Here is a 56349-nt window from a genome sequence, read left to right as displayed (position 1 = left end):
GCAGAAGCTCGCCGACTGGTTCATGCTGCGCCATTCCGAGAGCACCGCGAATTTCAAACGCTACGCCGCCTTCCTCGCCGCCAATCCGGACTGGCCGAGCAGCGCGCTGCTGCGCCGGCGTGCCGAGGCGCGGCTGTGGCAGGAGAAGACCGACGCGGCCACCGTGCACAGATTCACCATGGACCGCCCGACCAGCGCCAAGGGCAAGTTCGCGCTCGCCCGCGTGCTGCTCGCCGAAGGCGACGCCGACAGGGCTGCCCGCCTCGTCCGCGAGGCCTGGCGCACGGACGAATTGTCGGAGCGCAGCGAGGAAGACGCCTACGAGGCGTTCCGCGATCTCTTCACTGCCGACGACCATCGCGCCCGCATGGACAAGCGGCTCGGGGCCAAGGACTATGCCGGCGCAAGGCGCGTCGCAAAACGGCTCGGCGAAGATGCGCTCGCGATCGTCAAGGCCTGCGCCGCCGTCACCGGCAAGGCCAACAAGGCCAAGGATTATCTCGATGACGTGTCGACCGAGGCGCGCCGCGATCTCGGCTATGTGCTGTGCCGCGCGCAATGGCATCTCCAGAAGGACCGCATCGACGACGCGGCCGAGGTGATCCTGGCCGCCGCGCCCGACACCATGGCGGCGCAGGACACCGACGCCTGGTGGCGCGAGCGTCGTCTGCTGGCGCGAAAACTGCTCGACCAGGGCAAGTCCAGGACCGCTTACGACGTGGTGCGCGCGGCGGCCGTGCCGGCGATGGAGGTCTATCGCGTCGACTACCACTTCATGTGCGGCTGGATCGCGCTACGCTATCTCGACGATCCCAGGACGGCGATGATGCACTTCGCCGCGATCGACGAAGGCTCGGCCAATCCGCTCGCGCTGTCGCGCGCCCATTACTGGCGCGGCCGCGCCGCGGAAGCGATGGGGGCGACGGCCGATGCGCGCCAGAGCTATCAAGTGGCGGCGCGCTACCCGACCGCCTATTACGGTCAGCTCGCCCGCGCCAAGCTCGGCCTCGACCGCATCGAGCTGCGCCCGCCCTCGCCCGTGCTGGCCGCAGCCGACACGCAGACGCTGGACGAGCGCGTGCGCGCGGCCGACATGCTCTATGGCGTCGGCGAGCGCGACACGGTGTTCTACTACGCCGAGGATTTTGCCAAGGAGAGCACCGACGTTGCCGCCCTCGAAGGCCTCGGCGAGCTGGCCGGACGGCGCAACGATGCGCGCGTCATGCTGGAGGTGGGCAAGTCCGCGCTGGCGCGCGGGTTCGCGCTCGACCATTACGCATTCCCGACCATCGGCATCCCCGAGCACAAGCAGGTCGCGCCCGCGATCGAGACCAGCGTGATCTATTCGGTGGCGCGCACCGAAAGCTCGTTCGACCAGCGCGACAAGTCGCCCGCCAATGCGGTCGGCCTGATGCAGGTGACGCCGGAAGCCGGGCGCGACACCGCAAAGCGCTTCGGCCTGACCTATGACTGGGACAGGATGGTCTCCGATCCCGTCTACAACACGCAGATGGGGGCGGCCGAGCTCAGCGCGCTGATGTCGGAATATCGCGGCAACCAGATCATGACCTTCGCCGGCTACAATGCCGGCCGCGGCCGCGTGCGCGAATGGGTGCAGGCGCGCGGCGACCCCAGGGATCCCAAGGTCGATCCGGTCGACTGGGTCGAACGCATCCCGCTGTCGGAGACGCGCAATTACGTCCAGCGCGTGATGGAGAACGTGCTGGTCTACCGTGCGCGGTTCGAGAGCAGCGGCATGGTCGCTGCGAAATCCGAGCAGCGCGTCACGACGCAGGAAGTGAGCGCGGCACCAACGGCATCGGCCGCAGCCCCCTCACCCTAGCCTCGCGACCGCCGGGGCTGGAACGCGGCGCGGGGCTGGACGTGGTGACTGCGGCCGACGATTCTGCGCGGCCTGCGTGGTTCAGCTAGCCGTCACCTCCTTCCGTGGTCAGAAGGTCGTGGGCGCGCAGATATACCTCGGTCAGCGAGCGCGAGAGCGCGCCCATCTGCATCATCCAGCTCCAGCTCGAGATCGCCCCCAGCACCGCGATCGCCTCGAGCGAGCTGCGGTAGGGCCACAGCAGCTCCATGGCCGCCCGCTGATCCCGACGGTAGCAATCTTGGTCGCAATAGCGCTCTTGCTTGGACACATGCCGGACGTAACTCGAACCCAGCGGCCGGGCGCACGCACTGCAGACGGCGCCGTGGCAGGGACGTTCCTGATTGACGAGCATGAATCTCAAGGCCGTGTCCTCTCCTGCCGGCCGGCGCGCACCCGCCGATGCGCCTCGCCCGCCTGTCTGCTCAAGATGCCGCGCGCGTACGCCCCCCGATCAACGATGCTGCCCCGTGATGAAGCGCGTAGCATTCGCACCCGCAGTAGGGCAGCAATGTCCTGACATCGCGCAAGTAGCTGCCGCTGATCTCCTCGCAGCACCATAGACAGAACGTCTTGCGAAAAGGGGTTCGGCCGTTGACCAGTATGAACCTCACGTGGCACCTCCGAGCGCGAAGCAGTAGACCGTGTCGACCAGAGAGGCGGACGGCGGCGGGGCGCAAAGATGGTTGCGGCCGTCGGGATTGTCTCTGTTTCGCTCCACCTTCTGGGACGGGATGAGGATGTACTTCCCGTCTTCCCGGCGCCGTGCGTAGATCCTGCCGTCGACGTACCGTATCTCCGTCGGATAGCAATCCGCGCTGTTGCAGCAACTCAGCACCGGATTGTCCGGCATGTGCCAGCTCGAATAGAACTTCTCGTGCAGCAGCTGATCCTGGGGCGGATGATGACGATGTGCATCCTGTCCAAGCTCCTCGGCCTTCACTTCGGTCAGCGACGGAAGCGACAGCGCAATCGTCAAGAGGAGTTTGCAAGCACGGTTCAGCACGCAGCCCCCCGTTCAGAGTTTCGGACTCACGCCGCCTGAAATCGAAACAGCCATCGGCGGTCGCGCTCGCGGCGCGCCCTGAAGCGATCGAGACACCTTCTGGAGCAGAGCGGCGTTCGCCAGGAATAATATCGGATCAGGCCAAACTTGCCGTTACAGACAGCACAGCCTTTTACAACAGGACCGCGCTCGGGGTGTTCAGGGCTATCGCACATCATGCTCTACTCCTGTCTGTCATGATCGTGGCTACGCTCGTGCGTCGGTGCACGGCCATCCACGCTCGTTATTGAAAATGCGGTCTCTCAATCACGACCCGCCAATCATGCGGCAATTCGGAGTAACGGACGCAGAGCTTGGCTCTATGAGCAGCACATCGCGCAAATCGCCGGCTCGTGCCTTGCACATCGCGTCCCCTCGATTGGTCGTGAGACTAGTCCGCACACAACGGACCGCTCAATTGTACGGAGGTAAATGTGCTCTATGATTAGGAATGCGCGAGCTATACGTAGGTTTGTCCCGTAGTTCCCCGGCCCTTTGCCTTCAATTAGACCAAGCAAAGCCAGCTGGCTGCACGGCAACCGCGAGTTTCGGTGGGCGGATTCCACTTTAGTCGTAAGGAATTGCTCCCCTTGTTGCAAAGTGCTCTACTTGCCTTGGCCTCAGCGAGCCGGGATGCCTGCGATGATGCCAGGCCAGATTGCGAAATTTGGGAATTCGGCCGCACAATTCCTGCTCGGCGGCCTTGCGGCGCTTCGATCGTTCGGCAACGGCGAGAAGGACGAGCCCGCGGCCGCGGATGATTCGCGGCAAGACGCCGTCGATCTACGCGACGCCGTGAGGCAGTGGCGTGAGGTGTTCGAGCACAATCCGGTCATGTATTTCATGGTCGATCCGGCCGGAACAGTGCTCAACGTCAACACGTTCGGTGCCGCACAACTGGGCTATACGCCGGCCGAGCTGATTGGCCAGTCCGTGCTCAACGTCTTCTTCGAGGAGGACCACGACTACGTCCGTCGATGCGTCGCGCGGTCCCTGGAAACCCTGCACCAGTCGCATACCTGGGAGATTCGCAAGTTCCGGAAGGACGGCTCGGTCCTTTGGGTCCGTGAAAACGCCAAGGCGATGCTGCGCGGCGACGGAACGCCGATCGTGCTGGTTGCCTGCGAAAATATCACCCAGCGCAAGGAGGCGGAGGATGCGCTGCGGCAGAGCGAAGCCTACCTCGCCCAGGCGCAGGAACTGAGCCGCACCGGCAGCTTCGGCCTGAACGTCGCGACAGGCGCGATCGTCTGGTCAAGGGAAACCTTTCGCATCTTCCAGTGCGACGTGGCGGTGAAGCCGACCCTGGAGTTTGTCTTCCAGCGCATCCATCCGGAGGACCGCGATGCGGTCAGAAGGACCCTCGATCGGGCCTCCCGACGCGCAGAGGATTTCGACCACGAGTATCGCCTGCTGATGCCGGATGGATCAGTCAAATACCTCCATTCCGTGGCGCGCGCGCTGAAACATGGATCAGGGCGCATCGAGCTCGTCGGGGCCGTCACCGATGTCACGGTTGCAAAGGAGTCCGAGCAAAGGCTGCGGCGCAGCGAGGCCTATTTGGCCGAGGCGCAACGGCTCAGCCATACAAGCAGCTGGGCCTGGGATGTGCGCCGTCAGGAGTTTGCATACCGATCGGCTGAACTCTACCGCCTGTTCGGATTTGAGCCGAACCATATCGATGTACCGGCACGGGCTTTCCAAGAACGTATCCTCCCCGAGGACTTCCAACGGATCATCGAGGTGGAACGTCAGGCCCTCCGGCGAAGGGACCCCTTTGAAATCGACTTTCGCATTGCGCGCCCAGACGGCTCGATACGACGAGTCCATACCGAAGGACATCCCGTCGTCGGCAGCGATGGCGAAGTGATGGAAATCATCGGTACCCATGTGGACGTCACCGACCAGGTCGCCGCAAAGGAAGCGCTTCAAAGGGCATTTGACGAGCTCAAGGCATCCGAGCAGCGATTCCGCGACTATGCGGAAACCGCATCGGACTGGTTTTGGGAGACCGGGCCGGATCACCGTATCACCAAGATATCGGAACACGCCGATCCGGCCGGTGCTGCGCCGACGGCCCTGATCGGCCTGACGCGCTGGGACATTCCGCCCGATGCCGAGCTCGAGCCCGGGAAGTGGGAGCAGCATCGCGCGACGCTCGACGCCCACCTCCCGTTCCGCGATCTGGTTTACCGCGGCAGGGATCGCAACGGCTCTCCAATTTACGTGCGCACCAGCGGCAAGCCCCTGCATGACGCGGACGGTCATTTTCTCGGCTATCGAGGCGTCAGTAGCGATGTAACGGCGGCTATCCGCGCCGAGCATGCTGAAGAAGCGCTGCGCAAAGCACAAGCCGAGCTCGCCCATGTCACGCGCGTCACGACGCTTGGCGAACTCACCGCCTCGATTGCCCACGAAATCACCCAGCCTCTTGCCGCCGTGATTTCCAATGCGGACGCCTGCATGACTTGGCTCGATCGCGAACCCGCCGACTTGAAGGCCGCGCGCCGTTCCGCGGAATGGATCGTCGAGGACGCCAATCGGGCCAGCGAGGTGATCCGCCGGATCAGGGCGCTCGCGAAGAAGACCGAGATCGAAGTGGTTTCACTCGACATCAACCAAGTCGTCAGGGAGGCGGTGGCGCTCGTTCGGCGCGAGCTCGCGACCCATAGGGTGTCGGTGCGAATGGAGTTGGCGTCCAACCTGCCGAAGATTTGCGGCGACCGGATCCAGCTCCAGCAGGTGCTGATCAACCTGGTGATGAACGGCATCGAAGCCATGCAAGCCAATGTCGACCGCCCGCGCGAAATGGCGATCCGATCGAGCCGGACGGACGACGACGACGGCGACCGCCTGCTTCTCACCGTGACGGACCGCGGGGTCGGCCTCGGCAAGGACGTCAAGGAACGCATCTTCACCCCCTTCTTCACGACGAAATCGGACGGTCTGGGGATGGGACTCTCGATCTGCCGATCGATCATCGAGGCTCACGCGGGCCGGCTTTCGGCCTTTCAAAATGAGGGGAGCGGTGCAACATTTCAGATCGCCCTGCCCTTGCAGCACAGGGACACGTCGTGACCGACCATGCCAAGCAGGGCCAGGCGAGCGCAGGTGAGCCGATCGTCCTGATCGTCGATGATGATCCGTCGATGCGCCGCGCGCTGACCAATCTCTTTCAATCGGTCGGCCTTAAGGTCGAGGCCTTCAGTTCAGCGGCAGAGATCTTGGAAGCCAAACCGCCTGCGGTCCCCAGCTGCCTTGTGCTCGACATCCGCCTGCCAGGATCGAGCGGCCTCGACCTCCAGGCCGACCTCGCCAAGGCCAACATTCACACGCCCATTATCTTTATCACCGGTCATGGCGATATTCCCATGACCGTGAGAGCCATGAAGAGCGGTGCCGTCGATTTCCTCACCAAACCGGTGCGCGATCAGGACATGCTGGATGCGGTACAGGCGGCGATCGAACGGGATCGCAGGCGGCGCGATGCGGAGAAGTCGATCTCAGGCGTGCGCTCCCGTTTCGAGGGGCTGACAGCGCGCGAGCGCGACGTCCTCGCCCTGGTTGCATCCGGCCTGATGAACAAACAGGTCGCCGCCGAACTTGGATTGGCCGAGATCACCGTGAAGATCTATCGCGGGCAGATCATGCGGAAAATGGAGGCGAAGTCATTGGCCGATCTCGTCCGAATGACCGACGCGCTTGGAATCCCTCGCAATAGGGGTCACCTGCAAACCTAAGTATGCTTTCCAATCTCGCTCCGGGGGCCCACTTTCCCTAAACGGCTGAACCGCGGCCGGCGGCTCCCCGTTCAGGAGCGATCATATTGTCAGTGCCTTCGATCATTTCCGTCATTGATGATGATCCCTCCGTTCGCCTTGCGACGAACAACCTCCTGACGTCGCGCGGATACACGGTCTACACCTTTGGTTCCGCTCACGAATTTCTCCAATCCGCCGAACTGGACACGACCTCCTGCGTGATCGCGGACGTGCAGATGTTGGCCATGAGCGGCGTCGAGCTGTTGATGCATATGCGCAGCCTCGGGCGCATCACGCCCTTCATCTTCATGACGGCTTTTCCCGACGACGCCGTGCGCGACCGCGCGCTGAAGGCCGGCGCGTCCTGCTTTCTCGCCAAGCCGTTTTCCACGCCGGCTCTGCTTCAATGTCTGGAGGCGGCCCTGTCGGAGTCCAAGATGTAACCCGGCCGTGCCTGCCCCTGATAGCTCCTCAGGCGGCGGCTCATCGTCGTGGCGACATACGTAGAGGCGAGGCGCTCAATCCACCTTGATGTTGGCCGCCTTGATGATCGGCCACCACTTCGCGATCTCCGCCTTCTGGCGGGTGCCGAGCGCTTCGGGGGTGAGCTGATCCTGCGGCGTCATCTCCAGGCCCTGGCTTTCGAGCTGCTTCTTCACGGCGGGATCGTTCAGGGCGTCCACGGCCGCGGCGTTGAGCTTGGCCACGATCTCCTTCGGCGTGCCCTTCGGCACCCACATGCCCGACCACAGCGTCATGTGGAAGCCTTTCAGGCCCGCCTCCTCAGCGGTCGGGATGTCGGGCGCCGAGGGCAGGCGCTTGTCGTCGGTGACGGCGTAGGCACGGATGGTGCCGGCGCGGACCTGGTTGATGGAGTTGGAGGTCTGGTCGACGATGACGTCGATCTGGCCGGCGATGAGATCGTTCAGCGCAGGCGCGGTGCCGCGATACGGCACGTATTGCAGCTTGATGCCGGAGACGCTCTCGAAATAGACGCCGGCGATGTGGCTGCCGGAGCCTGCACCGGCCGTACCGGCCGTGGGGGACGACGGCCGCGACTTCAGCCAGTCCAGCAGCTCCTTCAGCGAAGTCGCGGGCACCGCGTTCTTGCTGACCACGATCATCGGATTGCTCGGCAGCAGCACCACCGGCTCGAGATCGGCAACGAGGTCGTATTTGAGCTTGTAGACCGCGCCGTTGGCCACATGAGTGCCGAGATGGCCGAACGAGATGGTGTAGCCGTCCGGCGGTGATTGCACGGCGCGGCCGACGCCGATCGAGCCGCCGGCGCCGGTGACGTTCTCGACCACCAGGGGCTGGCCGAGCGTCGTCCGCATCCGTTCGGCGAGCGCGCGCGCCATCGCATCCGACGGGCCGCCGGCCGCGAACGGAACGATGATGGTGATGGGATGCGAGGGATAGTCGTCGGCGCGCGCAGCGCCGGCGAGAGCGAGAATACCGATCAGCCCGGCCCAGACGGCCTTCTTCATTGTTCTCTCCCCAGCAATGTCATTCTTATTTTTGCCTCTTCCCGCGTAGGGGAAGAGGGATCATTCGTGAAGAGACGAAATGACGCGCTAGAACTGCGAGAAATCGATCGGCTTGTGCCGATCCAGCGTGCGGGTCACCGGCGGCAGCGGGTACTTCAGGCCGGTCGCGCAGTTGAACAGCATCACGCGGTCGGTCTTGCTGACGCGGCCGTCGGCAAGGCTCTCCTTGTAGGCGGCGTAGGTCGCGGCGCCTTCGGGGCACAGCAAAAGCCCCTCCTCGCGCGCGACCTCGCTGAGCGCCGCCGAGATCTTGTCGTCGTCGACCGCGATGGCAAAGCCCTTGCTCTCGCGCACCGCGCGCAAAATCAGGAAATCGCCGATCGCCTGCGGCACGCGGATGCCCGACGCGATGGTGTGGGCGTCCTCCCAGCGCGTCGCGTGCTCCGTGCCGGCCTCATAGGCCCGCACCATCGGCGCACAGCCGGAGGCCTGCACCGCGACCATGCGCGGGCGTTTTGAGCCGATGAAGCCGATCTTCTCGAGCTCGTCGAAGGCCTTCCACATGCCGATCAGGCCGGTGCCGCCGCCGGTCGGATAGAAGATCACGTCGGGCACGTCCCAACCGAGCTGCTCGGCGAGCTCGAGGCCCATCGTCTTCTTGCCTTCGATGCGGTACGGCTCCTTGAGCGTGGACGTGTCGAACCAGCCGACCTTCGCCTTGCCCTCGCCGACGATCTTGCCGCAATCGTCGATATAGCCGTTGACGCGGTAGACGGTCGCGCCCTGGAGCTCGATCTCGCTGACGTTCACCTCGGGCGTGTCGGCCGGGCAGAAGATCGTGGTCTTGATGCCGCAGGACGTTGCATAGGCCGCGAGCGCCGCACCGGCATTGCCGTTGGTCGGCATCGCCATGTGCTTGATGCCGAGCGCCTTGCCCATCGACACCGCCATCACCAGACCGCGCGCCTTGAACGAGCCGGTCGGCAGCCGCCCCTCGTCCTTCACGATGATCTCGCCGCCACCGAGCTTCTTCCCGAGCTTGGGCAGCCGGACCAGCGGAGTCGCCACTTCGCCGAGCGAGACGATATCCCGGCATTTGCGCACCGGCAGCAGCTCGCGATAGCGCCACATATCGGCGGGACGCTGGCTCAGTGCATCCTTGGTCAGCGCCTTCTTCACGCCCGCGAGGTCGTAGCGCACCAAGAGCGGCTTGCCGGCTTTCGAGAGATTGTGGACCTGGTCGGCGGCGTAGTGATCGCCTTCCATCGCGCATTCGAGATGGGTGACGAAGGTCGGGCGTTCGATGGTGAGGTTGTCGTTATCGTGCATGGATCTGCCTTCTTCTTGTGTCCGCGACTTTCTGGCTGTCATTGCCGGGCTTGACCCGGCAATCCATCCCTTGAAGAGCGCTTCGCTTGATGGATGCGCGGGTCAAGCCCGCGCATGACGAGTGGCGAGTACCGCTAGATATTCAACACCCGTCCATACGCATCCAGCACGGCTTCCTTCATCATCTCCGACAGGGTCGGATGCGGGAATACCGTGTGCATCAGCTCTTCTTCCGTCGTCTCCAGATTCATGGCGACGACGTAGCCCTGGATCAGCTCGGTGACCTCCGCGCCGACCATGTGGGCGCCGAGAAGCTGGCCGGTCTTCTTGTCGAAGATCACCTTGACCAGGCCCTGGTCCTCGCCGAGCGCGATCGCCTTGCCGTTGCCGACGAAGGGGAAGCGGCCGACGCGGATCTCGCGGCCGTTCTCCTTGGCCTTGGCTTCGGTGAGGCCGACGGAGGCGACCTGCGGCTGGCAGTAGGTGCAGCCCGGGATCATGTTCTTGTCCATGGGATGCGGATGCAGGCCCTTGATCGCCTCGACGCAGATCACGCCTTCATGCTCGGCCTTGTGCGCGAGCATGGGGGGACCTGCGACGTCGCCGATGGCGTAGATGCCGGGGATGTTGGTCTTGCCGTAACCGTCGATGACGATGCAGCCGCGGTCGGTTTTGACGCCGAGCTTTTCGAGGCCGAGATTCTCGATGTTGCCGACGACGCCGACCGCCGAGATCACGCGCTCGAACTCGGTGGTCACAGGCTTGCCCTTGCCGTCGTCGATGGTGGCGACGACGCTGTCGGCCTTCTTCTCCAGCTTGGTCACCTTGGTCGAGGACATGATCTTGATGCCCTGCTTCTCCAGGCGCTTGCGCGCAAGGCCGGCGATCTCCGCGTCCTCGACGGGCAGGATCTGCGGCAGCACCTCGACCACGGTGACGTCGGAGCCCATGGTGTGGAAGAACGAGGCGAACTCGATGCCGATCGCGCCGGAGCCGACGACCAGCAGCGACTTCGGCATCCGCTCCGGCACCATCGCCTCGAAATAGGTCCAGATCAGCTTCTTGTCGGGCTCGAGCCCCGGCAGCACGCGCGGCCGCGCGCCGGTCGCGACGATGATGTGCTTGGCCTGGTAAGTCCCCTCGCCCAGCGCACCCTTCGGTCCCTCGACGTCGGACTTCTTCACGGTGACCTTGCCGGGCGCGTCGATCGAGGCGGCGCCCCAGATCACGCTGACCTTGTTCTTCTTCATCAGGAAGCCGACGCCGTCGTTCAGCCGCTTCGAGACGCCGCGCGAGCGCTGCACCACGGCCTTCGGGTCGAACGAGACCTTCTCGGCCGACAGGCCGTAATCCTTGGCGTGCTGCATGTAGTGGTAGATCTCGGCGGAGCGCAGCAATGCCTTGGTCGGGATGCAGCCCCAGTTCAGGCAGATGCCGCCGAGGTAGGACTTTTCGACGATCGCGACCTTGAAGCCGAGCTGGGCGGCGCGGATCGCGGTGACATAGCCGCCGGGACCGGAGCCGATGATGATGATGTCGAAGGATGTATCGGCCATGGCGGCTCCCGTTCAACTCAAGCGGTCGTTGCGCCGCGGGCGCGGCGATTGAGAATGTAAATTCTGATCAGCCATTCCGAGAGAATGACCGCCGCCATGACGGCAAAGATGGTGAGCGCGATCGGTGCCCAGATGCTGCGCGACAGTGCCTCGCCGGCGAAGAAGGCGGCCTCAACGATTTCGAGGCCGAACGGATTGAGCGTGAGGATCAGCGACACCAGCATCGAGATCCAGGGCCAGCGCGTCCTCATGCGCCATCTCAGACCATCATCATGACGGGATTTTCGATCAACTGCTTGAACGCGCCGATCAGCTCGGCGCCGAGCGCGCCGTCGATGGCGCGGTGATCGCACGACAAGGTCACGCTCATCATGTGCGCGATCTCGATCTTGCCATTCCGCACCACCGGCCGTTCTTCGCTGGTGCCGACCGCGAGGATGGTGGCATGCGGCGGGTTGATCACGGCGGTGAAGTGGCTGATACCGTACATGCCGAGGTTGGAGACGGCGGTGGTGCCGCCCTGGTATTCCTCGGGCTTGAGCTTGCGCGAGCGGGCGCGCGCGGCAAAATCCTTCATCTCGTTGGAGATGGTGGAGAGCGTCTTGGTCTCCGCTTTCCGGATGATCGGCGTGATCAGGCCGCCGGGCATCGCCACGGCGACGCCGACGTCGGAATGGTGATGCTTGACCATGCCGCTTTCGGTCCAGCTCACATTGCAGTTCGGGATCTTCTGCAGCGCGACCGCCATCGCCTTGATGACGAAGTCATTGACCGAGATCTTGTAGAGCGGCTTCTTCTCCTTGTCCTTGGGAGCGGCCGCATTGATCTCCTCGCGCGCAGCGAGCAGCTTGCCGATGTCGCAGTCGATGGTGAGGTAGAAGTGCGGGACGTTCTGGATCGACGCGGTCAAACGTTGGGCAATCGTGCGGCGCATGCCGTCGTGCGGGACGATGTCGTAGGAGCCCGGCTCGAACAGCGACAGGATCTGCTTGTCCGACATGGTCGGCGCGATCGCGGGCGCACCTGACGGCGCTGCGGCGGGCGCCTTGAGGCCCTTGCCGGACTTGGCCTGCTCGACGTCGCGGGCGACGACACGACCGTGCGGGCCGGTGCCGTTGATGGCCGCGATCTGGATGCCGGCGTCCTTGGCGAGGCGCCGCGCGAGCGGCGAGGAGAACACGCGGCCGCCCTGCCCGTTGGTCTGTGCCGCGGGAGCTGAAGCCGGCGCGGTGGCAGGAGCCGGCGCTGCCTTCGGTGCAGCCGGCGCGGGTGCTGGCGCTGCAGCCGGTGCTTCGGCGGCCTTCGGCGGCGCGGCTGATGCGCTGGGCTTGGCGGCGCCGGCGGCCTTCACGTCTTCGCCCTCACCAGCGAGTACGGCGATCACGTCGTTGACCGGGACGTCCTGCGTGCCCTCGGGCACGAGGATCTTGGCGATCGTGCCCTCGTCGATGGCCTCGACCTCCATGGTCGCCTTGTCGGTCTCGATCTCGGCGATGACGTCGCCGGATTTGACCTTGTCGCCTTCCTTCTTCAGCCACTTGGCGAGGTTGCCCTTCTCCATCGTCGGCGAGAGAGCGGGCATCAGGATGTTGATGGGCATGCTGACCTCAAGAAGAACTTTGCAAAACGTCGTCTCCGACAGCGAAGACGAACAGACCAGGTTTAGTTGCCGATGTCGCCTTGCCACAGGCGCTCATTGGCCGGGATAGATCGCCAATTCTTCATCATGGTGATGGAGCGGTCGTCGGCAAGGTCGATCCAGGGGATGCCGAACTTGTCGAGAATGTCCTTGGAGCCCGGGAAGGTGACGGATTCTCCGATCACCACCAGCTTCACCTTGAACAGAGCGAGCGCGCCGGCACACATCGAGCATGGCGACAGCGTGGTGTACATGACGGTGTCGTGGAATGTGATCGCGCCGGCCTCGCGCAGGCAGCTCATCTCGCCGTGCAGGATCACGTTGTTCTCCTGCACGCGGTTGTTGTGGCCGCGGGCGATGATCTGGTTGTCGCGCGTCAGCACGGCGCCGATCGGCAGGCCTCCCTGCGCGATCGAAGCCTCCGCCTCGCGGATCGCCTCCAGCATGAAATCGAAGTGATAGGATTCGATCGCCACTGTCAGTGCCCCTTCCCGCGCGGCGTCGTGGTGCCGGTGTCCGTGGGACGCTCGATCTCGGCCTGGAACATCTCGAGGATCCGGCTCAACGCGTCCTCCTCGGTATATTCGCTCTCGCGCGCATAGGCGCGCGCCGCATGGCGGGCAAGGTCGACGAGCAAGAGGCCCCACATGTCGGGTTCCTCGAAGGCACGCTGGAACGCCATCGACAGCCCGCCGTCCAGCACGAACACGCGCAGGATCTCGACCGCGTCCTCGCGGGTCATGACGTCGGGTGGCAGTGGCTGCTCCTTCGGGCCCGCCATGGTCTACCTGTAGCAGACGGCTTTGGCGGCCTCGACGACTTCAGCCGCCGAAGGCAGCGCGAGCTTCTCCAGATTAGCGGCATACGGCATCGGCACGTCCTTGCCGGAGACGCGCGCGACAGGCGCGTCCAGATAGTCGAACGCGTTCTCCATGATCCGCGCGGCGATCTCGGCGCCGACGCCGCTCTGGGCCCAGCCCTCTTCCACCGTGACGGCGCGCCCCGTTTTCTTGACCGAGTTGACGATGGTCTCGGTGTCCATCGGACGCAGCGTGCGCAGGTCGATCACCTCGGCCTCGATGCCGTCCTTGGCGAGCTCGTCGGCCGCCTTCAGCGCATAGGTCATGCCGTTCGACCAGGAGATGATGGTGACATGGCTGCCGGAGCGCACGATGCGCGCCTTGCCGATCGGAATCACGAAGTCGTCGAGCTTGGGTACTTCGCCGGTGTGGCCGTACAGCACCTCGTTCTCGAGGAAGATCACCGGATTGGGATCGCGGATCGCGGCCTTCAGCAGGCCCTTGTAATCCGCGGCCGAAAACGGCGCGACGACCTTGAGACCCGGGACGTTCGAATACCAGGCCGAGTAGTCCTGGCTGTGCTGGGCGGCAACGCGGGCGGCGGCACCGTTGGGCCCGCGGAACACGATCGAGCAACCCATCTGGCCGCCGGACATGTAGAGCGTCTTGGCCGCGGAGTTGATGATCTGGTCGATCGCCTGCATGGCGAAGTTGAAGGTCATGAACTCCACGATCGGCTTCAACCCGGTCATCGCGGCGCCGACGCCGATGCCCGCAAAGCCGTGCTCGGTGATCGGCGTGTCGATGACGCGCTTGGCACCGAATTCCTGGAGCAAGCCCTGGGTGACCTTGTAGGCGCCCTGATACTCGGCAACCTCTTCGCCCATCACGAAGACGTCGGCGTCGCGGCGCATCTCCTCGGCCATGGCATCGCGCAGCGCTTCGCGGATGGTCTGCGTCACCATCTCGGTGCCGGCGGGCACTTCCGGATCGGGCTCGGCGACAGCTTGCGGCGCGGGCGCAGCCTTCGGCGCCGAGATCATCGGCTTGCCTTCGCCGACCGGCGAGCGGGATTCGGCGACTTCCTGCGCGACGCTCGGCGCGGGCGCGGCCGGCGCCTTGGCGAGATCGGCGGCCGTCTCGCCATCGGCGAGAATGGTCGCGATCGGCGTGTTGACGGCAACGTCGGCGGTGCCCTCGGGGATCAGGATCTTGCCGAGCGTGCCCTCGTCGGTCGCCTCGACCTCCATGGTCGCCTTGTCGGTCTCGATCTCGGCGATGACATCGCCGGACTTGATCGTCTCACCCTCTTTTTTCAGCCATTTGGCGAGGTTGCCCTTCTCCATCGTGGGCGACAACGCGGGCATCAGCACTTGAATTGGCATATCGACTCCAAAGAAAGCTTGCGCGCGTTCAGCGGTAAATGTCGGTCCAGAGCTCGGCGGCATCCGGCTCGGGATCATGCTGGGCGAAATCGGCGGACGCGTTGACGATGTCGCGCACCTCGGCGTCGATCGCCTTGAGGTCGGCCTCGCTCACCTTAGCGGCCAGCAGGCGGTTGCGCACCTGCTCGATCGGGTCCTGGTCGTGGCGGACCTTTTCGACCTCCTCGCGCGTGCGGTATTTTGCAGGATCGGACATCGAGTGACCGCGATAGCGGTAGGTCTGCATTTCAAGAATGAAGGGGCCCTTGCCGGCGCGGCACCACGCGGCCGCCTCGTCGCCGGCGGCCTTCACGGCGCGGACGTCCATGCCGTCGACCTGCTGGCCGGGGATGTTGAACGACGCGCCGCGCTTGGAGAAGTCCTGCTGCGCCGAAGCGCGCGAGACAGCGGTGCCCATGGCATAGCGGTTGTTCTCGATGACGTAGATCACCGGCAGCTTCCAGAGCTCCGCCATGTTGAAGCTCTCATAGACCTGGCCCTGGTTGGCGGCACCGTCGCCGAAATAGGTGACGCTGACATTGCCGTTGCCGCGATAGTTGTTGGCGAAGGCGAGACCCGTGCCGAGCGAGACCTGGGCGCCGACGATGCCGTGGCCGCCGTAAAAGTGCTTCTCCTTGCTGAACATGTGCATGGAGCCGCCCTTGCCCTTGGAATAGCCGCCGCGCCGGCCGGTGAGCTCGGCCATGACGCCATTGGCCTCCATGCCGGTGGCAAGCATGTGACCGTGATCGCGATAGCCGGTGATGACCTGATCGCCCTCTTTCAGGGCCATCTGCATGCCGACCACCACGGCCTCCTGGCCGATATAGAGGTGGCAGAAGCCGCCGATCGCGCCCATGCCGTAGAGCTGGCCGGCCTTTTCCTCGAATCGCCGGATCAGGAGCATGTCGCGGAGCGCCTTCAGCTCCTGCTCCCTGGTGAATTCCGGGGGCGAACCGCCGTTGGTCTTGTCCTGTGGAGCGCTTGCGGCGGCTTTCTTGGGTGCGGCCATGGGAATTCCGGGTCAGAGAAAACTTTCGTCCTCTCTAACCCAAGTCAAACACCCTTGGAAAGCACCGCGGCGGCATGGCACGACTTTCATTATGCCGCACTGCAACGTGGCCGAAACTTTGCAAAACCTTTGGGCTTGATCAGGCAACTTTAGCTCACGCATCAACGATGGGGGTGCAAGCAGCCGCCGCACCGAAATTCGGGCACGCTTCTCCGCGGGTCCGAGACCCCGCGCATGCCCGATTCTCAGTGCCGCCTCACCAGCCCAGCTCTCGCAAATACGCCGCGCGGGCGGCAACGCCGGTATGCGTGAAGTCGGTGAAGACCCCGTCCACGCCGAGGCGGAAGAATTTGAGATATTCCAGGACCGGATCGCCGCGATAGTCGGCAGCCAGATATTTCTTCTCGTTCCTGAAGGTGAAGACGTGCACGAACAGGCCGAGCTTGTGCGCGTCAGCGACAAGGCTGGTTGCATCCTGCGTCGAAGCTTCCGGCGTCGATCCCTTGTAGGGCGTGCCGTCGGCATTGCTGTCCTTCCACGGCACAATCCTGAGCGGAACGATATAGGGCTTCCACGGGCCGATGCCGTCGGCATAGGTCTTGATCTCGGCAAGGCCCTCGGGCGTCAGCATCGCATCGTACAAGCGCGCGTCGCCCGCAATCGTCCAGTCGAACGGACGCGAATTTGTGATGTTGTCGAGGAGGACCTTGCCGGTCTTGAAGTCAATCCCGTTGCCATCAATGAGCTGCACCTGCCGCGTTTCCAGACCGTGGCTGCGCATGTATTTCAGGCTGCCGGGCTCGAAGCTCTGAACCAGGATCGGGGCATCCTTCGTGTTGAGACCGTTGTCCTTGATGATCTTGATCAGGGCGTCTTCGAGCGGGTGGCTGCCGGCGGCACCGCAGCCATTGGCAATCGCCTGGGCATTGTTCCAGGTCGGGTTCTTGGTTTCGGGATAGACGAGGACGGGACGCCCCGTCTCCTTGCTCCTGGCCTTGGCGATGTCGATGACGTCCTGGAAACTGATGACCGGGAATTTGCCGTTGAAGACCTTGGGCCGTTCGTTGGCAGCGTCATAGGTGGTGCCGCCGATCCAGCTCTTCAGCTCGGCCATGGTGAAATCGCTGATCGACCAGTCGTTGGTATGATCCTCGCCGTCGACGATCAATGACTTCAGCACCGATTTGGGGTCGGCCGGGTCGGCGAGATCCGTAAGGTAGTCGGCCGGGCCGCTGGTTGGAGTTGGAGCCTTGACGCGCACACCGGGCACCGTGCGCTTGCGGGCCGCCACGGAGGCATTGGTCTTCGCCACCTCCGCAATGTTGGTGTTGTCGGCCAGCCAAGGGTTGTGACGCACCACCAGGACGCAGTCCTTGGTCAGGTGCAGGTCCTCTTCGAGCGCATCGGTTCCGAGCGCCGCGGCGAGATCATACGACGCCTCCGTCTCTTCAGGCACCAGTCCCGGCACGCCGCGATGTCCGAGGATCAGCGGTGGCTTTCCGTCAACGGTCAGGAATTTCTTGGCGCCGGCCGGCGCCGGGCCGGTCTGTGCGCTGGTCAACGATAGCGGGAGGAATGCCAAGGCTGCCGCGCCGAGCAGCATCGCTCCAAGATGTGCCTTCCGCTGCAAATGACTGTTCTTCATGGCCGAGCCTCCGTCCCTACCTGGCATCGCTCCGGATGCCACAAGCGCCGAACCGAATAAGGTCGGCGCGCTCGTCTTGTCTCAATTATCTGACAGACGGATGACGGTGGGGCGGACGAAGAACGGCTCGGAACGGGCGGCGCAGGGTTGCGCCGCCCGCTCCTGTCCGATCAGAAGAAGCCGAGCTTCTTCGGGCTGTAGCTGACCAGGAGATTCTTGGTCTGCTGGTAGTGATCGAGCATCATCTTGTGGGTCTCGCGACCGACGCCCGACTGCTTGTAGCCTCCGAACGCCGCATGCGCGGGATAGGCATGGTAGCAATTGGTCCAGACCCGGCCGGCCTGGATCGCCCGGCCGAAGCGGTAGCAGCGGTTGGCATCGCGGCTCCAGACACCGGCGCCGAGACCGTAGAGCGTGTCGTTGGCGATCGCGAGCGCTTCGTCATCGGTCTTGAAGGTCGTGACCGAGACGACGGGGCCAAAGATCTCCTCCTGGAAGATTCGCATCTTGTTGTGGCCCTCGAACACCGTCGGCTGGACGTAGAAGCCCCCGGAAAGATCGCCGCCGAGTTCCGCACGTCCGCCGCCGGCCAGCAGCTTGGCACCCTCCTGCTTGCCGATGTCGATGTAGGAGAGGATCTTGGCGAGCTGCTCGCTGGATGCCTGTGCGCCGATCATGGTGTCGGCCGCTCGCGGGTCGCCCTGCTTGATCGCGGCGACGCGCTTCAGCGCCCGCTCCATGAAGCGATCGTAGATGTCGGCGTGAACCAACGCGCGGCTCGGACAGGTGCAGACCTCGCCCTGGTTCAGCGCGAACATGACGAAGCCTTCGATCGCCTTGTCGAAGAAGTCGTCGTCTTCGGCGGTGACGTCCTTGAAGAAGATGTTCGGCGACTTGCCGCCGAGCTCCAGCGTGACAGGAATCAGGTTCTGGCTGGCATATTGCATGATCAGCCGGCCCGTCGAGGTCTCGCCGGTGAAGGCGATCTTGGCGATGCGCGGGCTCGAGGCCAGCGGCTTGCCGGCTTCGAGGCCAAAGCCGTTGACGATATTGAGGACGCCGGGCGGCAGGAGGTCGGCGACGATCTCGGCCCAGACCATGATCGAGGCCGGGGTCTGCTCGGCGGGCTTGAGCACGACGCAATTGCCGGCGGCGAGCGCGGGCGCGAGCTTCCAGCAGGCCATCAGCAGCGGGAAGTTCCAGGGGATGATCTGGCCGACGACGCCGAGCGGCTCGTGGAAATGATAGGCGATGGTGTCGTGGTCGATCTCGCCGATCGAGCCTTCCTGGGCGCGGACGACGCCGGCGAAATAGCGGAAGTGATCGATGGCGAGCGGGATGTCGGCCGCGCGGGTCTCGCGGATCGGCTTGCCGTTGTCCCAGGTCTCGGCGATCGCGAGGCGCTCGAGATTCTCTTCCATGCGATCGGCGATCTTGTTCAGGATCGCGGCACGCTCGGCGACGCTGGTGCGGCCCCAGGCCGCCTTGGCGGCATGCGCCGCGTCGAGCGCGGCTTCGACGTCCTGCGTGTCGGAGCGCGCGATCTTGCAGACGATCTGTCCGTTCACCGGCGAGGCATTGTCGAAATACTTGCCGGAGATCGGCGCGACGAACTTGCCGCCGATGAAGTTGTCATAGCGTTCGGCGAAGGGAACTTTGGTGACGCTGAGGAATTCCACCTTGTTCATTGATCACTCCCGATGTGTTTGCTGTTTGCGCAATTCGTCGCGTGGTCGCGACTTGCGCCGACGATGATGCGGGAGGCGTTTTCTGTCAGCCCTGATAGGAGCGATGGAGGAGCGGACCTGTCGCAGTTCTGCGACAGGTCCGACTGAGGCAAGTGCAAGATGGAGCACACACGGCTTCCACATCGTCTTTGCGAGCGCAGCGAAGCAATCCAGCGTCCCTCCGCGGAAAGATCCTGGATTGCTTCGCTGCGCTCGCAATGACGGCTGAGGAGACTGTGGCCCTCAGTGGTTCAGCTCGAACCGCTTGAGCTTCCTGTGCAGCGTGGCGCGGCTGACGCCGAGGGCCTTGGCGGCCGCCGAAACATTGCCACCCGCGCGCAGCAGCGCCCGCTGCAACACCGCACGCTGACCGCCAGCGAGGTGGTCGCGCGCCGTATCGCCGCCGAGAAGATCGGCCGCGGGGACGGGACGCAACGCCCGGCCGGGCGCGAGCCCCAGTCCCACCCGGGCGGAGCGGGTCGCGCCGATCACAAGGTCGTCCGCATCGACCGCGACGAGGCCGCTGCACTGGCCGTCCGCAGCGTATGTCAGCACGATGCGGGCATGGGCGAAAGCCCGGCGGAACAAGTCCGCCTCGATGCGCCTTGCCGCCTCGCCCGCCGCAAGCGCGATCAGATTGGAAAACGCGTCGGTCCGGTCGGCGCGGCAGGAGGAGACGTCGAGCACGCCGGCAAACGCCGCCTCGTGGTCGTAGATCGGAACGGCGGTGCAGCTCAACAGCGTGTTGCGCGTGAAGAAGTGCTGGTCGCGGTCGATCGTCAGCGGCCGCTGTTCGACGACACAGGTGCCGATGCCATTGGTGCCCTCGTGCTCCTCGCTCCAGAGCGCGCCGGTCCACAGGCCCCACGATTGAAAGGTGGTGTCGTCGGCCCGCGTGCCGCGACGATCCACCGGCACCCCCTCGCCGTCGGCCAGCAGCACGCAGCAGCCGGCGGCGCCAACCGCCTGGTAGAGCCGGTCCATCGCCCCTTGCGCGGCGGCGAGCAGCGGCGCGATACGCTCGCGCGCCTCGCGGAGTTCCGCGTCGGTCAGCCGCTGGGGCAAGCCCCGGCCGGAGGGATCGAGATGATGCAACCGGGACGAACGGCGCCAGGAGGCCACGAGCGCGGAGCGAGCCGCCTGGCCTGATGCAATAGCGGCTTCGACACGAGCCGCGTGATGCTGGGGCATTGACCCATTCATCACCGTTTCCTCCGGATGGCAATTTACGACGTGCCGGCGCGGCCTGATTGATCTCTGTCAATCCTGGGGAGCAGTGCGCCGTACAAGCCATGCCCTCGCCGGCGCCGCTGCGTCAAGGCGGCAAAGCGACTGCGGTCTTGCGACTTATGGCGTGATGGAGAAGGAGGCGGCCGGGCTCGGGTCGGCTTTCGATACCGGTTTCGAAACCCGCGCAAGCGCTAGTTCGGCGGGATCATCCGAACGAGATCGCGCGGATTGACATAATCGAGCTGGAAGCGCGCCCGCTCGTCCAGCATGTCGGGATCGATCCTCGCGGAACGCAGCAGCGAGACGCGCTGCTCGCTCCTGGCGCGCTCGCGCTTGAGCTGGGCCAGCTCGCTCGTGAGCGCGATGATCTCCTGGTCGAGTTCCTGGCGGGCGTTGAGGCCGTATTTGCCGGTATAGGCGTTGACGCCGAAATAACCGACGATGGCAGCCGCCATCGCGTAAAGGGCGAGACCGGTCAGGATCGATTTGAGGCGCGCGCGGGAGACCATCTTCGAAAGATGGGGGAGTTTGGTTAAGGGAGCGCTAATGCGCCCTGCCCGCGCCACCAATCGTCATCGTCATGCCCGGCCTTGTTGTTTAGGCCGGGTATGACGAAGAACTAGTGTTGGCCTCAGCCGTGATGCTTGGCCACGTGTGCGGCGAAGGCGTCGATATAGGCCTGGAGCACGGTCTTGAGCGAGTCCTTGGCGAGGTTCCCCTCCGCATCGAAGGCGTCGCCAACCGCGTTCAGGTAGATCTCGGGCTGCTGCATGATCGGGCCGGCAATGCCCGGCAGGATGTTCTGGAGCGTCTTGGCCGCGCTGACGCCGCCGAGCGGACCCGGCGAGTTCGAGATGATGCCGACCGGCTTGCCGTTGAACGAGCTCTTGCCATAGGGGCGCGAGGCGACGTCGATGGCGTTCTTCAGGACACCCGGGATGGCGCGATTGTATTCCGGGGTGACGAACAGAACGCCGTCCGACTTCTGGAGCTTGTCGCGGAAGGCCAGCCAGTCCGCGGGCGGCGCGCCCTCGAGGTCCTGGTTGAAGAAGGAGATACCCGCCGGCGTGACGACCTCGAGCTTGAGCGAGGCCGGCGCGAGCTTGGCGAGCGCATTGGCGATCTTCAGCGAGAAACTGTCCTTGCGCAGGCTGCCGGCGATCACGACGATATTGTAGGCCATGGAGTGTCCTCAGAACTTGAGCGGGAGTGCCGGGCGGCACTTAAGCGATCCGGACCAATGGATGCAAGTGCATGAACCGGTCCGATTTGGAAACATTGAGTTTCGCGAAAGAGGACATTGAGGCCTGTAGCCCGGATTACGCTTCGCTCCATCCGGGCTACGACCCAAAACAATCAGGCCGCCAAGCGGCAGCCCGATCTTTCGCACCAACGTCCAGCCCGATCAGATCGTCGGATTCCAGGCCGACGGGATCAGGCGATATTTGGCTCCGTCCTTCTCGACATGGCCGACCGAGGGGAAGGTGAAGTGGAAGCCGATCACCGTCGCTTTCTCGGCCGCCGCCATGTCGTAGAATTTGTGGCGCGTCTGCTGCGCCATCGCGGCATCGGCGTCGAACATCACGTGCCAGTCCGGATTGCGCAGGAAGAACTCCGGAATGTTGGTGACATCGGACTGGATCAACACCCTGGCATCGCCGGACGCGACCGCAAACGAGGTGTGGCCGGGCGTATGGCCGGGCGTCGCGATCGAGGTGATGCCGGGCGCGACCTCCTTGCCCCACTCGTACTTGGTGACCTTGGATTCGAGGCCGGCGAAGGTCTTCTTCACGTTGGCGAAGTAGTTCTTCATCATCGCGTTGGACTCGGCCTTGGCGGCGTTGTCCTCGCTGGTCCAGAACTCCCAGTCCTTGCCGGGCACCATGATCTCCGCATTCGGGAACGCGAGCGCGCCGTCGGCGAGGCGAATGCCGTTGGTGTGGTCGGGATGCAGATGCGAGAGCAGCACGACGTCGATGCTCTTGGGATCGACGCCGGCGGCCTGGAGGTTCTGCAGCGTACGGCCGACCGCACCCTTGCTCGGCTCCAGGTTGGCGACTCCATTTCCGGTGTCGATCAGCACCAGCCTGGAGCCGGTGTTGATGAGCTGCGGGTTGAACGGCACCGTGACCATGCCTTTGGGCATGTAGGCGGCCTCGCCGGCCGCTGCGGCTTCTTCCTTCGGGACGTTGACGACGAACTTGTCCGGCATCGGGAAGGTGCGCGCGCCGTCATTGATCGAGGTGCACTCGAAGCTGCCGACCTTGTAGCGATAGAAGCCGGGTGCCTGCGCCCCGCTTTGCGGCACTGAGGCATTGGCAATGGTCGGTCGAAGTCCGGTGGCGGCAGCCGCACCGATGGCGGCGGCGCCTGCGAGCAGATGACGGCGATTGAGATCGGTCATGGAGAGGTCCCCTTCTGAGCCCTTGCGGTTTTCCGCTTTCAATGGCGGCGGAATAATCCCCGGCTTCGCTCAGAAGGCAAGACCTTCCTTTGGTGAGGTGCCGTCGCAGATCACGACAATTTATTTGGGGCGTTGGGGAATTTTTCGGTCGCTCCACGTCGCAGCTGATCGCGTGCAAGTCGCATTCGCCATCGAAGCAGGTAGTCGAGCGGCGCCAACCCCACAAGCGACTTGAACCGCTTCGAAAACGCGGATCGCGACATGGCGATCGCTTCGGACAATGCGTCCAGGGTCCAGGGGTGAGCGGCGTCTTCGTGCATCAGCCTGATGGCCTTGCCGATCCTGGCATCGACCAGCGCGTTGATCCATCCCAAACCCTCGCCGGCACTCTGATCCAGCGCCGCGCGGGGCAGGCAAGCATGAAGGCGATGGCCATTCCGGCGAGCGCCATCGCGGAGGCGATGGCCTTCGCGATAGCGCAGCCGGATAGTGTGGACGTCGGCGAGATCGTCATTCGCCCCACGGCCCAGGCATAGATTCGATCAGGCCTGGACGCCGTCGCTCGTCACGACTTATTCGGGTTGATGAGGAATTTTTCGCCGGTGGCCCGTTTGGCGTACACCGCGATGTTGGCGGGATCGAGCGTCTCCTGAAGCGACACCACCTTGGTGTAGTGGCTGGCAAAGGTGGTCTTCAATTCATTCACGACGCGCTGTCGCAGCCGTCCGATATCAGCCGGACCGATCTTCTGGAGGAACGGGGTCAGCAGCCAACCGCCGACGCCCCAGGCCATGCCGAAGCCGCGCGGCAGTTCGATCGGACGGATATCCAGCGCGCCGTAGACATAGACCTGCTTGTGCACGCTGGAGCCGTAGCGGCTGTATTCCTTCGCGGTCTTGTTGATCGCGATTTCCATGCAGTTGAGGATGTCGCCGGCGAGCTTGCCGCCGCCGATGGCATCGAACGCGAGGGTGGCGCCGGTCTCGACCAGCGCGGCCGTGAGATCGTCGAGAAAGCTCGGCACGCTGGAGTCGACGACATATTTGGCGCCGATCTTGTTCAGGATCTCTGCCTGCTCCTTGCTGCGCACGATGTTGACGAGCGGGATGCCGTCCTTGATGCAGATCTTGTTCAGCATCTGCCCGAGGTTGGAGGCGGCCGCGGTATGCACCAGCGCCTTGTGGCCTTCGCGCCGCATGGTCTCGGTCATGCCGAGCGCGGTGAGCGGATTGACGAACCAGGACGCGCCCTCCGCTGCCGTCGTACCGTCAGGCAATGGCTGGCAGTCCCTCGCCTTCAGGGTCCGGAATTGCGAGTACATGGCGCCGCCGATCATCGCGACCGTCTTGCCCATCAGCGCCTTCGCAGCGTCCGACGAGCCGGTCTTGACGACGACGCCGGCACCTTCATTGCCGACCGGCAGGGATTGGTCGAGCCGCGCCCCCATCGCGCGCATCGCACCGTCAGGCACTTTTGCGGTGATGACGGGCGCCTGCTTCGTGCCCGAGGCCTTGGCCGTGCTCATGTCGGCCGCGCCGACGAGCAGGCCGAGGTCGGACGGGTTGATCGGCGCCGCCTCGACGCGGACGACGACCTCGTCCTCGGCGGGCTCGGGGGTCGGCACGTCGAGAAGCGAGATTTCCAGCTCGCCACTCGCCTTGATCAGCGAACGCAGTTGCAGTCCGGTCTTGCCATCGCTCATGTCGATCCTCCCTGTCCTTGTCGAAGCGCTGGCTTATGCCAGCGCCTTCAGTGCCGCCTTGCCGCCATAGAGCGCCTGCTTGCCGAGCTGCTGCTCGATGCGCAGGAGCTGATTGTATTTGGCGGTGCGGTCGGAACGCGCCAGCGAGCCGGTCTTGATCTGGCCGCAGTTGGTGGCCACCGCGAGGTCGGCGATGGTGGAATCCTCGGTCTCACCGGAGCGGTGCGACATGACGGAGGTGTAGCCGGCCTTGTGCGCCATCTCGACGGCGGCGAGCGTCTCGGTCAGCGTGCCGATCTGGTTGACCTTGATCAGGATCGAGTTGGCCCGGCCCGCCTTGATGCCTTCGGCGAGGCGCTTGACGTTGGTGACGAAGAGATCGTCGCCGACGAGCTGGCACTTCTTGCCGATGAGATCGGTGAGCTCCTTCCAGCCGTCCATGTCGTCTTCCGACATGCCGTCCTCGATGGTCACGATCGGATAACGCGCAACCAGGTCTGCGAGGTACTTGGCCTGCTCGGAGATCGAACGGGTCTTGCCCTCGCCTTCATAGACATATTTGCCGCCCTTGAAGAACTCGGTCGAGGCGCAGTCGAGGCCGATCACGATGTCGCTGCCCGCCTTGAAGCCGGCCTTGCCGATCGCGTTCATGACGAATTCGAGCGCGGCGTCCGCCGACGGCAGGTTCGGAGCAAAGCCGCCCTCGTCGCCGACATTGGTGTTGTGGCCGGCCTTCTTCAGCTCCGACTTCAGCGTGTGGAAAACCTCCGCGCCGTAACGCAGGCCCTCGGCAAAGCTCGACGCGCCGACCGGCAGGATCATGAACTCCTGGAAGTCGATCGGGTTGTCGGCATGCACGCCGCCATTGATGATGTTCATCATCGGCACCGGCAACAGCCGCGCCGAGGTGCCGCCGACGTAACGGTAGAGCGGCATGTCGAGCGAGTTCGCGGCCGCCTTGGCGCAGGCGAGCGAGACGCCGAGGATGGCGTTGGCGCCCAGGCGGCCCTTGTTCGGCGTGCCGTCGAGATCGATCATGATCTGGTCGATCTGGGCCTGCTGCTCGACATCGAGGCCGCTCAAGGCCTCGAAGATCTCGCCGTTGACGGCGCCGACCGCCTTGGTGACGCCCTTGCCGAGATAGCGGGCCTTGTCGCCGTCGCGCAGTTCCACCGCCTCATGGGCGCCGGTGGAGGCGCCTGACGGCACCGCGGCGCGGCCGAGCGCGCCATCTTCCAGCACGACGTCGACCTCGACGGTGGGATTGCCACGGCTGTCGAGGATTTCGCGGCCGATGATGTCGATGATGGCGGTCATGATGTTGCACTTCCGTTCGTTAGATTTGATCGGTTCGCCGCGGGTCTTACACGGAGCGCAAGCAAATGTGAACGCTTGGACGGCGTGCTTCGACTGACGCGCGAATTGCCCAGGACTAAACTTGACGGCATCTGGTCCGCGCGTCCAACCTCAATCTGAAACAGTCGGGGTAACGCCATGAATCGCCGCCAGTTTCTCGGCTCCAGCGCCGCCCTCCTCGCCGTTCGCCCATCTTTTGCGCAGGAGGGCCCGTTCCGGACAAAATATTTCCCCATCAGTGCCGGGATCGGCCTGCACGACCTCGCCCCGGCTCCCGACGGCACGGTCTGGTTCACCGCGCAGGGCAAGGGCATGCTCGGCAGGCTCGATCCGAAGGATGGCACCTTCAAGACCGTCAGCCTCGGCCAGGGCGCCGCGCCGCATGGCGTGACGATCGGCCCCGATGGCGCGCCCTGGATCACCGAGGGCGGCCAGAACGCGATCGCGCGGGTGGAGCCCAAGGACCTCAAGGTCACGCTGTTCCGCCTGCCCGAAAAGTTCGCCTCCGCCAATCTCAATACCGGCGTGTTCGACAAGGACGGCGCCTACTGGTTCACCGGCCAGTCCGGCTATTACGGCCGGCTTGCGCCGAAGTCGGGCGAGATGAGCGTGTTCCGGGCGCCAAAGGGCGTCGGCCCCTATGGCATCACGGTGACGCCCAAGGGCGACGTCTGGTACGCCTCGCTCGCCGGCAGCTATATCGCGAAGATCGATCTTGCGACCGGCAACGCCAATGTGGTCGAGCCGCCGACGCCGAGCCAGGGATCGCGGCGCGTCTGGTCGGATTCGAAGAGCCGGATCTGGGTCAGCGAGTGGAACAGCGGCCATGTGTCGGTGCACGATCCCGCTGACGGCTCCTGGAAGACCTGGAAGCTGCCGGGCGAGCGTCCCCGCACCTACGCGGTTTATGTCGATGACAAGGACAAGGTCTGGCTGACCGATTTCTCCGCCAATGCCATCGTCCGCTTCGATCCCGCGACCGAGCGGTTCAACGTCTTCGCCAGCGACAAGCCAAATGCCAATGTCCGCCAGCTCGACGGCAGGCCGGGCGAGCTCTGGGGCTGCGAGTCCGGCAACGACCGGATCGTCATGATCCAGACCATCGCCACTGGTTGACGGCAGCTCCAATTGCGTCCATCCCGGCATCCGCAAAAGGATGTGACGACGATGGCGAAAAAATCCCTCCAGCTCGGCCGCGCGGTCGAATGGCCGCACACACCGGAAGAAGCCCAGCTCGACCGCGTGCCCAATCCGCAAAAGGGCACCGACTATCTGGTGCGCTTCACCGTGCCGGAATTCACCTCGCTGTGCCCGGTCACGGGACAACCGGATTTCGCGCATCTGATGATCGACTACGCGCCCGGCCCATGGCTACTGGAGTCGAAATCGCTGAAACTCTACATCGCGAGCTTCCGCAATCATGGCGCCTTCCATGAGGATTGCACCGTGATGATCGGCAAGCGCATCGCCTCCGAGATCAAGCCGAAATGGCTTCGCATCGGCGGCTACTGGTATCCGCGCGGCGGCATCCCGATCGACGTGTTCTGGCAGACCGGCCGGGTGCCGAAGGGCCTGTGGGTGCCGGAGCAAGGCGTCGCGCCCTATCGCGGCAGGGGTTAGTTGGAGACGAGCGACAATGAAATCGACATCAGCAACATTCCGTAACCTTGCCTTGGGCCTTTTGGGCGTCCTGTGGCTGACCGGCGCGTCCGACGCTGCCGAGGTCCGGGTGATGATTTCCGGCGGTCTGACGGCTGCCTATCAGGCGCTCGTGCCGGAGTTCGAGAAAGCCACCGGCCACAAGGTGCTGACGTCGTTCGGGCCGTCGATGGGCACCACCACCAATGCGATCCCGGTCAGGCTGGAGCGCGGCGAACCGGCCGATGTCCTGATCATGGTGGGCTATGCCCTCACCGACCTCGCCGGCAAGGGCAAGGTCGTTGCCGGCAGCCAGGTCGATCTGACCAGATCGCCAATCGGAATCGCGGTGAAGTCGGGCGCGCCGAAGCCGGACATCAGCTCGGCGGAGGCAGTCAAGCGTGCGCTGCTGGCGGCGAAGACAATCGCTTACTCGGATAGCGCCAGCGGCGTCTACGTCTCGACCGAGATGTTCGACAAGCTCGGCATTGCCGATGCCATGAAGGACAAGGCGCGCAAGATCCCGGCCACGCCGGTCGGCGAGATCGTCGCGCATGGTGAGGCCGAACTGGGCTTTCAGCAGATCAGCGAATTGAAGCCGGTGCAGGGCATCGATATCGTCGGACCGCTGCCGAACGAATTGCAGAAGATCACGATCTTCTCAGCCGGCATCGCGACCGTTTCGAAAGAACCCGATGCTGGACGGGCCTTGATCAAGTTCCTCGCCTCCCCCGCCGCCCGCGACACGATCATTGCGAGCGGCATGGAGCCGATCCCCGCGGGTGGTGCGAATTAGGGAGGAGGCCCCGCCCCCTAATACGCGCTCAGCAGATCCACCTTGGCATTCGCGAGAACCAGCCGCCGCGCCAGGATCGCGGCGAGGTTGCGCATGATCTTCAGCGACGTCTCCGGGTGCAGGCGGCGGTAGTCGGCAAAGCGGTCGAGCGGCAGTTCGAGGCATGCAACTGGCGTATCGGCAAACACGTCGGCGCTGCGGGTTCTCTCCAGGATCGCCATCTCGCCGAACTCCATGCCGGGACCGAGCGAGGCCAGCCGCACGCCGCTCCGCAGCTTCACGCTGACCATGCCACTCTGCAGGAAGAACAGCGAATTGGCGGGCTCGCCGGCGGCGATGATGCGCTGGCCGGCGGCGTAGTGGCGCGTGGTCGATAGTTTCACGATCGCGGCGATCTCGTCCGCGTCGAGCTCGGCCAGCAGCGCCTGCTCGCCGAGATGCGCGCTCTCCTTCACGTCGGTGAAGCCGCCGAAGCGGTAGATCACCTGGTCCTCGGCCCATTCGATGGCATCGTCGAGCAGCGCGAAGCGGCGCAGCCGTCGCGGATCCCCCATGCGCGCGGAGATCGCGGCCCAGACCGCGGAGGTCTCCTCGAGGCCGGACAGAATCGCGGTGACGCCGGCATTGCCGAGCGCCGTCAGCGTCTCGCCCAGAAGCTCCGCACCGGCCGCGGTGATGTCGGGCACGCGGCGGAAATCGATGATCAATAGCGGCGCGTTCGGCGGCTCACTGCTGAGTCTTCGCGTGACGTAATCGATGGTGCCGAAATTCAGCGCGCCGACGAGCTCGAGGATTCGGATGTCGCTGTGACGCTCGTCGAGGATCTGCTGCTCGTGCGGCTGGCGGCTGCGGCGCGAGGAGATGCCGTAGACGTCGTAGTCCGCCATGATGCTGGTACGGACGTCGGCATTGCGGTTGAGCATGTGCAGATCGAACCGCGCCGACAGCGCCTCGCAGACCTTCAAGCCGCGCACACTGTTGAAGTGATTGTCGAGCAGCGGCGAGAAGGTGCCCAGTCCCAGCTGCGAAGGCAGCGCCGCGACGATGCCGCCGCCGACGCCGCTCTTGGCGGGGATGCCGACGCGATAGGTCCACTCGCCCGCATAGTCGTACATGCCCGAGCTCGTCATTACCGACAGCGTGCGGGCGACGATGTGCGGCGTGATCACCTGCGCGCCCGTCACCGGATTGATGCCGCGATTGGCGAGAGTTGCCGCCATCACCGCCAGGTCGCGCGCCGTCACCAGGATCGCGCATTGGCGGAAATAGACGTCGAGCACGGCGTCGACGTCGTCGGGCAGCACCGCGTAGTTGCGCAACAGCCACGCGATCGCGCGGTTGCGGTTGCCGGTCGCGGTCTCCGAGGCATGCACGGCCTCGTCGACGCCGAGCTCGCGCCCGGCGAACTCGCTGAGTTTTGAGCGGACGCGTTCGAAAGCGCCCTTGCCGTCCACCTCGTAGATCAGGCCCGAGCAGGCAATAGCACCGGCATTGACCATGGGGTTGAAGGGACGGTTGTCGTTGGTGAGCCGGATCGAATTGAAGGCCTCGCCGCTCGGCTCGACGCCGATGGTGGCCGAGACGCGCTCCTCGCCCACCGTCTCCAGCGCCAGTGCGAACACGAAGGCCTTCGAGACCGACTGGATCGTGAACGGCACCGCGCTGTCGCCGACCTCGTAGACATGGCCGTCGATGGTGACGAGCGCGATGCCGAAATGATCGGGGTTGGCGCGCTTCAGCTCAGGAATGTAATCGGCAAGCTCGCCCGAACCGTCGCTCCTGAATTCCTCGTAGCAATCGGTCAGGAAACGCCGCAGTGGCGGCCTGGTGGGATATCCGGCCGACCGGGTCGCGCCGGCTACGCTGGGCAAACGGGTGGGCTGGGCGTCCACGGTCTCGCACCTCGATTTGCCCAGAATAAAAGCAATTCGTGTGCCATGTATACGGGGCCGACGGTGTCGTGGTGGGGCGCGCCCCCTTTCAGGGACCGAATGGAATCTCAGCGCGCGTCGGATGGTGCACGCTGCTTGAGCAACCGGGCGCAGACGATGCCGAGGACCACCATGATCGCGGCGCTTGCGAACAGCGTCGGCATCTTGCCGCCGTGCTGGAGGCCGAAGCCGTAGGCGAGCGGCCCGACCGTCTGTCCCATGAAGAAGAAGAACGAATGCAGCGACAGCGCGGTGGCGCGCGCCTCGACCGACAGCTCGCTGGCGAACACCTGGAGACAGCCATGGGCGATGTAGAAGCCCCAGCCCATGACGACGAGGTTCAGCGCCTGCACTTCCCAGCGCGGACCGAAAGCCACGGCGACGAGCTGCGAGGCCACCAGCGTCATGCCCGCGATCATCATTCCCTTCATGCCGAGCCACGGCAACAGGCGCGACACCGTCAGCGTGTAGAACAGGCCGCCGACCGCGAAGCCCGCGATGACGATGCCGGCGATCGAGAGCGAGGTCTGGCCGAGCTCGAACAGGAACGAGGCGATGTAGGGAAACAGGCCGAGCACGCAGCAGCCTTCGACGAACACCGCCGAATAGCACACATAGGCATTGGGGTTGGTGAAGATGGTGCGATAGCCGGCCTTCAGCGCCGACAGGCTCGTCTTCGGCGGATGCTTGACCTTGGCGCCGCGAAAGCCGGCGGCAACCGCGATCGAGGCAACGATCACGAGCACGCCGAGCACCGCCAGCACGCCGCGCCAGCCGAGGAAGTCGCCGATCAGGCCCGAGGCCGAGGCTCCGAGCAGATTGCCGGTCATGGCGCCGGCGAGCGTGCGGCTGATCGCGACCTGCCGCTTCTCCGGACCGACCAGGTCGCTGGTCAGGCTGAGCGCCACCGGAAACACTCCGCCGGAGCCTATGCCGGCAAGGATGCGGGTCGCAAACAGAACCGAGAACGAGGTCGAGAGCGCGCCAAGAATATTGGCAAGGCCGAGCAGCGCGAGGCAGCCGATCATCAGCCGCGTCTTGCCGAACAGGTCGGCGGCCGCGCCGACAATCGGCTGGATGATCGAGAAGGTGAAAGCGAACACCGCGGCAAAGCCCGCGGCGGTCGCGATGCTGACGCCAAAATCCTCGGCGACATGCGGCAGCACCGGATCGAGCGCACGCGCCGACAGCGCCGCGGCGAAGCTCGCGCCGGAAATGACGTAGAGCGCGGCCGGCAGACCGTGATCGTGCGGCCGCGCCTCGCCTTGCTGCATCAGCGCGGATTCTTTGCGAGCGCGTCGAACGCCATCAGCCTGCGGATCAGCCCTTCGAACTCGCGCAGCGGCACCATGTTAGGGCCGTCGGAAGGCGCGCTATCAGGGTCGGGATGGGTCTCGATGAAGACGCCGGCGACGCCGACCGCGACCGCCGCGCGCGCAAGTACCGGCACGAATTCACGCTCGCCGCCGGAGGACGTCCCCTTCCCGCCCGGCTGCTGCACCGAATGGGTGGCGTCGAAGATCACGGGCGCACCGGTGGTGCGCGCCAGGATCGGCAGCGCGCGCATGTCGGAGACCAGCGTGTTGTAGCCGAAGGAGGCGCCGCGCTCGGTGACGAGCACGTTCGGATTGCTCGCGCTCGTGATCTTGGTGACGACGTTCGCCATGTCCCAGGGCGCCAGGAACTGGCCCTTCTTGACGTTGACGACCTTGCCGGTCGCGGCCGCCGCCAGCAGCAGATCGGTCTGCCGGCACAGGAAGGCCGGGATCTGCAGGATGTCCACGGCCTGCGCAACCTCTGCGCATTGCGTGGCCTCGTGCACGTCGGTCAGCACCGGCAGGCCGAGCGAGGATCTGATTTCGGCGAAGATCGGCAGCGACTGCGCGAGCCCGAGCCCGCGCGCCGCCGACGCACTGGTGCGGTTGGCCTTGTCGAACGACGTCTTGTAGACGAGGCCGACGTTCAGCCGCGCGGCGATCTCCTTCAACGCGGAGGCCACCTCCAGCGCATGCTGGCGGCTTTCGAGCTGGCAGGGTCCCGCAATGATCGAGATCGGCAGATCATTGCCGAATTTGACCCTGCCAATGGTGACGACCGGCGCCGCTGACGTCGAAGAGCTCAAGGCAAATCCCTCGTTTCCGCGCGACCATAACCGCCATCGGGGTCGGATCAACCCCATTCGGCCCGGGCTGTCAGAATATCAGGGTTGCGCCGAAGTTCCGCGGGCGCCGCCGGCGCTATTTCACCGCCGAGAAAGCGGTCGGCGTCAGGAGCTGGCTGACGATATTGCCGACGATCTGGCCGTCCGCCTCCGACTTCGCCCGTGCCTCGAGCCAGTCCGGATCGGTCACGAACGCGCCCCACTTCTTCTCGCGCTCGGCGAGCGACTCCCAGGCCAGGAAATAGGTCAGCGCCTGGCTGGATTCACCGATCAGCGTGGTGAAGAATCCGGCCTGGCGGATGCCGTGCTTTTCCCAAATCTTCAGCGTCGCCGTCTCGAACCGCTTCAAGAGCGCGGGCAAGCGGCCGGGCACGCAGCGATAGATGCGCATTTCGTAGATCATTCTGACTTCCTCCCCGAACGGATGGGGCGGTTATAACGGTTGGCCATGATGGTGTCTTGCGCCCTGCCCGATCGCCCCCGTCGCGTTTCGCGCATGGCTAGACAGCCCTTCGGCAAAGCACCTCATCCGGCTCCCGCAATGCTGCCGCAATGATCGGGCCGCTAGAATGGCTTTGGTTGAAGCCCAGGTGCCGGATCATGCGGATTTTGCTCGTCGAGGATGAGGCGGAGATGGCCGGCGCGCTGGCGTCAGCGCTGAAGCGCTACGACATGGTGGTAGACCACGCCCCTACCCTTGCCGAGGCGGAAGAGGCCATTTCCGCCGACGTCCATGTCGCGGTCCTGCTCGACCGCCAGCTCCCCGACGGCGACGGCCTTGCACTGATCCCGAAGCTCCGGGCGCGCGCCGACGGCGTGCCGATCATCGTCCTGACCGCGCGCGGCGAGCTCGCCGACCGGATCGCCGGGCTCGACAGCGGTGCCGACGATTATCTGGCCAAGCCGTTCGCGGTCGAGGAGCTGCTGGCGCGCCTGCGCGCCGTGATGCGGCGCCCCGCGGGACTTACGCCGGATGTCATCCGTGCCGGCCGCCTCGCCTTCGATGTCGGCCATCGCGAGGCGAGCATCGATGGCCAGCCGTTCGAGCTGCCGCGTCGCGAGCTGTTGGTGCTCGAGGCGCTGATCCGCCGCCTCGGCCGCACCGTGCTACGCTCGGCGCTGGAAGAGGCCGTCTACAATTTCGACGACGAGATCCAGTCGAACGCGCTGGACACGCATATTTCGCGGCTGCGCCGCAAGCTCGCCGAGGCGGATGCCGGCATCGAGATCCACGGCATTCGCGGCGTCGGCTATCTCCTGAAGAAGCTGCCATGAGCAGGCACGACGATCCCTATTGCCTGCGCTCGCGCCTGAGCTGGCGCCTGCTCTCGCTCCAGGCCGCGCTGCTCCTGGCACTGGTTGCCGTCGTCGTCGGGGCGCTGTGCGCGTCAGGATTTGTGCTCGCCGAGCGCGACGAGGATCGCGTGATCGACGTCGTGCAGCGCGCACTCGCGCGCGACGCACAGGGCGGCCTGACCGTGCGGCCGACGCCCGAGCTCAAACAATTGCGTAGCGAGACACCGGACCTCTGGTTCCTGGTCCGCGACCGGCAGGGACATTCGCTCGCCGAAGGTGCCGTGCCGGCCGAATTCGCCGCGATCGGCGGCGGCCTCGACCAGATCAGCCAGGCGCGGCTCGGCTGGCAGATGTTCGAGGACGATCCGCGCAAACCGGCGGCGCGGCTGAAGCGGGTCGACACCGAGGCCGGCAACGTGCAGGTCATCACGGCGACGCAGGGCCGGCTGACCGGCGCCAAGGCGCTGGTCATGACATCGCTTGCATTCCTGGGCATCGCCCTGCCCGGCCTGCTTCTGATGGGAACCGCGACCTTCATCGCGACACCGGTGATCGTGCAGCGCGCCTTCAGAGGACTTGATACGACCGCGGACCAGGCGCGTCGCATCGACATCCATCAGCGCGGCGCGCGCCTGTCGGTGGAGAGAATTCCGCTGGAGGTCGTGCCGCTCGTGACCGCGGTCAATGACGCGCTGGCGCGGCTCGACCAGGGCTATGCCCGCCACAAGCGTTTCGTCGCCGACGCCGCACACGAGCTGCGCACGCCGATCGCGATCCTCAACACGCGCCTGGAGTCGCTTGCCCCGGGGCCGGACAAGACCCGGCTGCTGGAAGATGCCGCGCGGCTGGCGACGCTTGCCGAGCAGTTGCTGGACATTCAGCGGCTCGACCGCTGCGGCCATCCGTTCGCGCGCGTCGACCTTGTCCGGGTCGCGCAAGGCGCTGCTGCCGACCTCGCGCCGCTGGCGATTGCCGCCGGCTACGAGCTGGCGCTCGATGCACCCACGACGCCGATCGAGACGATCGGTGACGCGGCCGCGCTGGAACGCGCGCTGACCAACCTCGTGCAAAATGCGATTCAGCACGGCCCTCGCCGCGGCACCATCGGCATTCGCGTCAGCAGACCCGCGAGCATCGAAGTCACGGACGAAGGTGCCGGCATTCCCGCCGAACAACGCGAGCAGATCTTCGAGCCGTTCTATCGGCTGACGCCGCTCGATCGCGGCGCCGGCCTCGGCCTCAACATGGTGCGCGAGATCGTGCACCTGCATGGCGGCCACGTCTCGGTCACGGACGGGCCGGACGGCGGCGCCTGTTTCAGAATAACGCTGCGCCCAATCCCGCAGGGTTGAATCAATCCGACTGCGCCCCTCACAGCGCAATGCTGTCGCAATGCACGGCCGTGACACTGCATCCGCCTCATCTCTGATCTTTCGAGGTGCAACCAAGATGCCGGAGTGCGCATGCCCAACGATTTCCTCTCCTTCTTCCTGTCCTGGATGTCGGCCCCGCGTCGGGTCGGCGCGATCGCGCCATCAGGCGCGGCGCTCGCCGATCTGATCACGCGGGAGATCACCGCATCGAGCGGCCCGATTCTCGAGCTCGGTCCCGGCACCGGCGCATTCACCTACAAGCTCCTGAAACGCGGCGTGCGCCAGCAGGACCTCACGCTGATCGAATACGGCTCCGACTTCATGAAGCTCCTGCAATTGCGCTTCCCCAACGCGCGCGTGTTGTGGATGGATGCGGGGCGGCTGACCACGGAGCGCCTCTATGACGGCACGCCGGTCGGCGCGGTCGTGAGCGGTCTGCCGCTGCTCAACATGTCGACGCGCAAGGTCGTCTCCATCGTCGGCGGCGCTTTCAGCTACGTCCGCCCCGGCGGTGCCTTCTACCAGTTCACCTACGGCATGAGCTGCCCGGTGCCGCGGCCGATTCTCGATCGGCTGGGCTTACGTGCCACCCTGGTCGATCGCGCCCTGCTGAACGTGCCGCCGGCCGCCGTCTACAAGCTGACGCGGCGGCCGCAGATGAAACTCGTCACGGGATCGCTTGCGCCGGCCCCCTCGACGCGAGTCGCGTTGGAGCCGATCCATCACGCGCGCGACTACTCCGCCGCGCGCTGAGCCATCAGACCAGCCGGCTCTGCACCATCGCCGCCTGAATGAACGAGGCGAAGAGAGGATGAGGCTCAAAAGGCCGCGACTTCAGCTCGGGGTGGAACTGGACGCCGATGAACCAGGGATGATCCTCGTACTCGACGATCTCCGGCAGGACGCCGTCGGGCGACAACCCTGAGAATTTCAGGCCGTGCTGCTCGAGACGGTCCTTGTACGCGGTGTTCACTTCGTAGCGGTGGCGGTGGCGTTCGGAGATCTCGGTCGCGCCGCCATAGACCTGCGAGACGCGGCTGCCGCGATTGAGCGCCGCCGGATACGCGCCGAGCCGCATGGTGCCGCCGAGATCGCCGGCCTGCGAGCGCTTCTCGAGCTCGTTGCCGCGCAGCCACTCCGTCATCAGGCCGACCAAGGGCTCCTTGGTCGGGCCGAATTCGGTGGAGTTGGCGTCCTCGATGCCGACGAGATTTCGCGCGGCTTCGATCACCGCCATCTGCATGCCGAAGCAGATGCCGAAATACGGCACGTCACGCTCGCGCGCGAACTGCGCCGCACGGATCTTACCTTCCGCGCCGCGCTGGCCGAATCCGCCGGGCACCAGGATGCCGTTGACGTGCTCGAGGAACGGCGCGGGATCTTCCTTCTCGAAGATCTCGCTCTCGATCCAGTCGAGATTGACCTTCACCTTGTTGGCGATGCCGCCATGCGAGAGCGCCTCGATCAGCGACTTATACGCATCCTTCATGCCGGTGTATTTGCCGACGATCGCGATGGTAACGTTGCCTTCGGGATTGCGCACGCGCTCGTTGATCTGCTGCCAGCTCCGCAGCTCCGGCGGAATCCGCGAGGCGATGCCGAAAGCGGCGAGCACTTCGTCGTCGAGGCCCGCATTGTGGTAGGCCTCGGGGACGGCATAGATGTTGTCGACGTCGCGCGCCTCGATCACCGCGCTTTCGCGCACATTGCAGAACAGCCCGAGCTTGCGCCGCTCTTCCTTCGGGATCTCGCGGTCGGTGCGGCAGAGCAGGATGTCCGGCTGAATGCCGATCGAGCGCAGCTCCTTCACCGAGTGCTGCGTCGGCTTCGTCTTCAATTCGCCAGCGCTCGGAATGTAGGGCAGCAGCGTGAGATGGATGTAAACGGCATGATCGCGCGGCAGCTCGTTCTTGAGCTGGCGGATCGCCTCGAAGAACGGCAGGCCCTCGATGTCGCCGACGGTGCCGCCGATCTCGACCAGCACGAAGTCGTAATCGTCATTGCCGTCGAGGACGAATTCCTTGATGGCGTTGGTGACGTGCGGAACCACCTGGATGGTCGCGCCGAGATAATCGCCGCGGCGCTCCTTGGTGATGATGTCCTGGTAGATGCGCCCCGTCGTGATGTTGTCGGCCTTGGTCGCCGGCCGCCCGGTGAAGCGCTCGTAGTGACCGAGATCGAGATCGGTCTCCGCGCCGTCATCGGTCACGAACACTTCGCCGTGCTGATACGGCGACATCGTTCCGGGATCGAGGTTGAGATAGGGGTCGAGCTTACGGAGGCGGACCTTGTAGCCCCGGGCCTGCAACAGCGCACCGAGTGCCGCCGAAGCCAGACCCTTGCCGAGCGAAGAAACCACGCCGCCGGTGATGAATATGTACCGCGCCATGGGACTTAACCTCTAATCCCTCGAATTCGATTCGCCAAAGCGATTCGTATTCCGCCCCAAAGATTTTGCGGGCCTGTGGGTGAACCGGAACGAAGAGTGGTGACAGTGCCTTGATGGGGATTGTTGATGCAGAACGGTAGAAGCCGCGCTGCATGGCCCCCCTGCTTTATTGCGAACGAGGTACCTGCGGGCCGCTCGGGGCCGGGGCCTGCTGCTGCTCGTCGGCCTTCTTCAGCGAATCCAGGATGCCGCCCGAGGTCGGCGGCGCAATCGGCGATCCGCCGGCCGGCTGGCCCTGCGATGCCGGCTGGCCAATGATCGATGAAGGCGCGCGGTTGTATCCGGCGTACCAGGACAGGAACAGGCTGGTCAGGAAGAAGCCGGCGGCGAGGATCGCAGTCGTCCGCGACAAAAGATTCGCGGTGCCGCGGCTCGACATGAAGCCCGCGCCTCCGCCCATGCCGAGGCCGCCGCCTTCCGACTTCTGGAGCAGGACGGCGCCGATCATGACGGCGACGATCATGAGATGGATGACGATGACAACAGTCTGCATAGTGCCCTTCCGTCACAAGCCGACAGCGCCGAGACGGCGGCCGATCGCGCTTCGCGGGTTTTCCTGAAGTTGCGCGGTGTTACACGATCGGAAACGGCATTGCCACCCCCGATCGGGTCCCGACCAACGGTTTGGTTTAGCTAGGGACAGCCCTTGGCGATCGCAAGGAAATCGGCCGCCTTGAGGCTGGCGCCACCGACCAGCGCCCCGTTGACGTTCTTCACGGCCATCAGCTCGGCCGCGTTCGACGGCTTGACCGAGCCGCCATAGAGGATCCGCATCTTGGCGCCGTCCGCCCTAAACCGGGAGGTCAGGAATTCCCGGATAAACCCATGAATCTGCTCGACATCCTGGGCCGTGGGGGTCAGGCCTGTGCCGATGGCCCAGACTGGCTCATAGGCGACGACGAGGTTGGCCGCGGTAGAACCGTCCGGCAGCGAGCCGTCGAGCTGGCCACGCAGGATGTCCAGGGTCTGGCCGGCATCGCGCTGGGCTTGCGTCTCGCCGATGCAGACGATCGCCGTCACCCCGGCCCGCCAGGCGGCTTCCGCCTTTTGCCGCACCAAAGCATCGCCCTCGCCATGGTCGGCGCGGCGCTCGGAATGGCCAACGATGATGGCGGTCGCACCCGCATCCGCCAGCATTTCGGCGGCGATGTCGCCGGTATGGGCGCCGGAGGCCTTGGGGTGGCAATCCTGGGCCCCCACTGCGACCTTCTTGCCGCGCGCCTTGTCGGCAAAGGCCGCGATCAGGGTCACCGGCGGGCAGACCAGCAGATCGGCTTTGGCGGCCACCTCTGCCGCGCCATTGAGCATGGCGTCGAATTCGGCAACGGAGGCCTTCAGCCCGTTCATTTTCCAGTTGCCGGCGATCAGCGGTCGGATGGCGTCGGTCATGTCAATTTCCAGCAAAATGAGGTTTGTGCATGCGCTAGCAGAGCCGCTGCGGCAGTTCCAGAGACCTAAGGGCTTTTAACCGCAGCTTCGTGAGGCCACGTGACCTGAGGTTGCGGGGGGAAAGCCGCCACTTTATGATGATTGATCAATTTGGTGACGCGCTGTTGCGGAATCTGCATTAAGACGCGCTCCCGTTCCCCTCCTGACCAAACAAGTTGGACCAAATGCTTCGAGGAATGCGCAAGGCCTCATCAAACTGGCTCGGCAAGACCATTATGGCCGTGGTGATGGGTGTGTTGATCGTCAGTTTCGGCATTTGGGGCATCGCCGACATCTTCAAGGGCTTCGGGCAGTCCACGGTGGCCAAGATCGGCCGCACCGAGATTTCGCTGAACGAGTTCCGCCAGATCTATACCGACCGCCTGCAACAGATCAGCCGCCAGTTCGGCCGTCCGCTGACGCCTGATCAGGCCCGCGCCTTCGGGCTCGACCGTCAGGTGCTGCAGCAGACGATCGCGGAAGCAGCCCTCGACGAAGAGGCGCGCCGGCTCGGGCTCGGCCAGTCCGACGACCAGATCCGCCAGGTCATCATGAACGACCCCAACTTCAAGGGCGTCGGCGGCAGCTTCGATCCGAACCGCTTCCAGGCCGTGATCCGCAATTTCGGCTATACCGAGCAGCGCTACGTCTCCGAGCAGCGCAAGGTGTCGCTGCGCCGGCAGATCACCGGCACGATCGGCGCCGGCCTCGAGCCGCCGAAGGCGATGATCGACGTGCTGACGCGTTTCCAGAACGAGCAGCGCGCCATCGAGTTCGTCAGGCTCGACGCGGCCCAGGCAGGCACCATCGATGCGCCCTCGCCCGAGGCGCTCGCCACCTATTTCGAGGATCACAAGGTCCAGTTCCGCGCGCCCGAATATCGCAAGATTGCCTTCGTCGTGATCTCGCCGGAAGAGATCGGCAAATGGACCGAAGTCTCCGACGAGGACGCGAAGAAGGTGTTCGAACAGCGCAAGGACCGGCTCGGCACGCCGGAGAAGCGCCAGATCCACCAGATCGTGTTCCCCAACGCGGCCGAGGCGCAGACCGCACGCGAGCGCCTCGCCGGCGGAATGTCGTTCGAAGATCTCGGCAAGGAGCGCGGACTGAGCGCCTCCGACGTCGATCTCGGGCTCGTGACCAAATCGTCGCTCGACCCGGCGGTGGGCGACGCCGCCTTCGCGCTTGCCGCGGGCGAGATCAGCCAGCCGATCCAGGGCCGTCTCGGCACCGCGATCGTCAAGGTCGACAAGATCGAGCCGGGCGTCGAGGCGAACTACGCCAGCCTCGTCGGCGACATCAAGCGCGAGATCGCGACCGAGCGCGCGCGCGTCAAGGTCGCCGATCTCCGCGACAAGATGGAAGACGAACGCGGCGGCGGCTCCAGCGTGATCGACGCGGCGCAGAAGCTCGGCCTCACCGCCGTGACCATCGACGCCGTCGACCGTTCCGGCCGCGCCCCGAACGGCCAGCCGGTCGCCAACGTCCCGCAGGGCCTCGACGTGGTGTCGCAGGCCTTCAACACCGACGTCGGCGTCGACAACGACGCGATCTCGTTCAAGGGCGGCTATGTCTGGTACGACGTGCTCGCCATCACGCCCTCGCGCGATCGCAATCTCGACGAGGTCCGCGACCAGGTCGAGGCCCGCTGGCGCCAGGACCAGATCGCGATCAAGCTGAAGGCCAAGGCGACCGAGATGGTGCAGAAGCTCGAAACAGGCGGCAAGCTTGCCGATGCAGCCGCAGCGATCGGCGCCAAGGTCGAGACCGCGACCGGTTTGAAGCGCGACGACTCGCCCGCCGGCGTGCCCGGCACCGTCGTGGCGGCCGCCTTCCGCACCGCCAAGGACGGCGTTGGACAGACGCCCGTGAGCGGCGGCAGCGAAGTGATCGTCTTCCGCGTCACCGACATCATCGATCCCGCGGTCGACGCCGCCTCCGACGCGGTCAAGAAGCTGAAAGACAGCCTCGACCGGGCGCAGACCGAGGAGCAGGTCGCGGCCTACGTCAACAAGCTTGAAACCGACATCGGGACCACCATTAATCAGGCCGCCTTCGCGCAGGTGACCGGCGCGAACCAGTGAGTTGAAAGCACGCGATGGACGACCTGAAATCGATCATTGGAAAAGTGGCGACCGGCGCCAGCCTGTCGCGTGACGAAGCGGCTTCCGCCTTCGACGCCATGATGTCGGGCGAAGCCACGCCCTCGCAGATGGGCGGCCTGCTGATGGCGCTGCGGGTGCGCGGCGAGACCGTGGACGAGATCACCGGCGCAGTCGCGGCGATGCGCTCCAAGATGCTGACCGTGACTGCACCGCCCGACGCCATCGACATCGTCGGCACCGGCGGCGACGGCTCCGGCTCGGTCAACGTCTCGACCTGCGCCTCCTTCATCGTCTCGGGCGCCGGCGTGCCGGTGGCCAAGCACGGCAACCGCGCTCTGTCCTCGCGCTCCGGCGCTGCCGATGTGCTGACTTCGCTCGGGGTGAGGATCGACCTCAGGCCGGAGCAGGTCGGGCGCTGCGTGCGCGAATGCGGCATCGGCTTCATGTTCGCCCCTGCCCATCATCCCGCCATGAAGAATGTCGGCCCGACCCGGGTCGAGCTCGCCACCCGCACGATCTTCAATTTGCTCGGCCCGTTGTCCAATCCGGCCGGCGTGAAGCGGCAGATGGTCGGCGTGTTCTCGCGGCAGTGGGTGCAACCGCTGGCGCAGGTGCTCAAGAACCTCGGCTCTGAATCCGCCTGGGTGGTGCACGGCTCCGACGGCCTCGACGAAATCACCCTCACCGGCCCGACTTTCGTGTCCTCGCTCCACAATGGCGAGATCAGGAATTTCGAGGTGACGCCGGAGGAAGCGGGGCTGCCGCGCTGCGAGCCCGGTGCGCTCAAGGGAGGAGATGCCGACGCCAATGCGATTGCGCTGCAAAGCGTGCTCAACGGCAAGCCGAGCGCTTACCGCGACGTGGCGCTGATGAACGCTGCCGCCGCGCTGATCGTGGCCGGGCGGGCCAAGGACCTCAAGGAGGGCGTCGCGATTGGCGCAAAATCGCTCGATAGCGGCGCGGCCAATGCACGGCTGAAGCATCTGATCGCGGTCTCCAACGGCTGAGCCTGACATGTCGGACATCCTGACCAAGATCGAGACGTACAAGCGCGAAGAGATCGCGGCTGCCAAGCGCGCGCAGCCGTTCTCCGTTGTCGAAGCAAGGGCCAAGGCGCAGGCCGCACCGCGCGGCTTCCTGTGCGCCATCAAGGCCAAGCATGCCGGCGGCGACTTCGCGCTGATCGCCGAGGTCAAGAAGGCCTCGCCGTCGAAGGGGCTGATCCGCGCCGATTTCGATCCGCCAGAGCTTGCCAAGGCCTATGAGGCCGGCGGCGCCGCCTGCCTCTCGGTGCTGACGGACACGCCGTCGTTCCAGGGCCATCTCGACTTCATGGTGGCCGCGCGCGCGGCGACGTCGCTGCCGGTGCTGCGCAAGGACTTCATGTTCGACGTCTATCAGGTGGTCGAAGCCCGCGCGCATGGCGCCGACTGCATCCTGATCATCATGGCCGCGCTCGACGACGCCACCGCCAGGGACCTGGAAGACACGGCTATCGCCCATGGCATGGATGTGCTGATCGAGATCCACGACCGCGCCGAGCTCGACCGCGCGCTCAAGCTTCGCTCGCCGATGATCGGCGTCAACAATCGGAACCTGCGCACCTTCGAGACCACGCTCGCGACCAGCGAAGCATTGGCGCCGCTGATCCCCGGGGACCGGCTGATGGTCGGCGAGAGCGGCATCTTCACGCCTGCCGACCTCGCCCGGCTCGAGCGCGTCGGCATGTCGACCTTCCTGGTCGGCGAGAGCCTGATGCGGCAGACCGATGTGACCGCCGCCACGCGTACGCTGCTCGCGCGCGAGACGACGGGCCGCGCGACCGGTACGCGCTGACATGGCGCGCAAGCCGGCCAAGACAAGGCCCACCAAGACCAAAGCTGCCAAGACCAAGGCCGGCCCTGCCCTCACCCATATCGGCGCCTCCGGCGAGGCGCGGATGGTGGACGTCTCGGACAAGCCCGCGACCGAACGGCTTGCGGTCGCGGAAGGCCGCGTCCTCATGACCACGGCGACGCTTGATCTCATTGTCTCGGGCAACGCCAAGAAGGGCGACGTGCTCGGCACCGCGCGCATCGCCGGCATCATGGCCGCCAAGCGCACCTCGGAGCTGATCCCACTCTGCCATCCGCTCGCGCTGTCGAAGGTCACGGTCGATATCGAGCCCGACGCAAAGCTGCCGGGCTGCCTCGTCCGTGCCAGCGTGAAGGTGACGGGCCCGACCGGCGTCGAGATGGAGGCGCTCACGGCCGTGTCCGTCGCCTGCCTCACCATCTACGACATGATCAAGGCGGTCGAGCGCGGCGTGCGCATCGAGGGCATCCATCTCGTCGAGAAGCTCGGCGGCAAGTCCGGCCATTACCGCGCCTGAGCGCGTGGTTCTCACTTCAGCGACGTGCTGATCGAGCTGAATTTGGTGTTGAGCTTGCTGCCCATGCCGTTCACGACGGTGATGATCGCAAGCGCGATGCCGGCTGCAATCAGGCCGTATTCGATCGCGGTCGCGCCGCGCTCGTCGGCGAGGAAGTTCTTCAACGTGTTTTTCATCGTCATGTCCTCACTGTCTCGTTGGCATGCGTGTTCGCAAATTACGTGCCAATGCCGCCTTGAGGAGCGTCAGCATGTTAGATGGTTAAGCCTTGGTTGATCGGCGCATGACCGGCAGGAATTGATCGGCATCGCAGGAACCTTGCGGCAATTTCTGCACGTCCAGCCTCGTATCGATTGCTTTTGCGTGTGGACGTTCATGTCGCATTAACCGCGCTTCCTAACTTCGCCTCCACACCGTTCCCGTAAACCGACGGATGTTTTGAGGATCAGGAATTGATCCTGGCGTGTGTGCGGCAACGATCCACATGATGACGAAATACGGCAGTCGCCTCTTTGACCAGGCCTTCGTGCGCAGCGGACCGATCCGCTGGCTGGTCGTGGGCGGCACGCTGCTGATCGCCGCTATCGCCGTCGGCGCGGTCCTGATGGCGCAGAACTTCCGCGAGCGCGCGCTGCGCAACTCCGGCCGCGAGCTCGAAAACACCGTGCTGATGCTCGCTCATCATTTCGATCAGCAATTGCAGGATTTCGCGGTCATCCAGAAGGATTTCGTCGACCACGTCCACGCGATCGGCATTGCCAGCGCGGAAGACTATCGCAAGCGCCTTTCCGGCCAGGACATCCACCGTCTGCTGCGCTCGAAGATCGAGGCGCTTCCCTACATGGGCGGCGTCAACGTCATCGATGCCGAAGGCAATCTGATCAACTCGTCGATGGCGTGGCCGGCTCCGAAGGTCAACGTCGCCGATCGCGCCTATTTCCGCACCTTCCGATACGCCCCCAATGCGCCCGACGTCCTGATCGAGCCGGTGCATAGCCGCATTTCGGGCGCATGGACCATCCTGATCGTCCGCAAGATCGTCGGCCCGAACGGCGAGTTCATGGGCGTGGTCGGACGCGGCATCGAGCCGGCCAATTTCGAGAAGTTCTTCGAGTCCGTCGTGCTCGGCGAGGGCGCGACCATCTCGATGCTGCATCGTGACGGCACGCTGCTCGCCCGCTACCCGCATTCCGGCGAATTGATGGGGCGGAACTTCAGGAATGGCCCGTTCGCGCAACAGAGAGTCTTCAGCCTCGACCATTTTACCGGACGCTTCATCAGCCCCGTCGATGGCGAGGACCGCATGATCTCCTCGCATGCCCTGCCCCACTTCCCGATCCTGATGATGGCCACCGCGACGCGCGCGGCGGCCCTGACGGATTGGCGCGAGCAGATCGGCATCCTGATCTCGGTCGCCGCCGCTTCCGCGCTCGCCATCGCCGGCGTGCTGATCGCGATCGTGCGCAAGCTTCTGGAGCAGCACCGCCGCTCGCGGGAACGGCTGATGCTGGAAAAGCAGCGCCTCGACCGCGCCGTCAACAACATGACCCAGGGCCTGCTACTGTTCGACGCCGAGCAGCGTCTCGTGGTGTGCAACCAACGCTATATCGAGATGTACGGCCTATCACCCGAGGTGGTGAAGCCCGGCTCCAGCTTCCACGACATCATCGCCCACCGCAGGGCGACCGGCTCGTTCACCGGCGACGTCGACAACTATGTCGCGCGCGTGCTGGGGGACGTCCACGCGCGCAGCTCCATGGTGGTCGACACCGCCGACGGGCGCTCGATCCACATCCTCAACGAACCGCTCGCGGACGGCGGCTGGGTGGCGACGCACGAGGACATCACCGAGCGCCGGCGCATCGAGGAGCGCATCACCCACCTCGCCCATTACGACGCGCTGACCGACCTGCCCAACCGCGCCATGTTCCACGAGCATCTGCGGCAGGAGCTGGCCGCCATCGCCGACGGCGAAGAGATCGCGGTGCATTACATCGACATCGACGAGTTCAAGGGCGTCAACGACGCGCTCGGCCACCTCGTTGGCGACGAGCTCCTGAAATCGGTCGCAACGAGCCTCAGCCGCTGCGCGGGCCCGGCGGATTTCGTGGCGCGGCTCGGCGGCGACGAATTTGCCATCGTGCAGAGCGCAGTGACGTCGCCGGACCAGGTCAACGATCTCGTCGCCCGGGTTTTCGAGTCCATCCGCGCACCCTTCGACTGCATGGGCCACCACCTCACCACCGACGCCAGCATCGGCATCGCGCTGGCGCCGGGGCACGGGACCGCGCTGGACCAGCTCCTGAAGAATGCGGACATGGCGATGTACGCCGCCAAATCCGCCGGACGCCGCACCTATCGCTTCTTCGAGCCGGAGATGGACGCCAAGGTCCGCGAGCGGCGGCAGCTCGAGATCGACCTGCGCCACGCCATCGCCGATGACGGCCTCGAGGTCTATTACCAGCCCTGCCTCGGCCTGAAGGACGATCGCATCACCGGCTGCGAGGCACTGGTGCGCTGGCGCCACCCAGAGCGCGGCATGGTCTCGCCGGCCGAGTTCATCCCGATCGCGGAGGATACCGGCCTGATCAACGAGATCGGCGAATGGGTGCTGGCGACCGCCTGCCGCGACGCGGCCACATGGCCCGACGACATCCGTCTCGCCGTCAACGTCTCGCCGGTGCAGTTCAAGAGCGGCACGCTGGCGCTGAAGATCATGGCGGCGCTCGCCGCCTCCAACCTGCCGGCGAGCCGGCTCGAGCTCGAGATCACCGAGGCGGTGCTGATCCGCGACGACGACACCGCGCTGGCGATCCTGCACCAGCTCCGTGCCATCGGCGTGCACATCGCGCTCGACGATTTCGGCACCGGCTACTCCTCGCTGAGCTACCTCCACCGCTTCCCCTTCGACAAGATCAAGATCGACCGCTGCTTCGTCAACGATATCGCCGGCCCCGACGGCTCCGCCAGCATCGTCCAGGCCGTCGTCAACCTTGCGGCCGCCCGCCGCATGACCACCACCGCCGAGGGCGTCGAGACCGAGGAGCAGCGGCGCCTGCTCCGCACGCTCGGCTGCTCCGAGATGCAGGGCTATCTGTTCAGCGCCGCTAAGCCGGCCGACAAGGTGCTGGAGCTGTTCGCGCTCCATCGCAGCCGCCTCGCCCAGCGCGACGGCAACGAGAGCCGCCGCCGCGAGGCGGGTTAGTCCTCCGCCTTCACCTCAATCGAAAGGCAGCAACGAGCTGACGCGAGGTCCCAAAATGAAATCGCCCGGGAGCGGTCATCCACTCCCGGGCGATATCTTGGCGTCGCGACGTTCAGTTCGGCACCGCAGCCTTCGGCGCGGGCTTCGCGGCGACCGCATTCGCGGTGACGCCGTGCAGGAAGTCGTAGGCCGCATGCAGGGCCTTGTCGTCCTTCTCTTCCGGCGGGACGTAGGACTGCGATCCGGTCTGCTCGGTGCCGTCGGAGGCCGACAGATGGCCGCGCATCTGGGACTCCGCCATGGTATCCATCCGGCCCTTCAGCTCGGGCGGCACGTCCTGGAGGATCTCGATATCGGGCGCAATGCCCTGGGCCTGGATCGAGCGGCCCGACGGCGTGTAGTAGCGCGCCGTGGTCAGCGCCAGCGCGCCATTACCGGCGCCGAGCGGAATGATGGTCTGCACCGAGCCCTTGCCGAACGAGCGCGTGCCGATGATCGTGGCCCGCTTGTGGTCATGCAGTGCGCCGGCCACAATCTCGGAGGCCGAAGCCGAGCCGCCGTTGACCAGGATCACCAGCGGCTTGCCCTTGGTGAGATCGCCGCCGTGCGCGGTGAAGCGCTGGGTTTCCTCCGGATTGCGGCCGCGGGTCGAGACCACCTCGCCGCGCTGAAGGAACGCGCTCGACACCGACACGGCCTGGTCGAGCAAGCCGCCCGGATTGTTGCGCAGGTCCATCACATAGCCCGCGAGCTTCTCCTGCGGGATCTCCCTGGAGATTGCCGCGATCGCCTTCTTCAGGCCGTCGGTGGTCTGCTCGTTGAACGAGGTGACGCGGATATAGCCGATGTCGCCGTTCTCGACGTGGAAGCGGACGGGCCGCACATGGATGATCTCGCGCGTGATCGCAATGTCGAGCGGCGCGTCGGCGCCCTTGCGCACGATGGTGAGCTTGGTCTTGGTGTCGACCGGGCCCTTCATCTTGTTGACGGCCTGCTCGAGCGTCATGCCCTGCACGGCATCGCCATCGATCTTGCTGATGAGGTCGCCGGACATGATGCCGGCCTTGGACGCCGGCGTGTCGTCGATCGGCGAGACAACCTTGACCAGCCCCTCCTCCATCGTGACCTCGATGCCGAGCCCGCCGAACTCGCCGGAGGTGGTCTCCTGCATCTCGGTCCAGGCCTTGTCGTTCATGTAGCGCGAATGCGGATCGAGCGAGGTCACCATGCCGGTGATCGCGCCTTCGATCAGCTTGGCATTGTCGGGCTTCTCGACATAGCTCGCCTTCACGCGCTCGAAGACTTCGCCGAACAAGTTGAGCTGGGAATAGGCATCATCCGCACTCGCTGCCGCCCGTGCCGCCCACACGCCGCCGTGCGGACTGGCTACCAGAAGAGTCAAACACGCTCCGGTGAGCGCGCCCAGGGGGAACAGCATGGATTTCCGCATGGATAGGCTGGCCTTTTTGCTTTGGCGGTTCTCTTGGGGCTTGGGAGGCGCCATGCAGATGGCGATCCAGCTCGCTTCTCACAATACCATTCTGGTTTCTTCAAGGCCGGGCGGCCACGCCGGCGCCTAGACCGTAAAAATCCCTTCGCCCGGACCTAAACTTTTGGCAACGTTCCGAAACCGTTTCGCGCAATGCCGCAACCGGTCGACCGACCCACGCCTCGCAGCTATGCGATTTTAGGATGGTTTTGGAGACCCGGACGGGTTAGGCGATGAAACAAGGCTTCAAATTCTCGGGAGGATAATAATGAACGAAGCACCCCGCATCCGGCCGGAAAGGAACGTCGAACTCGGCGCCAGCAGCGAGCCGTTCCAGAATCTGCACGAATTCATCAGGAAGGCGCGCGCCAACCTCAACCAGAATGCCTGGGACTATATCGTCGGCGCCGCCGAGACCGAGACCACGATGCGCCGCAACCGGATGGCGCTGGACGAGATCGCCTTCCGCCCGCGCGTGCTGCGCGACGTGCGCAAGGTCGATGGCTCCGTCGAGCAGTTCGGCCGCAGGATGCGCCTGCCGGTGGTGCTCGCGCCGGTCGGCGCGCTCGAGATCTTCGACCCGGATGGCGCCGCGAGCGTCGCCCGTGCCGCCGGCACCTTCGGTGCGGCGCACATGCTGAGCTCGGTGTCCGAGCCCGGCCTGGAGAAGACCGCCGAGGCCGCTCCCGATGCGCTACGCCTGTTCCAGCTCTATGTGCGCGGCGACGACGCCTACGTCGCCGATGTCGTCAGCCGGGCCGAGAAGCACGGCTACGCCGCCTTCTGCCTGACCGTCGACACCGCCCATTACAGCCGTCGCGAACGTGACATCGCCAAGCGCTACGTTCGCGAGAGCCGCCTGCGCGCCACCGGCGGCGAATTCCAGAAGGGCCTGGAGTGGCGGACCGTGAAGATGATCAAGGACAAGTTCAAGATTCCGCTGATCCTCAAGGGTATCGCCACCGCCGAGGACGCGCTGATCGCGATCGATCACGGCGTCGAATGGATCTATGTCTCCAACCATGGCGGCCGCCAGCTCGATCACGGCCGCGGCGCCATGCATGTGCTGCCTGAAATCGTCGAGGCCGTGAAGGGCCGCGCCAAGATCATGGTCGATGGCGGCTTCGGCCGCGGCACCGACATCGTCAAGGCGATCGCGGCGGGCGCGGACCTCGTCGGCATCGGCCGGTTGCAATGCTGGGCGCTGGCGGCGGCCGGCGAAGCCGGCGTGACGCGGATGCTGGAGCTTCTGGAGGACGAGGTGCTGCGCTGCCTCGGCCTGTTGGGCGCCACCTCGTTCGCCGAGGTCAACAAGTCCTGCCTGCATCAGGCAACTGCAACGAATGCGCCGAGCGTGTTCAGCGCGTTCCCGCTGTTCGACCACGAACCTTACCGATACTGATCTGAAAGGATGCAATGACCTCGCTCTCTCCCGGCAGCGCGGATGCGCTTTTGTTCGATCTCGGGCGCGTCGTGCTCGACATCGATTTCTCCAAGGCGATCGCCTGCTGGGCGGGGCATGCCGGCTGCAAGCCGGAGGCGATCGTTGCCCGCTATGTGCGCGACAGCGAGGCCTATCGGCTGCACGAGGTGGGCAAGATCAGCGACGAGGACTATTTCGCCTCGCTGCGCGCCTCGCTCGGGATAGGCATCTCGGATGCGCAATTCCTCGAGGGCTGGAACGCGATCTTCGCGGGCGAGATGCCTGATATCGCGGAGCTGTTGCCGCGCGCGGCGAAGCGGATGCCGCTCTACGCCTTCTCCAACACCAACCGGCCGCATGTCGACCATTTCTCAAAGGAATATGCCGGCCTGCTCGGCCATTTCCGCGAGCTTTACCTGTCGTCCAGCATCGGCCTGCGCAAGCCGGACGCGGCGGCTTTCGATCATGTCGTGGCGGCCATCGGCGTGCCCGCCAGGCGGATCGTGTTCTTCGACGACCTCGCCGAAAACGTCGAGGGCGCGCGGGCGCGCGGATTGACGGCGGTGCATGTGACCTCGCCCCGCGATGTCGGCGATGCGCTCAAAGCGCTGGGAATCTGATCGAGGCGCATCGGCCGGCGGGTGAAACCGGGGAGTTCCCCGGAACCGATCTGGCCCGAGATCAGGAACCAAATCGCTTTGTACATTTTTATACAGAGTTCCGGGAACGGAATGCCCGCTTCCGGACTCTTGAGTCCGTTGGGACTTCTACGGACGGACGCATCATCGTGTTGGGCAAGAGCTACCTCACCAAACAAGCCTCTCTTCTGCTCGAATTCGCCAGAACAACGTCGGATTCTGACCTCTCCGCCAAGCTGATCAGCAAGGCCGCCGACCTGAAATCCCAGGCCGATCCGCTACCCGACAAGGATCAAGGCCCCAAAGCTCCCGACGTGGCGCCGGCCGCCCGTCCGGACCAGCAAACCGGTCGTTGACCGATGCTGGCCGTGGCTCTCGTCATTGTCGTCTTTGCCATGGCCACACTCGTACCGGTCTTTCTGATCGTCCGGACTATGCCGCGCCGCACTTGGCGCTCTCCATAGAAGGGCGGCCGACGACAGGATGAATTATCCCGCTTCGTCGCTGTTTTGCCTCTGCGCCCGCACTCGGATAGAACGTTCCGCGTTCATTCGCCCGAACGTGCCCAGCAGGAGTCTTCCCCGTGGCCTTGATGCCGGTTTCTGACGCGCTCGCCGCGGTGCTGGCCGGCGTGAAGCCGCTGCCTGAAGAGATGATTCCACTCGACGAAGCCTACCACCACGTGCTCGCGCGCGACGTCGCGGCGCGGCGTACCCAGCCGCCGGAGGCGATGTCGGCGATGGATGGTTACGCCGTGCGCGCGGCTGATGCGGCCAAGGTCGACGCACAGCTCACCGTGATCGGCGAGGTCGCGGCGGGCCGGCCGTTCGCGGGAGTAGTCGGCGCCGGCGAAGCGGTGCGAATCTTCACCGGCGGCGTCGTTCCCGCTGGCGCGGACGCCGTCGTGATCCAGGAGGACACGGTCGCCGAGGGCAAGCGCATCACGATCAAGGAAGCCGCCATCGCCGGTCGGCACATCCGCCCCGCCGGCGTCGACTTCCGCGAGGGCGACGTGCTCCTGCGCATGGGAACCCGGCTCACCGAGCGCGACCTCGCACTCGCCGCCGGGATGAATCACCCGCACCTCCCCGTCCGCCGCCGTCCGAAGGTCGCGATCCTCGCCACCGGCGACGAGCTGGTGATGCCGGGCACCACCCCGGGTCCCGGCCAGATCGTCTATTCCAACGGCTACGCCCTGCACGCGCTCGCCCGCCAGGAGGGCGCAGATACCATCGACCTCGGTATTGCCGCTGATACGCTGGAGGCCACCACCGCCGGCATCCGCCGGGCCCGCGAGAGCGGGGCCGATATCCTGATTACGACCGGCGGCGCCTCGGTCGGCGACCACGATCTGGTCCAGCAGGCGCTGAGGGACGAAGGCATCGCGATGGCGTTCTGGAAGATCGCGATGCGGCCGGGCAAGCCGATGATGCACGGCCGGTTAGGAGCGATGGGCGTGATCGGCCTGCCCGGCAATCCCGTGTCGTCCTATGTGTGCGCCTTCCTGTTCATGGTGCCGCTGATTCGCGCTCTGTCGGGCCGCGCGGTGATTCATCATCATCGCGAGCGCGCCGTGCTCGGCCGCGACGTCGGTGCCAATGACCAGCGCGAAGATTATCTGCGCGCACGCCTGGAGCGGCGCGACGACGGCACGCTTGTCGCACTTCCCGTCAGTCATCAGGATTCCTCACTGCTTGCGAATCTCGCTGCGGCACAGGCACTTCTCGTGCGCGCGCCGTTCGCTCCCAAGGCCGAGGCCGGCACGCCATGCGAGGTGCTGCGACTGCCCGCCTGAACCCGCAGGTCATGCGCGTTCCGCGAACTTTGTCGCGTTCACGGTAAATTAAGCAGTTGCGGAACACATATCGAACATATAGTGTCCGTTCATGATTTGTTTCGAGCATCTAGCGGCTCGCCGCTGAATTCACCGTCTCGGAATCGAACGACATCAACCGGGGGATTTGGTCGAGATGTTAACGCGCAAACAATACGAGCTTCTGCGATTCATCAGTGAGCGTCTGAAGGAAAGCGGCGTGCCGCCCTCCTTCGACGAGATGAAGGACGCGCTCGACCTGCGCTCGAAGTCAGGCATCCATCGCCTGATCACCGCACTGGAGGAGCGCGGCTTCATCCGGCGTCTGCCCAACCGGGCCCGCGCGATCGAGGTGATCAAGCTGCCCGAGCTCCAGGCCGCCGCCGGCAACCGGCGTGGCTTCACGCCGAGCGTCATCGAGGGCAATCTCGGCAAGGTGCGAGCGAGCTCCAGCGCGTCCGCGGACGAGGGCGAGCGCCCCGTCGCGGTGCCGGTGATGGGCCGCATCGCGGCCGGCACGCCGATCGAAGCGCTGCAGACCCGCAGCCACACCATCAGCGTACCGCCCGACATGCTCGGGGCGGGCGAACACTACGCGCTCGAAGTGCGCGGCGACTCGATGGTCGAAGCCGGCATCCTCGACGGCGACATGGCGCTGATCCAGCGCAACGAGAGCGCCGATACCGGGGACATCGTGGTGGCGCTGATCGACGACGAGGAAGCGACGCTGAAGCGCTTCCGCCGCCGCGGTGCCTCGATCGCGCTCGAGCCCGCCAATGCGGCCTATGAGGTCCGCATCCTGCCGCCCAACCGGGTGAAGATTCAGGGCAAGCTGATCGGCCTGTACCGCAAGTACTGAGCGCGCTCCGCCGGTTGGCGCCCCGCGCGTTGACGATTGGAGCGGACGATTGTCCGCTCCGGCTGGATAGTCTTTCTGGTTTTGCACAGATTATCCGGCCCCTCTCCGGCGGTACATCCTCGGCCACGCCGCACGAAGCCATCATCGCTTCGCGGCGCTGGAGATCGAGGAGACCATCATGCGCAAGATCGTTTTGAGCGCCGTCACGATGGCGCTGATCGCAGCATCGGCGTCGCAAGCCTTCGCCGCACAGTCACACCACGTCCGCAAGGCAGCGCAGACGACGACGAGCGAGCAATTGCGCAATGCCCGCAACGCCGTCGCGCAGCCGTCGCAACCCGCCTGGCACTATCCGGGCTGGTCGGCACCTGCTGGTCGCTGATGGAGACGCACGCCAAATGCACAGGAGCGGACTTTGTTCCTCATGCATTTGAAAAAGATATTGTGATGGCAGCCTGCGGACCCAAGCCGCAGATTTGCCTACAACCGAGAAGACGCTAACATGCTTCCACTCTGATAGGGGCTAGTGCCTCCGAAGGAGGCGCGGGTCGCTATCCCTGAATGAGGAGCACCCGATGTGTGACTACAGCCTGCATGCCGTCGCGACGCGTCCCGCAGAAGTCGGCGAGACGATCGTCACGACCACTTTCCGAGGCACCTCGACGCGCGGCTTCGCCTCTGAAGCCGACATGTCCGTCGCGGTCTGCCTGCTGCCCGGGACGGAGCTCGCCTTCGCCGACAACGTCCGCTACGACAATCGCTGGATCTGGACGCGCACCATCAACTCCCGCGTCGGCAAGTTCGGCAAGATCGATCCGCACATTCCCGATCGCCATCACGACGCGATCGAATTCCCCGACGGCAAATATGTACTGGTGACGCAGCTCGTCGAGGGCCAGCGCGCGACCGTGCTGCAGTTGCCAGTGACCCAGCCCGTCGGCGAGCGCGAGCACAAGCCGCAGGTCATCGCCGATGGTCGGCCGACCATCACCCGCCTGCCGATCGGCTGAGGCAGCTCCCCCGGCTCACGGGTCGGGGCCAGGATCGAAATCGCCATCGCCGGCCGTGGCCGGCGACGTGGTGCGGTTTGCGTCCCGAGAATCCAATCCGCCCAGATCCCCCCGCGCCTCCCCGTCGCACGAAGTTTGCGCGGCCCTGCCTGAATTTTGAACGTCCGCTCCGCGGCCAGATCGCCGATGCTGTCATTGGCTTGAGGCGGCGGACATGGTCGATGAAAACCTTCATTCGCGTCGTTGAACTCTGGGTGCCGGACCGGACGCGCATGCGGCTGGAATTCGGCGGCGGCCTCTATGGCGAAGGGCTGTCCGCGTTCAAGGCCGTGAGCGAGAACTTGCGCTTCGGATACGACGAGGGCCTTCCCGGCAAGGCCTGGGCCAGCGGCCATCCCGTGATCCTCACCAAATTCGCCAACTCCTATTTCAAGCGGACCGATCAGGCGCTCGCGGCCGGCCTCACCTGCGGCGTAGCGGTGCCGGTGTTCTCAGGCGAATTCTTGCAGGCCGTCATGGTGCTGTTCTGCGGCGACGACGAGGCGCATGTCGGCGCGATCGAGCTCTGGCACAATGATCCCGATATCTCCCACGAGATGGGGCTCGTCGACGGCTACTATGGCACCGCCGACATGTTCGAATTCAACTCCCGCCACACCAGGTTTCCCCGCGGCTTTGGCCTGCCCGGACGCACCTGGAAAGCGGGCCTGCCCCTGATCATCAAGGACCTGCACAACGCCAGGAGTTTTCTGCGCTGGGAAGACGCAGCCGAAGTCGGCATCAATCTCGGCGTCGGCGTGCCCTATCGGACCGGCATCGACCAGACCTGGGTGCTGACATTTCTCTCCGCGCAGGCGACGCCCATTGCGCGACGCTTCGAGATCTGGGTGCCGAACGAGGCCCGTTCGGCACTGGTCTTTCGCGCCGCCGATTGCAGCGCGCAGACCGACCTTGCCGCGCTCTACGCGGACAAATCCATCGCCAGGGGCAACGGCAGCATCGGCGGAGCCTGGGCCACCGGCATGCCCGCACTCAACGACGATCTCGCGCATGACGCCTCAGCCGCGGCCGCAGAGGCCCGCGCGTCTGGACTGAGCCAGATGGTGGCCCTGCCGGTGATCGGGGCCGCCGGGCTCGACGCCGTGCTGGCCTGGTACCTGTAGCCCGTCCGATCAATCCTCAGCCTGCATGTCCGCCTCGGATGGTGTCGCGTCCCGGGTGCGGGGAGCCGGCGCCTGCGGCGCGAGGCTCGCGCCGAAATCGCCCTCGCCGGCGGTCGCCGGCGACCACGGACGGTCGGTGCCTCTCGCCTTCACCGCCTGAACCGCAAAGCCGTCGCCGCGCCGTGTCAGCGCGAGCGCGCCTTGCGCGGCGAGACGCTGCCGGTCGACCACCATCGCCACACAATCCGGTGGCGCCGGCCGCGGCGTCACCACCAGCGCGGCGCGGCTGCAATCGTCCGCCAGCGCGTCGATGCGCATGGCCAGCGCGACCAGGCGCCCGTCGGCGAGCGGCGTCACGCAGCCGGCCTCGTCGCACGACACGCCGGCGGCGAGCGAGGGACTGGCGGCATCGCGCGGATCGGCGTCGGCAGCGAGCCACTCCTTCAGCGAAAAGCCGTCCTTGCTGGCCCGGATCATTTGCAGGCGCCCGTCCCTGCCCCGCACCGCGACGCTCTGGCCGTCCCCGGCGATCAGGATATCCGGCTGCCGCCCCGACAGTCCCCAGAGGATCGCCACCAGCAGCACCAGCGCGCCGGACCAGCGCAAGGGCGTGCGCAGCAGGCCCATTGCGATGATCCCCAGGCTGGCCGCGATCAGCGGGGCAATGCCGAAAGCCGGGATGCGGCCGACCGCACCCGGCAGCGCGGCCACCCAGCGCGAGACCGCGACCATCCAGTCGATGCCGATCCCCATCAGCCACCAGAACACGGCGTCGAGCCCGAACGGCGCCGCGAGCAATCCGAGCAGTCCCGCAGGCATCACCAGTGCAGAGACCACCGGCATCGCGCCGAGATTGGCGAGCACGCCGTAGGGCGTGACGCGATGGAAATGGAAGGCGGCATAGATGCGGTAATGGGCCCGGCTCCGAGCAAGGGGTGATGATGGTGGCTGTCCCCCGATAGATGATGAAACGGGGTCACGACTTGAGTCGGCCCCAAGCATCTGGAGACGGAGGACAGCCGTGGAGAACTATGCCGGAATTGACGTGTCATTGGAACTGTCGAGCGTATGCGTTGTGGATGCCCAAGGTAAAATCCTGAAGGAAGCGAAGGTCACGAGCGAACCCAACGCCTTGGTTGAATTTTTCGAGACGCTTGGCTTTGCAGTGAAGCGGATCGGGCTGGAGGCTGGGCCGCTGT

Annotated in this window: 54 protein-coding genes and 2 pseudogenes (1 of these 56 only partly in view); 26 read left to right on the top strand and 30 right to left on the bottom strand. The window is 65.2% G+C overall.

The genetic code is table 11. From position 1 onward, the window contains the following. Positions 1 to 1843: the 3' portion of a lytic transglycosylase domain-containing protein gene (locus tag E4K65_RS17615; RefSeq protein ID WP_167770892.1), read on the top strand. 344 nt of this gene lie to the left of the window's left edge; the window shows 1843 of its 2187 coding nt (coding positions 345-2187); the start codon falls outside the window, past its left edge; it ends in the stop codon at positions 1841 to 1843. Between the two features lie 85 nt (positions 1844 to 1928). Here E4K65_RS17615 and E4K65_RS48740 read toward each other — a convergent pair whose 3' ends face one another. Together E4K65_RS48740 and E4K65_RS17605 are read right to left on the bottom strand one after the other, a co-directional pair. Further along, on the bottom strand, positions 1929 to 2093 hold the full coding sequence (locus E4K65_RS48740) for a hypothetical protein (RefSeq protein WP_235885664.1): 165 nt from the start codon (positions 2091 to 2093) through the stop codon (positions 1929 to 1931). 399 nt (positions 2094 to 2492) lie between these two features. Further along, on the bottom strand, positions 2493 to 2888 hold the full coding sequence (locus E4K65_RS17605; RefSeq protein WP_235885662.1) for a hypothetical protein: 396 nt from the start codon (positions 2886 to 2888) through the stop codon (positions 2493 to 2495). Between the two features lie 681 nt (positions 2889 to 3569). Between E4K65_RS17605 and E4K65_RS17590 the strand changes: the two genes are divergently transcribed. The 3 genes from E4K65_RS17590 (at position 3570) to E4K65_RS17580 (ending at position 7131) form a co-directional block, all read left to right on the top strand. Beyond that, the gene (locus E4K65_RS17590) at positions 3570 to 6005 is read left to right on the top strand and encodes a PAS domain S-box protein (RefSeq protein ID WP_167770891.1); all 2436 of its coding nucleotides are present in this window, start codon (positions 3570 to 3572) and stop codon (positions 6003 to 6005) included. Beyond that, entirely contained in the window at positions 6002 to 6667 is a 666-nt protein-coding gene (locus E4K65_RS17585) for a response regulator transcription factor (RefSeq protein WP_027548274.1), read from the top strand. The genes E4K65_RS17590 and E4K65_RS17585 overlap by 4 nt, the downstream gene beginning before the upstream one ends. Positions 6668 to 6753: 86 nt before the next feature. Next, positions 6754 to 7131 carry a response regulator transcription factor gene (locus tag E4K65_RS17580; protein ID WP_027548273.1) on the top strand — a complete coding sequence of 126 codons (378 nt, stop codon included), beginning with the start codon at positions 6754 to 6756 and terminating at the stop codon, positions 7129 to 7131. A gap of 75 nt (positions 7132 to 7206) precedes the next feature. On the opposite strand, the gene E4K65_RS17575 is transcribed toward E4K65_RS17580, so the two are convergent. The 16 genes from E4K65_RS17575 to E4K65_RS48735 form a co-directional block, all read right to left on the bottom strand. Beyond that, positions 7207 to 8178, bottom strand: coding sequence for a tripartite tricarboxylate transporter substrate binding protein BugD (locus E4K65_RS17575; protein ID WP_135175246.1), 972 nt, complete (start codon positions 8176 to 8178; stop codon positions 7207 to 7209). A gap of 87 nt (positions 8179 to 8265) precedes the next feature. After that, positions 8266 to 9507 (bottom strand): threonine synthase, encoded by a 1242-nt coding sequence (locus tag E4K65_RS17570; RefSeq protein ID WP_135175245.1) that lies wholly within the window; start codon positions 9505 to 9507, stop codon positions 8266 to 8268. A 134-nt stretch (positions 9508 to 9641) separates the two neighbouring features. Continuing rightward, a complete protein-coding gene (gene lpdA / locus E4K65_RS17565; protein ID WP_135175244.1) occupies positions 9642 to 11063 on the bottom strand; it encodes a dihydrolipoyl dehydrogenase in 1422 nt (473 codons plus the stop codon). Between the two features lie 17 nt (positions 11064 to 11080). Continuing rightward, complete coding sequence (locus tag E4K65_RS17560; RefSeq protein ID WP_135175243.1) at positions 11081 to 11314, bottom strand: hypothetical protein; 234 nt, start codon at positions 11312 to 11314, stop codon at positions 11081 to 11083. Between the two features lie 8 nt (positions 11315 to 11322). Then, a complete protein-coding gene (locus E4K65_RS17555) occupies positions 11323 to 12663 on the bottom strand; it encodes a pyruvate dehydrogenase complex dihydrolipoamide acetyltransferase (protein ID WP_135175242.1) in 1341 nt (446 codons plus the stop codon). 62 nt (positions 12664 to 12725) lie between these two features. After that, entirely contained in the window at positions 12726 to 13178 is a 453-nt protein-coding gene (locus E4K65_RS17550; RefSeq protein ID WP_027548267.1) for a nucleoside deaminase, read from the bottom strand. Between the two features lie 2 nt (positions 13179 to 13180). After that, positions 13181 to 13483, bottom strand: coding sequence for a DUF5076 domain-containing protein (locus E4K65_RS17545; protein WP_008142223.1), 303 nt, complete (start codon positions 13481 to 13483; stop codon positions 13181 to 13183). A 3-nt stretch (positions 13484 to 13486) separates the two neighbouring features. Beyond that, on the bottom strand, positions 13487 to 14887 hold the full coding sequence (locus tag E4K65_RS17540) for a pyruvate dehydrogenase complex E1 component subunit beta (protein WP_135175241.1): 1401 nt from the start codon (positions 14885 to 14887) through the stop codon (positions 13487 to 13489). Between the two features lie 28 nt (positions 14888 to 14915). Next, entirely contained in the window at positions 14916 to 15938 is a 1023-nt protein-coding gene (gene pdhA, locus E4K65_RS17535; RefSeq protein ID WP_027548265.1) for a pyruvate dehydrogenase (acetyl-transferring) E1 component subunit alpha, read from the bottom strand. 256 nt (positions 15939 to 16194) lie between these two features. Next, positions 16195 to 17583 (bottom strand): glycerophosphodiester phosphodiesterase family protein, encoded by a 1389-nt coding sequence (locus tag E4K65_RS17530; RefSeq protein WP_209312071.1) that lies wholly within the window; start codon positions 17581 to 17583, stop codon positions 16195 to 16197. A 170-nt stretch (positions 17584 to 17753) separates the two neighbouring features. Beyond that, positions 17754 to 19271: an aldehyde dehydrogenase gene (adh, locus tag E4K65_RS17525; protein WP_135175240.1), complete on the bottom strand. Its 1518-nt coding sequence runs from the start codon at positions 19269 to 19271 to the stop codon at positions 17754 to 17756. Positions 19272 to 19553: 282 nt separating this feature from the next. Then, positions 19554 to 20513: a helix-turn-helix domain-containing protein gene (locus tag E4K65_RS17520; RefSeq protein WP_167770890.1), complete on the bottom strand. Its 960-nt coding sequence runs from the start codon at positions 20511 to 20513 to the stop codon at positions 19554 to 19556. A gap of 218 nt (positions 20514 to 20731) precedes the next feature. After that, a complete protein-coding gene (locus E4K65_RS17515) occupies positions 20732 to 21049 on the bottom strand; it encodes an FtsB family cell division protein (protein ID WP_011087554.1) in 318 nt (105 codons plus the stop codon). Positions 21050 to 21171: 122 nt separating this feature from the next. Continuing rightward, entirely contained in the window at positions 21172 to 21723 is a 552-nt protein-coding gene (locus E4K65_RS17510) for an NADPH-dependent FMN reductase (protein ID WP_135175238.1), read from the bottom strand. Positions 21724 to 21945: 222 nt separating this feature from the next. Next, positions 21946 to 22944, bottom strand: coding sequence for an MBL fold metallo-hydrolase (locus E4K65_RS17505; RefSeq protein WP_135175237.1), 999 nt, complete (start codon positions 22942 to 22944; stop codon positions 21946 to 21948). Positions 22945 to 23054: 110 nt separating this feature from the next. Next, positions 23055 to 23207, bottom strand: a complete 153-nt coding sequence (locus E4K65_RS48735) for a helix-turn-helix transcriptional regulator (protein ID WP_235885669.1) — start codon at positions 23205 to 23207, stop codon at positions 23055 to 23057. Positions 23208 to 23243: 36 nt separating this feature from the next. Here E4K65_RS48735 and E4K65_RS50030 point away from each other — a divergent pair, with 36 nt between their 5' ends. Beyond that, entirely contained in the window at positions 23244 to 23480 is a 237-nt protein-coding gene (locus E4K65_RS50030) for a hypothetical protein (protein ID WP_430649031.1), read from the top strand. A 29-nt stretch (positions 23481 to 23509) separates the two neighbouring features. On the opposite strand, the gene E4K65_RS17490 is transcribed toward E4K65_RS50030, so the two are convergent. Next, complete coding sequence (locus E4K65_RS17490) at positions 23510 to 24646, bottom strand: zinc-binding dehydrogenase (protein WP_135175236.1); 1137 nt, start codon at positions 24644 to 24646, stop codon at positions 23510 to 23512. Between the two features lie 33 nt (positions 24647 to 24679). Continuing rightward, positions 24680 to 25963 carry a phosphopyruvate hydratase gene (eno, locus tag E4K65_RS17485; protein ID WP_135175235.1) on the bottom strand — a complete coding sequence of 428 codons (1284 nt, stop codon included), beginning with the start codon at positions 25961 to 25963 and terminating at the stop codon, positions 24680 to 24682. A 177-nt stretch (positions 25964 to 26140) separates the two neighbouring features. Between eno and E4K65_RS17480 the strand changes: the two genes are divergently transcribed. From E4K65_RS17480 to E4K65_RS17470, 3 genes are read left to right on the top strand one after another with little or no spacing between them, the layout of a single operon-like run. Continuing rightward, positions 26141 to 27118 (top strand): Vgb family protein, encoded by a 978-nt coding sequence (locus E4K65_RS17480; RefSeq protein ID WP_135175234.1) that lies wholly within the window; start codon positions 26141 to 26143, stop codon positions 27116 to 27118. Positions 27119 to 27169: 51 nt separating this feature from the next. After that, positions 27170 to 27622 carry a preQ(1) synthase gene (gene queF / locus E4K65_RS17475; protein WP_038967228.1) on the top strand — a complete coding sequence of 151 codons (453 nt, stop codon included), beginning with the start codon at positions 27170 to 27172 and terminating at the stop codon, positions 27620 to 27622. Positions 27623 to 27638: 16 nt separating this feature from the next. Further along, complete coding sequence (locus tag E4K65_RS17470; protein ID WP_135175233.1) at positions 27639 to 28436, top strand: substrate-binding domain-containing protein; 798 nt, start codon at positions 27639 to 27641, stop codon at positions 28434 to 28436. Between the two features lie 17 nt (positions 28437 to 28453). On the opposite strand, the gene glsA is transcribed toward E4K65_RS17470, so the two are convergent. The 4 genes from glsA to E4K65_RS17450 form a co-directional block, all read right to left on the bottom strand. Then, positions 28454 to 30328 (bottom strand): glutaminase A, encoded by a 1875-nt coding sequence (gene glsA / locus E4K65_RS17465; protein WP_135175232.1) that lies wholly within the window; start codon positions 30326 to 30328, stop codon positions 28454 to 28456. Between the two features lie 107 nt (positions 30329 to 30435). Next, positions 30436 to 31641, bottom strand: coding sequence for an MFS transporter (locus E4K65_RS17460; protein ID WP_135175231.1), 1206 nt, complete (start codon positions 31639 to 31641; stop codon positions 30436 to 30438). Then, complete coding sequence (gene kdsA / locus E4K65_RS17455; RefSeq protein ID WP_135175230.1) at positions 31641 to 32489, bottom strand: 3-deoxy-8-phosphooctulonate synthase; 849 nt, start codon at positions 32487 to 32489, stop codon at positions 31641 to 31643. Before kdsA ends, E4K65_RS17460 begins: the two co-directional genes overlap by 1 nt. A gap of 115 nt (positions 32490 to 32604) precedes the next feature. After that, positions 32605 to 32931, bottom strand: coding sequence for an NIPSNAP family protein (locus E4K65_RS17450; RefSeq protein WP_135175229.1), 327 nt, complete (start codon positions 32929 to 32931; stop codon positions 32605 to 32607). 197 nt (positions 32932 to 33128) lie between these two features. Here E4K65_RS17450 and E4K65_RS17445 point away from each other — a divergent pair, with 197 nt between their 5' ends. The 3 genes from E4K65_RS17445 to E4K65_RS17435 all read left to right on the top strand — a co-directional run bounded on the left by E4K65_RS17445 (position 33129) and on the right by E4K65_RS17435 (position 35950). Beyond that, the gene (locus tag E4K65_RS17445; protein WP_027545838.1) at positions 33129 to 33803 is read left to right on the top strand and encodes a response regulator; all 675 of its coding nucleotides are present in this window, start codon (positions 33129 to 33131) and stop codon (positions 33801 to 33803) included. Beyond that, on the top strand, positions 33800 to 35176 hold the full coding sequence (locus tag E4K65_RS17440) for a sensor histidine kinase (protein ID WP_135175228.1): 1377 nt from the start codon (positions 33800 to 33802) through the stop codon (positions 35174 to 35176). The genes E4K65_RS17445 and E4K65_RS17440 overlap by 4 nt, the downstream gene beginning before the upstream one ends. A 111-nt stretch (positions 35177 to 35287) precedes the next feature. After that, positions 35288 to 35950: a class I SAM-dependent methyltransferase gene (locus tag E4K65_RS17435; protein WP_167770888.1), complete on the top strand. Its 663-nt coding sequence runs from the start codon at positions 35288 to 35290 to the stop codon at positions 35948 to 35950. A 4-nt stretch (positions 35951 to 35954) separates the two neighbouring features. On the opposite strand, the gene pyrG is transcribed toward E4K65_RS17435, so the two are convergent. The 3 genes from pyrG to tpiA form a co-directional block, all read right to left on the bottom strand. Beyond that, complete coding sequence (gene pyrG / locus E4K65_RS17430) at positions 35955 to 37586, bottom strand: CTP synthase (RefSeq protein ID WP_027545835.1); 1632 nt, start codon at positions 37584 to 37586, stop codon at positions 35955 to 35957. A 166-nt stretch (positions 37587 to 37752) separates the two neighbouring features. Further along, positions 37753 to 38139 (bottom strand): preprotein translocase subunit SecG, encoded by a 387-nt coding sequence (secG, locus tag E4K65_RS17425; protein ID WP_135175226.1) that lies wholly within the window; start codon positions 38137 to 38139, stop codon positions 37753 to 37755. Between the two features lie 140 nt (positions 38140 to 38279). Further along, positions 38280 to 39035: a triose-phosphate isomerase gene (gene tpiA / locus E4K65_RS17420; protein WP_135175225.1), complete on the bottom strand. Its 756-nt coding sequence runs from the start codon at positions 39033 to 39035 to the stop codon at positions 38280 to 38282. 224 nt (positions 39036 to 39259) lie between these two features. Here tpiA and E4K65_RS17415 point away from each other — a divergent pair, with 224 nt between their 5' ends. The 4 genes from E4K65_RS17415 to moaC are packed head-to-tail and all read left to right on the top strand — an operon-like array spanning position 39260 to position 43550. After that, entirely contained in the window at positions 39260 to 41158 is a 1899-nt protein-coding gene (locus E4K65_RS17415) for a SurA N-terminal domain-containing protein (protein ID WP_135175224.1), read from the top strand. A 14-nt stretch (positions 41159 to 41172) separates the two neighbouring features. Then, complete coding sequence (gene trpD, locus E4K65_RS17410) at positions 41173 to 42186, top strand: anthranilate phosphoribosyltransferase (protein WP_135175223.1); 1014 nt, start codon at positions 41173 to 41175, stop codon at positions 42184 to 42186. Positions 42187 to 42193: 7 nt separating this feature from the next. After that, complete coding sequence (gene trpC, locus E4K65_RS17405; protein WP_135175222.1) at positions 42194 to 43015, top strand: indole-3-glycerol phosphate synthase TrpC; 822 nt, start codon at positions 42194 to 42196, stop codon at positions 43013 to 43015. 1 nt (position 43016) lies between these two features. Further along, on the top strand, positions 43017 to 43550 hold the full coding sequence (gene moaC, locus E4K65_RS17400) for a cyclic pyranopterin monophosphate synthase MoaC (RefSeq protein WP_135175221.1): 534 nt from the start codon (positions 43017 to 43019) through the stop codon (positions 43548 to 43550). Between the two features lie 11 nt (positions 43551 to 43561). Here moaC and E4K65_RS17395 read toward each other — a convergent pair whose 3' ends face one another. Then, positions 43562 to 43726 (bottom strand): Flp family type IVb pilin, encoded by a 165-nt coding sequence (locus tag E4K65_RS17395; protein ID WP_135175220.1) that lies wholly within the window; start codon positions 43724 to 43726, stop codon positions 43562 to 43564. A gap of 308 nt (positions 43727 to 44034) precedes the next feature. Between E4K65_RS17395 and E4K65_RS17390 the strand changes: the two genes are divergently transcribed. Continuing rightward, complete coding sequence (locus tag E4K65_RS17390) at positions 44035 to 46755, top strand: bifunctional diguanylate cyclase/phosphodiesterase (protein ID WP_167770924.1); 2721 nt, start codon at positions 44035 to 44037, stop codon at positions 46753 to 46755. A gap of 112 nt (positions 46756 to 46867) precedes the next feature. On the opposite strand, the gene E4K65_RS17385 is transcribed toward E4K65_RS17390, so the two are convergent. After that, positions 46868 to 48205 carry a S41 family peptidase gene (locus tag E4K65_RS17385; protein WP_135175218.1) on the bottom strand — a complete coding sequence of 446 codons (1338 nt, stop codon included), beginning with the start codon at positions 48203 to 48205 and terminating at the stop codon, positions 46868 to 46870. On the opposite strand from E4K65_RS17385, the gene E4K65_RS47280 reads away from it, so the two are divergent. The 9 genes from E4K65_RS47280 (at position 48192) to E4K65_RS17345 (ending at position 55150) form a co-directional block, all read left to right on the top strand. Beyond that, positions 48192 to 48335 carry a hypothetical protein gene (locus E4K65_RS47280; protein ID WP_167770884.1) on the top strand — a complete coding sequence of 48 codons (144 nt, stop codon included), beginning with the start codon at positions 48192 to 48194 and terminating at the stop codon, positions 48333 to 48335. The two genes, E4K65_RS17385 and E4K65_RS47280, sit on opposite strands and share 14 nt — an antisense overlap. 177 nt (positions 48336 to 48512) lie before the next feature. After that, complete coding sequence (locus E4K65_RS17380) at positions 48513 to 49646, top strand: alpha-hydroxy acid oxidase (RefSeq protein ID WP_135175217.1); 1134 nt, start codon at positions 48513 to 48515, stop codon at positions 49644 to 49646. A gap of 14 nt (positions 49647 to 49660) precedes the next feature. Beyond that, positions 49661 to 50287, top strand: coding sequence for an HAD family hydrolase (locus E4K65_RS17375; RefSeq protein ID WP_027545814.1), 627 nt, complete (start codon positions 49661 to 49663; stop codon positions 50285 to 50287). Positions 50288 to 50454: 167 nt separating this feature from the next. After that, a complete protein-coding gene (locus E4K65_RS17370; protein WP_135175216.1) occupies positions 50455 to 50661 on the top strand; it encodes a hypothetical protein in 207 nt (68 codons plus the stop codon). A 227-nt stretch (positions 50662 to 50888) separates the two neighbouring features. Further along, complete coding sequence (locus E4K65_RS17365; RefSeq protein ID WP_135175215.1) at positions 50889 to 52100, top strand: molybdopterin molybdotransferase MoeA; 1212 nt, start codon at positions 50889 to 50891, stop codon at positions 52098 to 52100. Between the two features lie 175 nt (positions 52101 to 52275). Further along, a complete protein-coding gene (gene lexA / locus E4K65_RS17360) occupies positions 52276 to 52977 on the top strand; it encodes a transcriptional repressor LexA (RefSeq protein ID WP_135175214.1) in 702 nt (233 codons plus the stop codon). A gap of 178 nt (positions 52978 to 53155) precedes the next feature. Then, a complete protein-coding gene (locus E4K65_RS47275; RefSeq protein ID WP_167770887.1) occupies positions 53156 to 53359 on the top strand; it encodes a hypothetical protein in 204 nt (67 codons plus the stop codon). Between the two features lie 193 nt (positions 53360 to 53552). Beyond that, positions 53553 to 53987 carry a hypothetical protein gene (locus tag E4K65_RS47270; RefSeq protein ID WP_167770886.1) on the top strand — a complete coding sequence of 145 codons (435 nt, stop codon included), beginning with the start codon at positions 53553 to 53555 and terminating at the stop codon, positions 53985 to 53987. A gap of 221 nt (positions 53988 to 54208) precedes the next feature. Next, complete coding sequence (locus tag E4K65_RS17345) at positions 54209 to 55150, top strand: GAF domain-containing protein (protein WP_135175213.1); 942 nt, start codon at positions 54209 to 54211, stop codon at positions 55148 to 55150. A gap of 9 nt (positions 55151 to 55159) precedes the next feature. Here the strand turns inward: E4K65_RS17345 and E4K65_RS17340 are convergent. Then, a pseudogene (locus tag E4K65_RS17340) lies at positions 55160 to 56053 on the bottom strand (ComEC/Rec2 family competence protein); the annotation flags it as partial. 118 nt (positions 56054 to 56171) lie between these two features. Here E4K65_RS17340 and E4K65_RS48730 point away from each other — a divergent pair. Continuing rightward, a pseudogene (locus E4K65_RS48730) lies at positions 56172 to 56349 on the top strand (IS110 family transposase); the annotation flags it as partial.

The sequence above is a fragment of the Bradyrhizobium niftali genome, assembly GCF_004571025.1.
In the GTDB taxonomy this organism is placed as follows: Bacteria; Pseudomonadota; Alphaproteobacteria; order Rhizobiales; family Xanthobacteraceae; genus Bradyrhizobium; species Bradyrhizobium niftali.
The sequence above is the reverse complement of the archived record's forward strand: the minus strand, read 5'-3'. Positions and strand labels throughout refer to the sequence as shown.

Coding starts and splice junctions, on each gene's coding strand:
- E4K65_RS48740 (WP_235885664.1), bottom strand. CDS start 2,093: ATGGAGCTGCTGTGGCCCTACCGCAGCTCGCTCGAGGCGATCGCGGTG.
- E4K65_RS17590 (WP_167770891.1), top strand. CDS start 3,570: ATGATGCCAGGCCAGATTGCGAAATTTGGGAATTCGGCCGCACAATTC.
- E4K65_RS17575 (WP_135175246.1), bottom strand. CDS start 8,178: ATGAAGAAGGCCGTCTGGGCCGGGCTGATCGGTATTCTCGCTCTCGCC.
- E4K65_RS17570 (WP_135175245.1), bottom strand. CDS start 9,507: ATGCACGATAACGACAACCTCACCATCGAACGCCCGACCTTCGTCACC.
- lpdA (WP_135175244.1), bottom strand. CDS start 11,063: ATGGCCGATACATCCTTCGACATCATCATCATCGGCTCCGGTCCCGGC.
- E4K65_RS17560 (WP_135175243.1), bottom strand. CDS start 11,314: ATGAGGACGCGCTGGCCCTGGATCTCGATGCTGGTGTCGCTGATCCTC.
- E4K65_RS17555 (WP_135175242.1), bottom strand. CDS start 12,663: ATGCCCATCAACATCCTGATGCCCGCTCTCTCGCCGACGATGGAGAAG.
- E4K65_RS17545 (WP_008142223.1), bottom strand. CDS start 13,483: ATGGCGGGCCCGAAGGAGCAGCCACTGCCACCCGACGTCATGACCCGC.
- E4K65_RS17540 (WP_135175241.1), bottom strand. CDS start 14,887: ATGCCAATTCAAGTGCTGATGCCCGCGTTGTCGCCCACGATGGAGAAG.
- pdhA (WP_027548265.1), bottom strand. CDS start 15,938: ATGGCCGCACCCAAGAAAGCCGCCGCAAGCGCTCCACAGGACAAGACC.
- E4K65_RS17530 (WP_209312071.1), bottom strand. CDS start 17,583: ATGAAGAACAGTCATTTGCAGCGGAAGGCACATCTTGGAGCGATGCTG.
- adh (WP_135175240.1), bottom strand. CDS start 19,271: ATGAACAAGGTGGAATTCCTCAGCGTCACCAAAGTTCCCTTCGCCGAA.
- E4K65_RS17520 (WP_167770890.1), bottom strand. CDS start 20,513: ATGAATGGGTCAATGCCCCAGCATCACGCGGCTCGTGTCGAAGCCGCT.
- E4K65_RS17515 (WP_011087554.1), bottom strand. CDS start 21,049: ATGGTCTCCCGCGCGCGCCTCAAATCGATCCTGACCGGTCTCGCCCTT.
- E4K65_RS17510 (WP_135175238.1), bottom strand. CDS start 21,723: ATGGCCTACAATATCGTCGTGATCGCCGGCAGCCTGCGCAAGGACAGT.
- E4K65_RS17505 (WP_135175237.1), bottom strand. CDS start 22,944: ATGACCGATCTCAATCGCCGTCATCTGCTCGCAGGCGCCGCCGCCATC.
- E4K65_RS48735 (WP_235885669.1), bottom strand. CDS start 23,207: ATGTCGCGATCCGCGTTTTCGAAGCGGTTCAAGTCGCTTGTGGGGTTG.
- E4K65_RS17490 (WP_135175236.1), bottom strand. CDS start 24,646: ATGAGCGATGGCAAGACCGGACTGCAACTGCGTTCGCTGATCAAGGCG.
- eno (WP_135175235.1), bottom strand. CDS start 25,963: ATGACCGCCATCATCGACATCATCGGCCGCGAAATCCTCGACAGCCGT.
- E4K65_RS17480 (WP_135175234.1), top strand. CDS start 26,141: ATGAATCGCCGCCAGTTTCTCGGCTCCAGCGCCGCCCTCCTCGCCGTT.
- queF (WP_038967228.1), top strand. CDS start 27,170: ATGGCGAAAAAATCCCTCCAGCTCGGCCGCGCGGTCGAATGGCCGCAC.
- E4K65_RS17470 (WP_135175233.1), top strand. CDS start 27,639: ATGAAATCGACATCAGCAACATTCCGTAACCTTGCCTTGGGCCTTTTG.
- E4K65_RS17460 (WP_135175231.1), bottom strand. CDS start 31,641: ATGCAGCAAGGCGAGGCGCGGCCGCACGATCACGGTCTGCCGGCCGCG.
- E4K65_RS17450 (WP_135175229.1), bottom strand. CDS start 32,931: ATGATCTACGAAATGCGCATCTATCGCTGCGTGCCCGGCCGCTTGCCC.
- E4K65_RS17445 (WP_027545838.1), top strand. CDS start 33,129: ATGCGGATTTTGCTCGTCGAGGATGAGGCGGAGATGGCCGGCGCGCTG.
- E4K65_RS17440 (WP_135175228.1), top strand. CDS start 33,800: ATGAGCAGGCACGACGATCCCTATTGCCTGCGCTCGCGCCTGAGCTGG.
- E4K65_RS17435 (WP_167770888.1), top strand. CDS start 35,288: ATGCCCAACGATTTCCTCTCCTTCTTCCTGTCCTGGATGTCGGCCCCG.
- pyrG (WP_027545835.1), bottom strand. CDS start 37,586: ATGGCGCGGTACATATTCATCACCGGCGGCGTGGTTTCTTCGCTCGGC.
- secG (WP_135175226.1), bottom strand. CDS start 38,139: ATGCAGACTGTTGTCATCGTCATCCATCTCATGATCGTCGCCGTCATG.
- tpiA (WP_135175225.1), bottom strand. CDS start 39,035: ATGACCGACGCCATCCGACCGCTGATCGCCGGCAACTGGAAAATGAAC.
- E4K65_RS17415 (WP_135175224.1), top strand. CDS start 39,260: ATGCTTCGAGGAATGCGCAAGGCCTCATCAAACTGGCTCGGCAAGACC.
- trpD (WP_135175223.1), top strand. CDS start 41,173: ATGGACGACCTGAAATCGATCATTGGAAAAGTGGCGACCGGCGCCAGC.
- trpC (WP_135175222.1), top strand. CDS start 42,194: ATGTCGGACATCCTGACCAAGATCGAGACGTACAAGCGCGAAGAGATC.
- moaC (WP_135175221.1), top strand. CDS start 43,017: ATGGCGCGCAAGCCGGCCAAGACAAGGCCCACCAAGACCAAAGCTGCC.
- E4K65_RS17395 (WP_135175220.1), bottom strand. CDS start 43,726: ATGAAAAACACGTTGAAGAACTTCCTCGCCGACGAGCGCGGCGCGACC.
- E4K65_RS17390 (WP_167770924.1), top strand. CDS start 44,035: ATGATGACGAAATACGGCAGTCGCCTCTTTGACCAGGCCTTCGTGCGC.
- E4K65_RS47280 (WP_167770884.1), top strand. CDS start 48,192: ATGGATTTCCGCATGGATAGGCTGGCCTTTTTGCTTTGGCGGTTCTCT.
- E4K65_RS17385 (WP_135175218.1), bottom strand. CDS start 48,205: ATGCGGAAATCCATGCTGTTCCCCCTGGGCGCGCTCACCGGAGCGTGT.
- E4K65_RS17380 (WP_135175217.1), top strand. CDS start 48,513: ATGAACGAAGCACCCCGCATCCGGCCGGAAAGGAACGTCGAACTCGGC.
- E4K65_RS17375 (WP_027545814.1), top strand. CDS start 49,661: ATGACCTCGCTCTCTCCCGGCAGCGCGGATGCGCTTTTGTTCGATCTC.
- lexA (WP_135175214.1), top strand. CDS start 52,276: ATGTTAACGCGCAAACAATACGAGCTTCTGCGATTCATCAGTGAGCGT.
- E4K65_RS47275 (WP_167770887.1), top strand. CDS start 53,156: ATGCGCAAGATCGTTTTGAGCGCCGTCACGATGGCGCTGATCGCAGCA.
- E4K65_RS47270 (WP_167770886.1), top strand. CDS start 53,553: ATGTGTGACTACAGCCTGCATGCCGTCGCGACGCGTCCCGCAGAAGTC.
- E4K65_RS17345 (WP_135175213.1), top strand. CDS start 54,209: ATGAAAACCTTCATTCGCGTCGTTGAACTCTGGGTGCCGGACCGGACG.